Source organism: Bacteroides sp. Marseille-P3684 (assembly GCF_900291465.1).
Taxonomy (GTDB): domain Bacteria; phylum Bacteroidota; class Bacteroidia; order Bacteroidales; family Bacteroidaceae; genus Phocaeicola_A.
Map to the genome: position 1 here is coordinate 1,543,157 of NZ_LT985808.1, position 57,671 is coordinate 1,600,827.

45 protein-coding genes and 1 pseudogene (2 of these 46 running past the window's edge) are annotated in these 57,671 nt (G+C 54.2%); 25 read left to right on the plus strand and 21 right to left on the minus strand.

Translation table 11 applies throughout. From position 1 onward, the window contains the following. The 4 genes from C8275_RS05915 to C8275_RS05930 form a co-directional block, all read left to right on the plus strand. Positions 1-512 carry the 3' portion of a GSCFA domain-containing protein gene (locus C8275_RS05915; protein ID WP_106484466.1) on the plus strand. It extends 508 nt beyond the left edge of the window, so the window shows 512 of its 1,020 coding nt (coding positions 509-1,020); its start codon lies beyond the left edge, outside the window; its stop codon occupies positions 510-512. Continuing rightward, the gene (locus C8275_RS05920; RefSeq protein ID WP_106484467.1) at positions 488-2,953 is read left to right on the plus strand and encodes a bifunctional UDP-N-acetylmuramoyl-tripeptide:D-alanyl-D-alanine ligase/alanine racemase; all 2,466 of its coding nucleotides are present in this window, start codon (positions 488-490) and stop codon (positions 2,951-2,953) included. Before C8275_RS05915 ends, C8275_RS05920 begins: the two co-directional genes overlap by 25 nt. Positions 2,954-3,242: 289 nt before the next feature. After that, positions 3,243-4,652 (plus strand): undecaprenyl-phosphate glucose phosphotransferase, encoded by a 1,410-nt coding sequence (locus C8275_RS05925; protein ID WP_022383761.1) that lies wholly within the window; start codon positions 3,243-3,245, stop codon positions 4,650-4,652. 159 nt (positions 4,653-4,811) lie between these two features. Further along, the gene (locus C8275_RS05930; protein WP_106484468.1) at positions 4,812-5,330 is read left to right on the plus strand and encodes a DUF4251 domain-containing protein; all 519 of its coding nucleotides are present in this window, start codon (positions 4,812-4,814) and stop codon (positions 5,328-5,330) included. Between the two features lie 168 nt (positions 5,331-5,498). On the opposite strand, the gene folE is transcribed toward C8275_RS05930, so the two are convergent. The 9 genes from folE to C8275_RS05980 form a co-directional block, all read right to left on the minus strand. Then, complete coding sequence (folE, locus tag C8275_RS05935) at positions 5,499-6,089, minus strand: GTP cyclohydrolase I FolE (protein WP_022383763.1); 591 nt, start codon at positions 6,087-6,089, stop codon at positions 5,499-5,501. After that, positions 6,089-6,544 carry an SPOR domain-containing protein gene (locus C8275_RS05940; RefSeq protein ID WP_106484469.1) on the minus strand — a complete coding sequence of 152 codons (456 nt, stop codon included), beginning with the start codon at positions 6,542-6,544 and terminating at the stop codon, positions 6,089-6,091. Before C8275_RS05940 ends, folE begins: the two co-directional genes overlap by 1 nt. 90 nt (positions 6,545-6,634) lie before the next feature. Next, the gene (gene tpiA, locus C8275_RS05945) at positions 6,635-7,390 is read right to left on the minus strand and encodes a triose-phosphate isomerase (protein WP_106484470.1); all 756 of its coding nucleotides are present in this window, start codon (positions 7,388-7,390) and stop codon (positions 6,635-6,637) included. A 44-nt stretch (positions 7,391-7,434) separates the two neighbouring features. Next, positions 7,435-8,733, minus strand: coding sequence for a BT_3928 family protein (locus C8275_RS05950; RefSeq protein ID WP_106484471.1), 1,299 nt, complete (start codon positions 8,731-8,733; stop codon positions 7,435-7,437). Then, positions 8,723-9,265, minus strand: coding sequence for a DUF1599 domain-containing protein (locus C8275_RS05955; protein WP_022383767.1), 543 nt, complete (start codon positions 9,263-9,265; stop codon positions 8,723-8,725). The genes C8275_RS05950 and C8275_RS05955 overlap by 11 nt, the downstream gene beginning before the upstream one ends. A gap of 106 nt (positions 9,266-9,371) precedes the next feature. Next, positions 9,372-10,391, minus strand: a complete 1,020-nt coding sequence (locus C8275_RS05960) for an endonuclease/exonuclease/phosphatase family protein (protein ID WP_234395712.1) — start codon at positions 10,389-10,391, stop codon at positions 9,372-9,374. 190 nt (positions 10,392-10,581) lie between these two features. Then, a complete protein-coding gene (locus C8275_RS05965) occupies positions 10,582-11,448 on the minus strand; it encodes a peptidoglycan DD-metalloendopeptidase family protein (RefSeq protein ID WP_106484472.1) in 867 nt (288 codons plus the stop codon). Positions 11,449-11,463: 15 nt separating this feature from the next. Then, complete coding sequence (gene ndk / locus C8275_RS05970; RefSeq protein WP_106484473.1) at positions 11,464-11,928, minus strand: nucleoside-diphosphate kinase; 465 nt, start codon at positions 11,926-11,928, stop codon at positions 11,464-11,466. Positions 11,929-12,353: 425 nt separating this feature from the next. Further along, a complete protein-coding gene (locus C8275_RS05980; RefSeq protein WP_106484475.1) occupies positions 12,354-12,839 on the minus strand; it encodes an HU family DNA-binding protein in 486 nt (161 codons plus the stop codon). Between the two features lie 559 nt (positions 12,840-13,398). Between C8275_RS05980 and C8275_RS05985 the strand changes: the two genes are divergently transcribed. After that, positions 13,399-13,638, plus strand: coding sequence for a hypothetical protein (locus C8275_RS05985; protein WP_106484476.1), 240 nt, complete (start codon positions 13,399-13,401; stop codon positions 13,636-13,638). 160 nt (positions 13,639-13,798) lie between these two features. Here the strand turns inward: C8275_RS05985 and C8275_RS05990 are convergent. The 3 genes and pseudogenes from C8275_RS05990 to C8275_RS06000 all read right to left on the minus strand — a co-directional run bounded on the left by C8275_RS05990 (position 13,799) and on the right by C8275_RS06000 (position 17,019). Continuing rightward, a pseudogene (locus C8275_RS05990) lies at positions 13,799-14,384 on the minus strand (RloB family protein). 12 nt (positions 14,385-14,396) lie between these two features. Next, positions 14,397-15,605 (minus strand): ATP/GTP-binding protein, encoded by a 1,209-nt coding sequence (locus tag C8275_RS05995; protein WP_106484477.1) that lies wholly within the window; start codon positions 15,603-15,605, stop codon positions 14,397-14,399. A gap of 445 nt (positions 15,606-16,050) precedes the next feature. Beyond that, positions 16,051-17,019 (minus strand): type I phosphomannose isomerase catalytic subunit, encoded by a 969-nt coding sequence (locus C8275_RS06000; protein WP_106625745.1) that lies wholly within the window; start codon positions 17,017-17,019, stop codon positions 16,051-16,053. A gap of 416 nt (positions 17,020-17,435) precedes the next feature. On the opposite strand from C8275_RS06000, the gene gmd reads away from it, so the two are divergent. Then, positions 17,436-18,512, plus strand: a complete 1,077-nt coding sequence (gene gmd, locus C8275_RS06005; RefSeq protein ID WP_106484478.1) for a GDP-mannose 4,6-dehydratase — start codon at positions 17,436-17,438, stop codon at positions 18,510-18,512. A 24-nt stretch (positions 18,513-18,536) separates the two neighbouring features. Further along, entirely contained in the window at positions 18,537-19,610 is a 1,074-nt protein-coding gene (locus tag C8275_RS06010; protein ID WP_106484479.1) for a GDP-L-fucose synthase, read from the plus strand. A gap of 81 nt (positions 19,611-19,691) precedes the next feature. On the opposite strand, the gene C8275_RS06015 is transcribed toward C8275_RS06010, so the two are convergent. Then, positions 19,692-21,017 (minus strand): NAD(P)/FAD-dependent oxidoreductase, encoded by a 1,326-nt coding sequence (locus tag C8275_RS06015; RefSeq protein ID WP_106484480.1) that lies wholly within the window; start codon positions 21,015-21,017, stop codon positions 19,692-19,694. Between the two features lie 329 nt (positions 21,018-21,346). Between C8275_RS06015 and C8275_RS06020 the strand changes: the two genes are divergently transcribed. After that, the gene (locus C8275_RS06020; protein WP_157948193.1) at positions 21,347-21,820 is read left to right on the plus strand and encodes an RNA polymerase sigma-70 factor; all 474 of its coding nucleotides are present in this window, start codon (positions 21,347-21,349) and stop codon (positions 21,818-21,820) included. Between the two features lie 51 nt (positions 21,821-21,871). Beyond that, entirely contained in the window at positions 21,872-23,017 is a 1,146-nt protein-coding gene (locus C8275_RS06025) for a FecR family protein (RefSeq protein WP_106484482.1), read from the plus strand. Between the two features lie 107 nt (positions 23,018-23,124). Here C8275_RS06025 and C8275_RS06030 read toward each other — a convergent pair whose 3' ends face one another. From C8275_RS06030 to C8275_RS06055, 6 genes are read right to left on the minus strand one after another with little or no spacing between them, the layout of a single operon-like run. Further along, positions 23,125-24,231, minus strand: coding sequence for a TlpA disulfide reductase family protein (locus C8275_RS06030; protein WP_106484483.1), 1,107 nt, complete (start codon positions 24,229-24,231; stop codon positions 23,125-23,127). Between the two features lie 30 nt (positions 24,232-24,261). Continuing rightward, positions 24,262-25,347, minus strand: a complete 1,086-nt coding sequence (locus C8275_RS06035) for a TlpA disulfide reductase family protein (protein ID WP_106484484.1) — start codon at positions 25,345-25,347, stop codon at positions 24,262-24,264. A gap of 8 nt (positions 25,348-25,355) precedes the next feature. After that, a complete protein-coding gene (locus C8275_RS06040; RefSeq protein WP_106484485.1) occupies positions 25,356-26,045 on the minus strand; it encodes a fibrobacter succinogenes major paralogous domain-containing protein in 690 nt (229 codons plus the stop codon). Between the two features lie 14 nt (positions 26,046-26,059). Continuing rightward, on the minus strand, positions 26,060-26,968 hold the full coding sequence (locus tag C8275_RS06045) for a hypothetical protein (protein WP_106484486.1): 909 nt from the start codon (positions 26,966-26,968) through the stop codon (positions 26,060-26,062). Between the two features lie 18 nt (positions 26,969-26,986). Continuing rightward, positions 26,987-28,567 (minus strand): RagB/SusD family nutrient uptake outer membrane protein, encoded by a 1,581-nt coding sequence (locus C8275_RS06050; RefSeq protein WP_106484487.1) that lies wholly within the window; start codon positions 28,565-28,567, stop codon positions 26,987-26,989. Between the two features lie 18 nt (positions 28,568-28,585). Beyond that, positions 28,586-32,161, minus strand: a complete 3,576-nt coding sequence (locus C8275_RS06055; RefSeq protein WP_234395714.1) for a SusC/RagA family TonB-linked outer membrane protein — start codon at positions 32,159-32,161, stop codon at positions 28,586-28,588. Between the two features lie 1,009 nt (positions 32,162-33,170). On the opposite strand from C8275_RS06055, the gene C8275_RS06060 reads away from it, so the two are divergent. The 8 genes from C8275_RS06060 (at position 33,171) to C8275_RS06095 (ending at position 45,518) form a co-directional block, all read left to right on the plus strand. Then, entirely contained in the window at positions 33,171-34,667 is a 1,497-nt protein-coding gene (locus C8275_RS06060; protein ID WP_022385118.1) for a 2-isopropylmalate synthase, read from the plus strand. Positions 34,668-34,720: 53 nt separating this feature from the next. Beyond that, positions 34,721-36,115 carry a 3-isopropylmalate dehydratase large subunit gene (gene leuC, locus C8275_RS06065; protein ID WP_106484488.1) on the plus strand — a complete coding sequence of 465 codons (1,395 nt, stop codon included), beginning with the start codon at positions 34,721-34,723 and terminating at the stop codon, positions 36,113-36,115. A gap of 37 nt (positions 36,116-36,152) precedes the next feature. Further along, a complete protein-coding gene (gene leuD, locus C8275_RS06070) occupies positions 36,153-36,740 on the plus strand; it encodes a 3-isopropylmalate dehydratase small subunit (RefSeq protein ID WP_106484489.1) in 588 nt (195 codons plus the stop codon). Positions 36,741-36,750: 10 nt separating this feature from the next. After that, complete coding sequence (locus C8275_RS06075) at positions 36,751-38,292, plus strand: alpha-isopropylmalate synthase regulatory domain-containing protein (protein WP_199881873.1); 1,542 nt, start codon at positions 36,751-36,753, stop codon at positions 38,290-38,292. A 53-nt stretch (positions 38,293-38,345) separates the two neighbouring features. Next, positions 38,346-39,410 (plus strand): 3-isopropylmalate dehydrogenase, encoded by a 1,065-nt coding sequence (gene leuB, locus C8275_RS06080; RefSeq protein WP_022385122.1) that lies wholly within the window; start codon positions 38,346-38,348, stop codon positions 39,408-39,410. Between the two features lie 304 nt (positions 39,411-39,714). After that, a complete protein-coding gene (locus C8275_RS06085; protein ID WP_234395715.1) occupies positions 39,715-40,872 on the plus strand; it encodes a peroxiredoxin in 1,158 nt (385 codons plus the stop codon). Between the two features lie 288 nt (positions 40,873-41,160). Further along, positions 41,161-42,756, plus strand: coding sequence for a glycoside hydrolase family 28 protein (locus C8275_RS06090; protein ID WP_199881875.1), 1,596 nt, complete (start codon positions 41,161-41,163; stop codon positions 42,754-42,756). Between the two features lie 116 nt (positions 42,757-42,872). Continuing rightward, complete coding sequence (locus C8275_RS06095) at positions 42,873-45,518, plus strand: pectinesterase family protein (RefSeq protein WP_106484491.1); 2,646 nt, start codon at positions 42,873-42,875, stop codon at positions 45,516-45,518. On the opposite strand, the gene C8275_RS06100 is transcribed toward C8275_RS06095, so the two are convergent. Then, positions 45,515-46,018: a GNAT family N-acetyltransferase gene (locus tag C8275_RS06100; protein WP_106484492.1), complete on the minus strand. Its 504-nt coding sequence runs from the start codon at positions 46,016-46,018 to the stop codon at positions 45,515-45,517. The two genes, C8275_RS06095 and C8275_RS06100, sit on opposite strands and share 4 nt — an antisense overlap. A gap of 80 nt (positions 46,019-46,098) precedes the next feature. Between C8275_RS06100 and C8275_RS06105 the strand changes: the two genes are divergently transcribed. From C8275_RS06105 to C8275_RS06115, 3 genes are all read left to right on the plus strand, one after another. Continuing rightward, a complete protein-coding gene (locus tag C8275_RS06105; protein WP_106484493.1) occupies positions 46,099-46,920 on the plus strand; it encodes a lipopolysaccharide assembly protein LapB in 822 nt (273 codons plus the stop codon). Between the two features lie 786 nt (positions 46,921-47,706). Beyond that, positions 47,707-48,009 (plus strand): DUF4377 domain-containing protein, encoded by a 303-nt coding sequence (locus tag C8275_RS06110; protein ID WP_106484494.1) that lies wholly within the window; start codon positions 47,707-47,709, stop codon positions 48,007-48,009. A gap of 160 nt (positions 48,010-48,169) precedes the next feature. Beyond that, positions 48,170-51,268, plus strand: coding sequence for a glycoside hydrolase family 2 TIM barrel-domain containing protein (locus tag C8275_RS06115; RefSeq protein WP_369861040.1), 3,099 nt, complete (start codon positions 48,170-48,172; stop codon positions 51,266-51,268). 139 nt (positions 51,269-51,407) lie between these two features. Here C8275_RS06115 and recQ read toward each other — a convergent pair whose 3' ends face one another. After that, positions 51,408-53,228 carry a DNA helicase RecQ gene (gene recQ, locus C8275_RS06120; protein WP_106625749.1) on the minus strand — a complete coding sequence of 607 codons (1,821 nt, stop codon included), beginning with the start codon at positions 53,226-53,228 and terminating at the stop codon, positions 51,408-51,410. A 470-nt stretch (positions 53,229-53,698) separates the two neighbouring features. Between recQ and C8275_RS14630 the strand changes: the two genes are divergently transcribed. From C8275_RS14630 to C8275_RS06140, 5 genes are all read left to right on the plus strand, one after another. Then, positions 53,699-53,914: a hypothetical protein gene (locus C8275_RS14630; protein WP_157948194.1), complete on the plus strand. Its 216-nt coding sequence runs from the start codon at positions 53,699-53,701 to the stop codon at positions 53,912-53,914. Then, positions 53,898-54,353: a helix-turn-helix domain-containing protein gene (locus C8275_RS06125; protein ID WP_369861041.1), complete on the plus strand. Its 456-nt coding sequence runs from the start codon at positions 53,898-53,900 to the stop codon at positions 54,351-54,353. The genes C8275_RS14630 and C8275_RS06125 overlap by 17 nt, the downstream gene beginning before the upstream one ends. Positions 54,354-54,564: 211 nt before the next feature. Further along, positions 54,565-56,577 carry a dihydrofolate reductase gene (locus C8275_RS06130; protein ID WP_369861208.1) on the plus strand — a complete coding sequence of 671 codons (2,013 nt, stop codon included), beginning with the start codon at positions 54,565-54,567 and terminating at the stop codon, positions 56,575-56,577. 15 nt (positions 56,578-56,592) lie between these two features. After that, on the plus strand, positions 56,593-57,255 hold the full coding sequence (locus C8275_RS06135; RefSeq protein ID WP_106625750.1) for a DNA alkylation repair protein: 663 nt from the start codon (positions 56,593-56,595) through the stop codon (positions 57,253-57,255). 206 nt (positions 57,256-57,461) lie between these two features. Beyond that, positions 57,462-57,671, plus strand: the start of a protein-coding gene (locus C8275_RS06140) for a Fur family transcriptional regulator (protein ID WP_022385134.1). 267 nt of this gene lie beyond the right edge of the window; 210 of the gene's 477 nt are visible here — the first part of the coding sequence; the start codon lies at positions 57,462-57,464; the stop codon falls past the right edge of the window.

The window sequence follows — 57,671 nt, forward strand, 5'->3', positions numbered from 1 at the left end:
ATGCTGTCGTCCGGAGACTGGGTGCGGTCATCGGACGGCTCTTGGAACGTCGTCCCACGTTGCAGGTCCTGTTCACCGTCAGTCCCATCCGTCATGCCCGCGACGGATTCCATGCCAACCAGCTCAGCAAGTCGGCTCTGCTCCTGGCGGTGGACGAACTCTGTGCGACCTGTCCCTGCTGCCACTATTTCCCTGCCTATGAGATTGTGCTCGACGAGTTGCGCGATTACCGTTTCTATGCCGACGACATGTTGCATCCCTCTCCGTTGGCTATAGATTATGTATGGGAATGCTTCACTGACGCCTGCCTGACAGCGGAAGCTCGGTCGGTGATGGCTGAATGTCAGGAGATAAGACGGGCTTTGGAACATCGTCCGTTTCATCCGGAAGCCCCTCAATACAAGAACTTTTTAACACAAATAGTGTTAAGGATAAACCGTCTTACAGAAAAATGTCCGACCTTAGACTTCAAAAAGGAATTGGAATTATGCCATACACGATTGAATCAATAAGTCACCAGATAGGAGCCGAACGTTTCGGTAACAAGAAGGCCCGGATCGATTGGATTCTCACCGACAGCCGTTCGCTGTGTTTTCCTGAAGAAACCCTGTTTTTCGCCCTGCGTTCGAAGCGTAACGACGGACATAAATACATCATTGACCTCTATAACCGCGGTGTGCGCAACTTTGTGGTGTCGGAGCTTCCCGGTGCGTGTGAGGACTTCCCCGGAGCCAACTTCCTGCGCGTCGTAAGTCCGCTGAAGGCGTTGCAGCACCTCGCCGAACTGCACCGCAAGGAGTTCGATGTCCCCGTGGTGGGCATCACCGGAAGCAACGGGAAAACCGTGGTGAAGGAATGGCTCTACCAGCTCATCTCGCCCGACAAGAACGTGACACGCTCCCCACGGAGCTACAATTCGCAAATCGGTGTTCCGCTTTCCGTGTGGCTCATGAACGAGCAGACTGAAGTGGGCATCTTCGAAGCCGGCATCTCCGAAATGGGAGAGATGGATGCCCTGCGCACCATCATCAATCCGACCATCGGCGTACTGACCAACATCGGCGGCGCCCATCAGGAGAACTTCTTTTCGTTGCAGGACAAGTGCAGCGAGAAGCTGTCGCTCTTCAAGGATTGCGACGTCATCATCTATAACGGTGACGACGAATTAATCTGTGACTGTGTGGCAAAGACCATCCCTTCCGCCCGTGAAATAGCGTGGTCGCAAAAGGACGACGAGAAACCCCTCTACATCCGTTCCATCAAGAAGGACGATACCGGGACGACGGTCAACTACCGCTACCTCGGTATGGAGAACAGTTACCGGATTCCTTTCATTGACGACGCGTCGGTGGAAAATTCGCTCAACTGTCTGGCTGTGTGCCTTTACCTGATGATATCGCCCGAGGACATTGCCGTCCGCATGGCACGGTTGGAACCGGTAGCCATGCGCCTCGAAGTGAAGGAAGGCAAGAACGGATGTACGCTTATCAATGACAGTTATAATTCAGACCTGGCTTCGCTCGACATAGCACTCGACTTCATGGCACGGCGTACCGACACGAAGGGGCGCAAGCGTACGCTGATCCTTTCCGATATCCTGGAGACGGGACAGAGTGCGACCTTCCTCTATCGCAAGGTGGCGCAGCTGGTGCAGAACCGCGGTATCGAGAAAATCATCGGGGTAGGTCCCGACATCTCGGCTGCTGAGGCACGTTTCCCGATGGAGAAGTATTTCTTCCCCGACACTGCCTCCCTGCTGGCATCCGACGTGTTTGCGTCCCTGCGTAACGAAGCCATCCTGGTAAAAGGTTCGCGCAAGTTCCACTTCGATGAAGTGTCGGAACAGCTGGAACTGAAGGTGCATGAGACCATCCTCGAAATCAACCTGAACGCCATGGTGGACAACTTGAACTACTACCGCAGCTTCCTGATGCCCGACACGAAGATGGTGTGCATGGTGAAGGCGTCCGCCTACGGTGCCGGGTCCTATGAGATAGCCAAGACCTTGCAGGACCACCGGGTGGACTATCTGGCCGTTGCCGTGGCAGATGAGGGGTCCGACCTGCGTAAGGCGGGCATTACGGCGTCCATCATCATCATGAATCCCGAGATGACGGCGTTCAAGACCCTGTTTGACTACAAGCTGGAGCCGGAAGTCTACAGCTTCCATCTGCTCGATGCGCTGATCAAGGCTGCCGAGAAACAGGGCATCACCAACTTCCCCATCCACATCAAGCTCGACACCGGGATGCACCGTCTGGGATTCATGCCCGAGGAGATTCCTGCCCTTATCCGTCGGTTGAAGAGCCAGACGGCTTTGTTGCCCCGTTCGGTGTTCTCCCATTTCGTGGGGAGCGATTCACCACAGTTTGATGACTTCACCCGTCAGCAGAATGAAATCTTTGCCAAGGCTTCTGCCGAGTTGCAGGCGGCATTCCCCCATAAAATCCTGCGCCACATCTGCAATTCGGCAGGGATTGAACGTTTCCCGCGTGCCCATTACGACATGGTACGTCTCGGCTTGGGACTCTATGGCATCAATCCGGTGAACAATGCATTTATCCATAATGTCAGCACCCTGAAGACCACCATCCTGCAAATCCACAATGTTCCTGCCGAGGACACCGTGGGCTACAGTCGGCGTGGTGTGTTGACCCGTCCATCGCGCATTGCAGCTCTCCCTATCGGATACGCGGACGGGCTGGACCGTCACTTGGGTTGTGGGCATGGCTATTGCCTGGTCAACGGGCAGAAAGCTCCCTATGTGGGCAACATCTGCATGGATGTCTGCATGATTGACGTGACCGACATAGACTGCCAGGAAGGCGACCGTGTGGAAATCTTCGGCGACAATCTGCCGGTGAGTGTTTTGTCTGATATTTTGGAAACTATTCCTTATGAAATCCTGACAAGTGTGTCGGGACGAGTGAAGCGTGTCTACTTCCAGGACTAAATAATCATGCCGGCTCTCTTTCCCGTTTCTTGGGAAAGAAAAGCCGGCATGCCTCTCTTTTTTCTAATGAAAAGCTGTCCAAGAAATTGTGAACCTGTTTGAACTTGTGTAACCTGACTCGAAACCGTGAATCTAAAATTGCTTTAAAGACAATTGCTTAGCGGAAAATTCCGAAAAGATAAACATCTTTTAACCTCATGGGGGAGGGTAAAAATACTTTTTAATCTTTTTCCCTTACAACATTTCCTATACCTTTGTAATTACTTTACATAAAAATGGCAGAACTATTATGCAACGGGAATCTCAAAAAGTAACCTTATTGCGTTGGGCAGTCATCCTGAATGATCTGGTCATCCTCAATCTGTTGTTGACTGTTTTCTATTGGTTGAGTCCGGGGCTGTATCCCGCACTGGCATCCACTGAATATCATTTGGTCTATTTCGTCTTCAACGTCATCTACCTCTTGTGTGTGTCGTGGAAGAAGCCTGTGGTGTATATGCGTAAGGTACGTCCCGAGGAGATTGTCGCCCGTTCGTTTGTCACCGTGTTCTGGTTTGGCGTCCTTTCGTTTCTGACCATTGATTACCTGGAGGGGCATCTCTTTTCGTGGGCATGGGTTTTCACGTTCTATCCGGCATTGTGGGTGGGCATCCTGGTGGGCCGTCTGGTTGCCCGCTATTTTATCCGGCGTTACCGCCGGTTGGGACGCAATCTCCGCAGTGTGATTTTTGTCGGCAGCGGATTGAACATGCTCGACCTTTACGGTGAGATGATGAACGACCCTTCGACCGGTTACCGCATCCTGGGATACTTTGACGACCAGCCGGTCGAGCACTTCCCCTTGCCCTATCTGGGGAAGGTGAACGAGGTGATTCCCTATCTGCGCAACATGCCCATTTCGCCGACAGCTCCGCCACGGCTCTACTGTTGCCTGCCTTCGGTTCGTGCGTCGGAGATTATGGAGCTGATCAACTATTGTGAAAACCACCTGATCCGTTTTTGCAGTGTTCCCAACGTACGCAACTACCTGCGCCGTACGATGCGTATGACGCTGATGGGAGATGTCCCCGTGCTGTATATGCGTGAAGAGCCCTTGCGTCAGCCCATCAACCGCTTTGTGAAGCGTCTGTTTGACATTGTGTTTTCGCTGACGTTCCTCTGCACGCTCTTCCCGTTCATCTATCTCTTTGTTGCCATTGTGACCAAAATCACCTCTCCCGGTCCTGTCTTCTTCAAGCAGAAGCGGAACGGGCTGAACGGAAAGGAGTTCTACTGCTACAAGTTCCGCAGCATGAAGGTCAACAAGGATGCCGACAGACTCCAGGCGACCAAGGATGACCCCCGCAAGACGAAGTTTGGCAATTTCCTTCGCAAGAGCAGCATCGATGAGTTGCCGCAGTTCATCAATGTACTCCTGGGAGACATGTCGGTAGTCGGTCCTCGTCCGCACATGCTCAAACATACCGAGGAATATTCTGCACTGATAAACAAATACATGGTGCGCCATTTGCTGAAGCCGGGCATTACCGGTTGGGCACAGGTGAACGGTTGCCGTGGCGAGACCAAGGAACTCTATCAGATGGAAGACCGCATCCGTAAGGACATCTGGTATGTGGAGAACTGGTCGTTCTGGCTCGACCTGCGCATCATCTACATGACCGTACGCAACGCCATCCGTGGCGAAGCCAATGCCTATTGACGGAACCATTCGCTGCCGTCCGCTTCTGAAAAAACGCTAAGGAGACCGGACACGCAGGAACGGCGAACTAAAATAAGCTAAATGAGTGCCTTCCTTTGTGCGGATGTATGTACTTTCTCCCTATTTTTGAGGCGATAAACCATCTAACACAATGAGCCTATGAAAAAGAAACTGTTGTTATGGGCGGGATGGTGCCTGGCGTTGTCGGCCATCCCCGTATCTCTGTCGGCACAAAGCAAGACTGAGAAGAAGCAGGAACGCGCACAGATGGTGAAAGAGCGTATGGAGGCGAAGGATTTTGAAATCGAAGTCCGTTCAGCCTTGACACAAGGTGGACACAGCATACAGTTGTCGCCTTACTATTCCCTCACGGTCAAAAATGACTCCGTCTTTTCCTATTTGCCTTATTATGGACGTGCCTACTCCATCCCTTACGGGGGAGGCGAGGGGCTGAACTTTGAAGCCGAGGTACTGGATTATGAACAGAAGCTGGGCAAGAAGGGCAATTACGAGATTGAGTTCTCTGCCCGTACCCGTGAAGACTATTACACCTTCCATGTCGATGTGTACGATAATGGTGCATCCAACATCCGTGTCAACATGCAACGGAAGCAGTCCATCGACTTCATCGGCGATCTGGTGACGGAAGAGAAGGAGCCGGTTTCGAAGAAGGAATGAATCGGTTCCCAGAATTATAAAAGGCACGGAAGCACAGAAGGACTATCCTGACTGTTTCAGGTAAGAATCCTCTTTGTGTTTCCGTGCCTTTTTCCATCCTCATCGGGTTGAATGCCCTCAGAAAGCGAATTGTGGCGACACAACTTCAGATGACGCGTCTCCGACTGTTCAGTCGTGTTTGATCAGGTTCATGAACTCCTCGCGGGTCTTGGCCTGGTTGAAAGCTCCGGTGAAGTCGGAAGTGGTCGTGATGGAGTTCTGTTTCTCCACTCCACGCATCTGCATGCACATGTGCTTTGCTTCAACTACCACCATGACTCCCAACGGATTGAGAGCTTCCTGGATACACTCTTTGATTTGCAGGGTCATGCGTTCCTGCACTTGCAGACGGTGGGAGAAGATGTCGACCACACGGGCTATCTTGCTCAGTCCCGTGATGTATCCGTTCGGGATATAAGCCACGTGTGCCTTGCCAAAGAAGGGCAGCATGTGGTGTTCGCAGAGCGAAAAGAAGTCGATGTCTTTCACGATGACCATCTGTCTGTAGTCTTCTTTAAACTTCGCCGACAGGAGCACTTCTCGTGCGTCCATGTGGTAGCCCCGGGTCAGTGTGAGCATGGCTTTTGCCACACGTTCGGGCGTTTTGAGCAGTCCTTCGCGTTCAGTGTCTTCACCCAGTAAGGTAAGCACCTCCCGGTAACAACCTTTCAGTGCTTCGATACGCTCGGGACTGGCAAATGCTTGTAGTTCTTCGTTCATCAATACGGAATGTTTATTTGTGCACGCACGATGGATACCTCCTTGAAGTCGCCGGTCGCCTTGAGCTTGCGCATCACTACGTCGGCCTCTTCAATGCTGCGGAAGTCGCCCACCTGACAGAGCCAGCGCGGATTGACGAAGTGGGTATAGACCTGCAGTTCGGGGAATGAAGTGCGTACTCTGGTTGCCATCAGGTTAGCCTCGCTACGTGCCTGGCGCGAGTTGTTGCCGGCATATACCTGTACTCGGAATCCGGCAGTTTTTGCCACCCGTTCGCCGTCGCTGTTCAACGTCGTGTTGATTCCTTCCTGCAACAAGGCATTCAGCCGGAGGTCCTGGTGGATGACTACGGTACCTTCGCCGGCTTTCTTTTCAGTCAAAGCCGACACGATGTCCTTCTGTGCCCATGTTGCCAGGCTGACAAAGGCGAACATCAGTAAAGTGATCAGTCTCATAGGAGGAGAGGTTAGGTGTTGGTTGAGTCGGCAAGTGAACAGGCTGACTCCTTGTCAATTCCCGTTCACTCGCCAACTGGTCAACTGATGTTATTTGAATGCGTCGATGATGCCTTTGAAGTCGGCAACCTTCAATGATGCGCCGCCGATGAGGCCGCCATCCACGTCGGGATTGGCAAAAAGTTCCTTGGCATTCGAAGGCTTGCAGCTGCCGCCATAGAGGATAGACGTGTTGTCTGCCACTTCCTTGCCGTATTTCTCAGCTACGAGTGAGCGGATGTAAGCATGGATTTCCTGTGCCTGTTCGGGAGTAGCCGTCTTACCGGTGCCGATGGCCCATACCGGTTCGTAAGCAAGGATGATTTTCGAGAAGTCTTCAGCTGAAAGGGAGAAGACAGAAGCCAGCTGGGCAGCCACCACTTCGTTCTGCTTGTTGGCTTCACGCTCTTCGAGCACCTCACCGATGCAGAAGATAGGCTTCAGGTTGTTGGCAAGAGCCAGCTTCACTTTCTCGGTCAGGATTTCTACGGTCTCGTGGTAGTATGCACGACGCTCAGAGTGACCCAGGATGACATATTGAGCACCGGTGGATGCGACCATTTCAGCCGAAACTTCACCTGTGTAAGCACCCGAAGCCTTGTCTGCGCAGTTCTCGGCACCTACACCGATAACCTTGGAGTCAACCAACGGAGTGACGGAAGCCAGGTGGATGAACGGCGTGCAGATGATCACGTCGCAGTTGGGTTTATCGGCTGCCAGAGCCTCGTTCAGTTCTTTTGCCAAAGCAATACCTTCTTGCAGGTTCTTGTTCATTTTCCAGTTGCCTGCTACGATGTTCTTTCTCATGATGATTTGTATGTAATTAAACTAAAGTTGATAATTCGGGTTTATCAGGCACCCTGTGCCCGTCGGTTCTTGCGTACCTGGTAGAGGTGATACCAGTTGTCGAGCAGGGTGAATACCGCCAGCGGCACAATGAACCAGAGGAACACGATGCCCACACGGTGGGTGAGGGGCATCTGTTGGATTTGTCCCAGCGGAATCTCCTCCAGCCGTCCGTTGAGCGCATACTCGTCGGGCAGGTTCTGGAAGCTCCATTTGTTGATGATGGTACCTTCCTTGAGCAGCACCAGTCCCGGGTTGGAACGCACGACGGTCTTCAGTACGGTTTCATCACCGATCAGGTACGGATATTCAGCCCCGGTGCGGTCCTTCCACTGTTCCACTTCCTCTTCCGGCGAAGGGGTCACACAGTAGAAGGGGTAACCGTTCTCCATGCTGTAGTCATAAATCTCGTTGATGAGGTCTATCGAACCGTCGTCGGCATCTCCCAGTGATGGGGAAATCAGGAGGAATGTGTATCCCGGTTCGCTCAGGATGAAGTCCGTCACGTCGTCCCCCGTATCATAAAGGCGCAGGGAGAAGTCGGCAATCGGCGGCACGTAGCCCTCCTTCACCAGGTGGAGGCGGCTGTCGACGAACGTCCAGGTGCTGTCGGGGTAATTGTCCAGTGTGAATTCCTTCTGCACGCCGTCCTTTTCCAGGATGAACGTGGTGTCATAGACCGGAGGCTCCTCGCCTTCAGGGATGCTCATCTGTTCCTTGATGTTCGCACCGATGTAGTACGGACGGAAGTCGAAGATGGGCAGGTAGAAGATGCAGTAGGACACGATGGCAACGCTGTAGAGGATGCCGTACATGGAGATTATCCATTGGTTCTTCTTGCTGATGAACTTCACCACCAGCCGGTAGTGCTTGAACAGCCACAGGGCGAACACCAGCAGCACGATGTTCTTCCAGAAGGTTTCCCAGTTGGTCAGCTTCAGTGCGTCGCCGAAGCAGCCGCAGTCTGACACCGGATTGGCGATGGCGAGGTAGAGTGTGAAAGGCGTCATGACCAGCATCACCAACGCTACAGCGATGGAGGTCAGCCTCTTGCGGATTCCGAAGAAGAGATAGACACCCAGCGTGAACTCGAAGACAGCGAGCAGGCACGACAGGAAGAGGGGCATGAAGGAAGGCATGAAGTCGGTCCATCCGAATGCCACGAAATAGTCCTGAAGCTTGTAGACCATGCCATAGGGGTCGTCCGCCTTGACAAAGCCGGAGAAGATGAACACGATGCCCAAGGCAAACCGGCAAAAGTTGGTCCACACTACGTTGGCACGATGCATTGTCTTACTCTCCATAGTCAAGCTTGATGAGTGCGAATACCGAATAGTTTATCATGTCCATGTAGTTGGCATCGATGCCTTCCGACACCAAGGTCTGTCCCGACAAGGATTCAATCTGCTTCGTGCGGTAAATCTTCATCAGGATGAGATCGGTATAGGACGTGATGCGCATGCTGCGCCATGCTTCGTCGTAGTCGTGGTTCTTGGCGATCATCAGGTCAAGTGCCGCCTTGGCATACTTGTCGTACAGTTCCAGTGCCCGGTCGGTGCTCAGGTCGTCACGGTCGCAGTAACCCAGCTCAAGCTGAATCAGACCGATGATGCCATAGTTGACAATGCCGATAAACTCCGGGCGGATGCCTTCGCCCACCAGGGATACCCCTTTGATTTCCAGACTGCGTATGCGGTTCGCCTTGATAAGTATCTGGTCGGTCACGGAGGAGGGACGCATGATGCGCCATGCCGCGCCGTAGTCATGCAGCTTCTTGGCAAAAAGGTCGCGACACACCGTCATGACCTGTTGGAATTGCTGATTCGTATCGTTCATAAGTTCATTTATGTCTAGCGTGCACAAAGATACACAATCTCGCTGAAAAGCCCATCTATTCTGTAGAAGAGCTTCCGGACAGGAACGAAAAACGGCTGTTCCCGTCTCATTGCGGCAGGAAGAAGTCTGCCCGGATGGGCAAATGGTCGCTGTAGCCGCCGTTGTAACGCATGCCGTTGTAGGTCCGTGCCGGACGGAGTCCGCCGTATCGCTTTTCTCTTTCCAGCAGATAGGGGAAGGTCACGATGGCTGCTGCATCGCTGCGGGTATGGAAGCCTGCGCTTTCGTCCAGCAATAACCCGGAGACCAGCAGGTGGTCGATGGTGCTCCACTCACCCCGGTAGCGGTAGGTCCCCGGACGTTTCCCTGCCATCAGGTTGTAGAGGCGGTGAGGTGAGGGGGTGTTGTCCGGTGCTCCTGCCTGCATCACTCCCTGCACGACGTCTCCCTCCGGTGTGTCGTTGAAGTCGCCGGTTACCAGCAGACGCGGTTCCCGACGGACGTGCATCAGTGAGTCGCAACACCTCTTCAGGACCTCTGCTGCCCGTTGCCGTCGCAGTCTGCCCCGTCGTGCCCCTGTGATGCGTGAAGGCAGGTGGCAGACAATCACGTCGAGTGTGTCCCCGGTGGCAATGCGTCCGCTCACGTGGAGCAGGTCACGCGTCGGTCTTTCATCGGAAGGCAAAGGGATGGGGATGCTGTGGTGTGACAGGACCCTGAAGCGTGCCCGCTGGTAGAGCAGGGCGACGTCGATGCCCCGTTCGTCGGGCGAATGGGTGATGATGAAGCGGTAGTCCAATGTTCTCAGGGGAGTATGTTGGGTCAGTTTGATGAGCACGGAGTCGTTTTCCACCTCGCATAGGGCGATGAGGTCCGGTGCCTGTTCTTTGCCGACGGCGGCTATCAGACGTCCCAGCTTCAGCAGTTTGTTGTGGAGACGATAGGGAGTCCAGTGTCGTGTGGCTTCCGGCAGGTAGGCGAGGTCGTCCTTCAGGGTGTCGTGTCGGCAGTCAAAGAGGTTCTCTGTGTTGTACTCCATCACCCGGAAGCGGTTGGTTTGTGCCGGACTGGTGGTCATGCCCAGGCTCCAGATGACGCCCCAGGCAAGCAGACGGAAGATGTTCATGGTCCAATGCGTCAGTTAAGGGAAGGAATGGTTGGCGGACGGAAGGTCGTGTTGTCCCCATCCAGATACACACAACGCGGATGACACGGGGATACTCATTCATCCCGGGTGTGGCGATGAAGAGAAGTCCGCGTCATCCGCGTTGTCTATGTCTATCAGTTTAAATACGAGGTTCTATCCCCGGGTCTTGTCAGGAGAAGCGCAGCACTTGTCCGATGCGCAGTGTCGTACGGGTCGTGATGCCGTTCAGCTGACACAAGCGGCGTACGGAGACACCTTGACGTGCAGCAATCTTCGACAGCGTGTCGCCTTTCCGTACACGATAATAGCGGATTTCCGAACTGCTGTTGCTGTCTTCTGTCTTGCTTCCTTTCCGGCTGCCCGGTTTGTAGTAGGTATAAGTGTCTGCAACAATATCCTGATTGGGGAAGTCAAACATTCTCGTCGGGTCGATGTCCTGTCCGAGGAAGCGGGTCTCGAAGTGGAGGTGTGACCCCGTGGAACGTCCGGTGTTTCCACCCAGTCCGATGGGTTCTCCCGCTTTGACTATCTGGTTTTCACCTACCAGCTGCTTCGACAAGTGTCCGTAGATGGTCTCCAACCCGTTGTCGTGACGAATGACCACGTATTTGCCATAACCGCGACGTTCATATTGCACCACGCGTACCTTTCCGTCAAAAGCCGAGCGGATGGTGTCGCCGATGTAGACTTTCACGTCCACCCCTTTGTGCATGCGTCGGCGTCGGGGACCATACTTGGAGGTTATCTTACGGTTGTCAGTGGGCATGCAGAAACCCTTCAGGTCGATGGTGAACGAGTCAGGCATGGCAACGTTGCCATACACATGAACGCGCTCGTTTGTCCAGTTCGGATACAGGGCAAAGCCCGGGTATTCCATTTTCTCCTTTTGGATCTGGCGTTGGAGAGCCACTGAGTCGATTGCCCGCATTTTCTTGTCGATGGGCGCTTGGCTTGCGAGCAGGTCTTGTGCGGAGGCTGTCACACCGACCATTGCCAAGAGCGCCACAGTTGCAGTTCTGATAGTCCTTAATATCATTCCTCTAAAAAACTTTTAGTACTCGTCGTTTGCATACAGGTACCCGAAGGTAGCCTGTTTGTATTCGAAGATTTCTTCTGGTTTAAAAAAACGGTTTAACTCAATCTCCGCGTTTTCAGGGGAATCTGAGGTGTGGACAATGTTTTCCTGGAAGCTCATCGAGTAGTCACCTCGAATGGTTCCGGGGGCAGCCAAACGACCATTCGTCACACCTGCCATTGCGCGTACGGTCTGCACGGCATCGACGCCTTCATAGCAGCACACAATCACAGGAGTCACCATCATCGAGTCTTTCACCCGCTGAAAAAACGGTTTTGCACTCAGGTGCGCGTAGTGTTGATTTAGTATCTCGTCTGTTAGTTGTATCATTTTCATGCCTGCCAGACGCAAGCCCTTGCGTTCAAACCGGTTGGTGATTTCACCCACCAATCCGCGTTGCAGCGTACATGGTTTCAATATGACCAGTGTTTTTTCCATAATTTCATGTTATTAGACGTTCATACTAAATTCAAAAACGCCCAAAGATACAGCTTATTCCTTAATAAGCGAAAGTCTGCACTCCCTTTTTTGAGAAAAAACTAAGATTATTAACGCTTTTAACTCAAATGCCTTTCGGAAACTTTGCTCTGATTTTTGACAATCGGAGGCGGAGCGTTGCCGGGTCACCAGGGAACAGAGGTTCATCAGGGAGGACTGACAGCAGGTTGGCAGGCAGGAGTTTCCTTTTTTGAAGGAAACATTCTCTGATTTTTTCCTTCAAAAAAGGAAAGATATTCATTGTGCCTGTCGGTTTACTACAAAAGAAGGGGGGATGATATGCAAAGACACCGCGTATGCAGAGGGCCTGCATGCTCCGGTGTCTTTTGCTGTCAGATTATTGTGCGATTCGGGTCTGAGACCGTTGCTCAGAAGTCTTGGTTCGTCTCTTCCTTCTTCTCCCTATCCGATTCCGGGAAGGCTTGAGGGGGCGTACTGCCCTGTAGTTGGTCGATGTGTCGGTATCCCAAGTTCTCGAGCAGTGCCCACAGTGCGGTACTACGGGTGGTGCTGCGTTTGGCAGCCGTACGGAAATAGAGTCTGGGGACAGACTGTTGGGGAAAGACCTCATCCGGGGTCTCCGCCCCATTGCCTTGCGACCTCAGCCGAATCCGGAAAGTCCCGATACCGTCGAGTTCCACCACTTCGGAGGCAACCAGATGCTTCCGCATGACGGTGATGAGGTTGTCGATGGTGCTTTTGACGTCACCTGCCGTGAGCGAAGAATACTCCGCGATTTCTTTTGCCAGTTGGGCAGTGGTTACGATTCCCATGCTGATGATGGACGGATGGTAGAGCTTCTTGCCTTCCTTCGTTGCCCTGCTCGCTTGTTTTACCTTGTAGATTAGAGCCATGTGATTTGTTGTTGATTTTAGTTAGACGTTTGTGATTTCTTCCGTGGTTCTTCTCCGTCCGTTACCGGGATGTGCGTCCGTCGTTGAATCACTTTGTAAAGGTAGTCCTTGTTGCAGACTCCGGAAAGCGAAATGCACCGTTTGCGTTCATTCTTGCGTTCACACCGGATGCGGGGAGTGTTTCGCAACTATCCGATTCAGGGGCAAATGTAGGGGCGAGCGGTCTGCTCGCCCGGTCCTCATAATCCGGTCCTCATAATATAATAAGGTATAGTGTGGCTCCTGGTTAGGTTCTCTTTTTACACCCCTCTCTATCAAATTGTCATTCTCCCGTCCACTTTGTCTTTTTGTCAAACGAATCGCTCCAGACGGGCTTCTTTCGGAGCAAAATACTTGGCGGTGGATTTGGAGGGCATTCTCAGGCGATTCGCAAAATACACAATGATGAAGATTGGGTGATTGTCTTGTCAATGGAGTAGGCGTTGTGCACTTGTTGTGTTCTTTTCGTCAGATGAAAGGTAGTTCCTATGAGCACATTCATAGTTGGAAAAATGGGCGTATGATAAGCAAACTGGAAGTAAATGAGTGTGAAATTCAGTTTATTATTGTTGCTTGTCAGCAAAAACAAATGTTCGAATCACGAAACAATATTGTTTCACTTGCCAAACAATATTGTTTGACGGATGAAACACTTGTGTTTGACGAGCCAAACAATATTGTTTGCGTGAATAAACATGCAACTTTGAGCCTTGAATGGAATGTTTATGCGTTAGGAAACGTATGTTTATTCTTAAAATAACCTACTTTGCTCCGTTTCTCAAAAATATGCGTTAGCTGGAAATGGCAATAGGACTAGATCTGTCAAGCAAATCTTCTGTTTTGCTTTCTTTCTGTTCGGTGAAATGTTTACAGGAGAGGTAGGTTGGGCTGCCGGAGGTCAGGCACTCGTGTATTTGTTTTTAGTCAGCTGCCGGTTCACTTACTTTCCTGATTGCTTTATAAATCTCGCTATAGGAATCACGACCTCTATATTTCTCAGCCAATTCACATGCCTTGTTCATCTTTTTCGTCTGCAAGCATGTCTCTGACCCATTTGTCTTTTTCAAGATATTTGCGTGTCTTGTCGTATGCAGGCAGATAGTGTTTCAAAGCCTTTTCTGTTGCTGCTGAATCCTTGAAATGGCGACACGTATCTTCAAAGTGCAGTAAGAACCAGTATTCTATGGACTGCAAGCTGTCGCATAGAATCACATTTTTATTCTTTTCATATTTGTTTTTGAGTGCTACCATCTTTTTGTTTTCTGCCTCAGAGCGTCTGCTGACATCGGCATCAAAAACACAGATGACAAAAACATCTTCATCAAGCAGCTCCTTGATTTTCTTCTCAATCTTCTCGATACTGTTGTTCTCGAACAGGCGTGGGGAGATGGAGTATCTATAATCAAGTAGTTTCTTCAGGTGGCTGAAATAGAACAACTCCGTCAGTCCTTCACCTACAATATGAATGACTTGTCGGGTGGCAGTGTGTTTGCTGGCTTTTCTCATGAGACTGGTTGATTATAAGTTAGGGACTGCACCGAATTTACCGAATTTATAGGCTTTCCGGAGAGAACTGATCCGGTTCAGTCCCTTGAAATCTGTCAAAGGATAAAGGACACTGGAGCCGTCTGTATTTTTTTCCGTAAACCAGATGGTGTCTTTCCGAAGTAAATCGTCCTCCTCCAACAGACCGTCATAATGTGTGGTGAGCAACAGTTGTGCTTGTTCGGATTCTTTCAGGAAGCGTTCGATGATGTATTCGATGAGCTTGGGATGTAGGGAGGATTCAATCTCATCGACAGCAAGGAAAGCATTGTTTTCAAGGGCCTTTTGCACTTGGGCTGCCAGTCCGAAAGTTCGGATGGTGCCATCTGACTCAAACATCTCCGGAAATTCATAAAAATCGGATGCCCCATCGTCTGAAAAGACCTGATGCTGATAGATGGTGGCATTGACCGTACCTCTTTTTGTCTTCTGCTCTTTGGAGCTAATGTTGGAGATGTTGAAATCGGCTTCCTGCAAGTATCTCAGTATATACTCTTTCGCCGATTCATCCTTAATCGATTCTTCCGCATACCGGTTCAGTGGTGAGGTCGGAACGACGGCAGGCATGATCCGTCCTGTCAGATACTGAAGTACGGTTTCCAATTCCGCAAGGTGGCTATTTACCTGCATGTAGGCAGCAAACACAGACATGTTTTGCAGGCATTTCAGGGTTATCTCTTCTTTGACGGCTTGTGTAGCTTTGATTCGTTGTCCGAATCTGATGACAGACACGCCGTTCTCCGTACTTCTTTCAAAGATGGTAGCAGGCTGTTGGCTGGGGTAATAGGCCAGTGTCTCTTTTGCCACATGTGTGTGGTCCAAAGCAACGGAATAGACATAACGGGTGGTTTTTCTGTCTGTTGTCAGGTAGAATGAAATGGAATATTCGGACAGGAGCTTCCGGTTGTCTGAATTCAGGAGGAAGGGGAGCACCGGTATCTGTTCAGCCTTGTTTAGAGGGGTATAGGTGATGAATGATTTCAGGAAGTCACAGATTTTGATGATGTTGCTTTTGCCGGAAGCATTTGCTCCATAGACTACGGCGATTTTTAAGAGTCTGACATTTTTGTCCAGCTCTATTACATGATAGGCTTCCATGTCTTTGCTCTTGTCAGCCTCGAAGCTCAATACGGTCTCATCCCTGAACGAAAAGAGGTTTTTGAACTTAATCTCTGCTATCATAGTTCTTTTGTTTTTGACAAAAGTAATTGGAACTTTCGTATTAAACTAATATTAGTATTGAAAATTTGCAGCTTTTGTGCGATTTCATGAAACTAATAGTGCTCGTTGCTTTCCCTTGTACTGCATCTCTTAAGTAATTTAACATACAAACAGTCTTATTTCTTATATTTACTCCGTATCTTTGCCGCGCAATCCCGTCCATCGTTGCGGCTGTGGCACCCCGGTAGGTGCTAGACGGAAGTATTTTTTCGGCAAAGACTTCTGGACCGGATTCAGGAGGCAGCTGAATGGAGAGCCAATGACGGAGGAGTAATTTTCCCTGGGGGAAAACGGTCTTTTCCCAAACAAATGACGCCGGTGAAACGGATGCCCGATGCGCCTCGGAAGGAGGACGGGGCTTCGTTTCACCGGTGTCATTTGTGTCCGGACTTGTGACCGGTTGGGGTTAAGTCCAGCTTTCCAGCAAGGTGACGTGACCTTCGGGCCGTATGTCCACCCAGCGTGTACAGGCAGGGACGAGTACGGTCTCGCCTTGGCTGATGGGCAGCGAATGGCCTCCGTAGCTGTGCAGGGTGGCTGCTCCGGCCGTGCAGACATAGATGATGAAGGTGTCCAGGTCGGAATAGTCGCAACACATCGGCTCGGTCAGGTCGTAGAGCGAGGTGGTAAACTGGGGCGATGTCACCAGTTCCACCGGTTCGTTGGCGTGCGGCGTGTAGTGGGAACGGTAGTCGGCGAGTACGCGGTAGTCGATGGCATCCTTTGCCAGCTCGGTGTGCAGTTCGCGCAGGTTCCCGTTGTCATCGCGGCGGTTGAAGTCATAGATACGGTAGGTGATGTCGCTCGTCTGTTGAATCTCGGCGAGGAACGTCCCGGCACCGATGCTGTGTACCCGTCCGGCAGGGATGTGGAAGACATCTCCGGCATGCAGGTCGTGGAAACAGAGCACCTCTTCGATGGTGCCTTCCCGGACGCGGCGTTCGTATTCGTCGGCATCAATGGTCTGTGACAGTCCGGCACAGAGGCGTGCACCGGGTTCGGCGGCAATGACATACCACATTTCGTTCTTTCCGGGACAGCCGTGGCGTTCGTGTGCCAGGCGGTCATCGGGATGTACTTGGATGGAAAGGTCTAGGCGGGCATCGATGAATTTCACCAGAAGTGGGAAGAGATTGCCGTGTCGGGCAAGGTTGTCGGCGCCGACAAGGTCGGCTCCCAGGTGACCGATGAGGTCGGGCAGCAGGGTGCCTTTCCATTCGCCATTGGCCACGACAGACTCATGCCCGGGGACTCCGGACAGTTCCCAGCTTTCGCCCACATGGGGCAGGGTGTTGTGCAGGTGTTTGTACGTCCTGATTTTGTCACCGCCCCAAAGGGTCTGCTTCAGCAGAGGTTCGAATTTAAATAAATACATTACGAAAACAATCTTGATGGACATCGGCTGGTGTGCTTCCGTGACTGGCTCTTCAGCCGGGCGGGACACGGCGGATGTGCATCCTTCTTACTTACGGTTAGTTTGTGAGTTGCAAAGGTAGCCATAGATTTGATAGGGCTCTATAAAAAATGGGAATTATTTGTAGGAAGGCGGGAGGATTTAGCTTTTCTTTCCACAAGACGGGAATACGCGGAAGGGTTTGGAGGAGGAATGGCATGTCAGTTCGACTCCGGATGAGCGGGCGAGATTTAAAAAATGGGAAGGATTTCTTGCGATTTTGGCAGAATATGTATTCCTTTGACTCGTTTTAGCGGACGGATGATGCCGGCAGGCGTGCGGCCACTGTTCATTCCGGCATTCCGCCCATTCATTAGGACTGAATACATAGTAAATAGATGAAAAAAGTAGCATTAATTTCAGGAATCACCGGTCAGGACGGTTCGTTCTTGGCCGAGTATCTGTTGGAGAAAGGGTATGAGGTGCATGGCATTCTGCGCCGTTCCTCATCGTTTAACACCGGACGCATCGAGCATCTGTACTTGGACGAGTGGGTGCGCGACATGAAGAAAAGCCGGCTCGTGAACTTGCATTGGGGCGACATGACGGATTCCAGTTCGCTCATCCGCATCATTGCGCAGGTGAAACCCGATGAAATTTATAACCTGGCTGCACAGAGTCATGTGAAAGTCAGCTTTGACGTACCTGAATATACGGCAGAGGCGGATGCACTCGGGACGTTGCGTCTGCTGGAGGCAGTGCGCATCTGCGGACTGGAGAAGACCTGCCGCATCTACCAGGCATCCACTTCCGAGCTTTTCGGTAAGGTGCAGGAAATTCCCCAGCGCGAGACGACTCCTTTCTATCCGCGTTCTCCCTATGGAGTGGCCAAGCAGTATGGTTTCTGGATAACGAAGAACTACCGCGAGAGCTATGGCATGTATTGCGTGAACGGCATCCTGTTCAACCACGAGAGTGAACGTCGCGGCGAGAACTTCGTCACACGTAAGATTACCTTGGCGGCAGCCCGCATCGCCCAGGGACATCAGGACAAACTCTATCTGGGTAACCTCGACGCACGCCGCGACTGGGGCTATGCCAAGGACTATGTGGAGTGCATGTGGTTGATTCTCCAGCACGAGACTCCCGAGGACTTTGTCATTGCAACCGGTGAGATGCACACCGTGCGTGAGTTCTGTACCCTGGCATTCCACGAGGTCGGCATCGACTTGCGTTGGGAAGGCGAAGGGGTGGACGAGAAGGGCATCGACACGGCTACCGGACGGGTGCTGGTGGAGGTCGACCCGAAGTATTTCCGTCCCTGCGAAGTCGAGCAGCTGTTGGGTGACCCGACCAAGGCAAAGACACTCCTGGGCTGGAATCCGCAAAAGACGTCCTTTGCCGAACTGGTGCGTATCATGGTTGCCCATGACATGCGTTTCGTAAAGAAGCTGCACCTGAAGGCGAACCTGTGATTTGGATAATTGGAAATCGTAAAAATGGATAAGAACACAAAGATATACGTGGCAGGACATCGCGGACTGGTGGGTTCTGCCATCTGGAACAACCTGAAGCAAAAAGGGTATACCCGGCTGGTGGGGCGCACTCATGCCGAGCTAGATTTGCTTGACGTGGCTGCTGTGCGCCGTTTCTTTGATGAAGAACAGCCGGAAGCCGTCATCCTGGCTGCCGCTCATGTGGGAGGTATCTGGGCAAACCTGCATCAGCGTGCCGACTTTATCTGGCAGAACCTGCAGATTCAGCAGAATGTCATCGGTGAGAGCTATCGTCACGGGGTGAAGAAGCTGGTCTTCCTGGGCAGCACTTGCATCTATCCGCGGGAGGCTCCGCAACCGATCAAGGAGGAAGCCCTGCTCACCTCACCGCTGGAGTACACCAACGAGCCGTATGCCATCGCCAAGATTGCCGGACTGAAGATGTGCGAGAGCTTTAACTTGCAATACGGGACCAACTACATCGCCGTGATGCCTACCAACCTCTACGGTCCGAACGACAACTTCCATCTGGAAAACAGCCATGTGCTGCCTGCCATGGTACGGAAGATTCACCTGGCGCATTGCCTGTCGGAAGGCAACTGGGAGGCTGTACGGCACGACCTGAATCTCCGTCCGGTGGAGGGTGTCGACGGTTCTGCTGCCGACGCAGAGATACTCGAAGTGCTGGCACACTATGGCATAGCTCCCGGCGTGGTGACGCTGTGGGGAACGGGGACGCCGCTGCGTGAGTTCCTGTGGAGCGAAGAGATGGCAGATGCCACGGTCTTCGTGATGGAGCATGTCGATTTTGCAGATACGTATGCACCCGGTTCACAAGAGGTGCGCAACTGCCACATCAACATTGGTACAGGCAAGGAGATTACCATCCGCCGGTTGGCTGAGCTGATTGCCGGTACGGTGGGCTTCAAGGGTGAAATCCGTTGGGATGCGTCGAAGCCGGACGGTACCCTGCGCAAGCTGACCGACGTGAGCAAGCTGCATGCCCTCGGCTGGCACCACACCATCGAGATTGAGGAAGGTGTCCGCCGTATGTACGACTGGTATCTGGGACGATAAGTACGAGCTGACTAATAAAGAAAGGGGACAAGCTGATGAGGTCTGGAGTGATTCGCCTCGTCTGCTTGTCCCCTTTGTTTCCTATTTCAGGTGTACGGTGGCTTCCCGTTGTTCACGGTCGATGACCACTTTCGCCTTCTTGGCATAGATGATGGAGCGTAACGAGTGCTCGTAGGTGAAGTAGTTCCACATCCAGTTGAGCAGCACGTTCATCTTGTTGCGCACGCCCAGGATGGAACGCAGATGCACGACCAGCCAGAGCACCCAGGCGAACCATCCCTGGAACTTCATCGCTCCCAGCTCCACCACGGCTTTGTTTCGTCCGACGGTCGCCATGGTGCCCAGATTCCGGTAGGCGAACGGTTGCATTGGTTCACCTTTAGCCAGCCGTTTCAGGTTGCGTGCCAACAGACGTCCTTGCTGGATGGCGACTTGTGCCAGCTGCGGATGTCCGTTGGGATAGCGGGTGTCGGCTGTCATGAGTGCCTGGTCGCCGATGCAGAACACGTCGTCCATGCCTTCCACCCGGTTGAACGCGTCAACCTTGATTCGTCTTCCTCTGCCGAGACAGTCGGCAGGCATGTTCTCCACGATGTTTGCCTGGATTCCGCTGACCCAGATGAACGTACGGCTCGGGATGGACTCTCCGCCTTCGAGGCACACGCGGTAGTCCTTGTAGTCCAGCACGCGGGTGTTCACCCTCACCTCCACACCCATCTGTTCCAAGAACTTCCGGGCTTTCTCCGATGACACCGACGACATGGCTGCCAGCAGACGGCTGCCTGCTTCAATCAGGATGACGCGCACCTCGCTCATGTCCATCTCCGGATAATCCTTCGGGAAGATGTAACGCTTCATTTCCGCCAGTGCACCGGCAATCTCCACACCGGTGGCACCGCCTCCCACAATCACGATGGTGCGCAGTTCCCGACGTTCTTCAGCCGTTGCGCAGGTGATGCTCCGTTCGAAGTTGCCCAACAAGGCATTGCGCAGGCCCATGGCCTCGGAGAGTGTCTTCATTGGGATGGCTTCCCGTTCCACGGCCTGGTTGCCGAAGAAGTTGGATGTAGCGCCGGCTGCCAGCACTAGGTAGTCATATTCCACCTTGCCGATGGAAGTCTGCAACAGCTTCTTTTCGGGCCAGATGACCCTTGCTTCCGCCAGGCGGAAGTAGATATCCTTGTTTCGTTTGAAAAGCTTACGGAAGGGGAACGCGATGGAGCTGGGTTCCAGTCCCGATGCCGCCACCTGGTAAATCAGGGGAGGGAACTGGTGGTAGTTGTTGCGGTCAATCAGGATTACCTGGAACCCGGAGTTATGCAACTCATTGGCAAGCTTCAGACCGCCGAAGCCGCCACCTACAATGACCACACGTTTGCGGTCGGTTCGTTCAATGTTTAAACTCATAGTCGGTTGGTTATGATTGCGCAGCGAAGTTACGGCAAAAACGACGGAATATCCGCTGAATTTCGACAGATTTAACAGTCCCTTCAGACAGACTGGTGTATCCCTTGTTGCGCTCTGGTCCGTCCATGGGATAGTATACCGTCGAGGAGGGAGTTCAAGGGGCAAATGGAAGAAAATGAAGGGACGGGTTGTTTTTCAGGGCATCGGATGCAGGTCGGTTGCAGTAAATACGTATATTTGTTGCTCCCTTAACTTATAACCTTCTTTAATCTTGATCGATGCGGGACAAATCAAACGATAGACATACTTTCGAACAAGAGTTTGAGGCCTTGTTCAGGAAGAATTACGACAGACTCTACTACACGGCGTGCGATTGGGTCGAAGATGCCGAAGTGGCGCGTGATGTGGTGAGTGATGTATTCGGCGAATTGTGGGTGCACTATGAACGGTTGCGCAATGAGAACTTGGACGCTTACCTGTTTCGGAGTGTACGGAATCGTTGTATGAACCACCTGCGCCATAAGGTCATAGAAGGTAAGTATCAGGATTATTTTCTGGCTATGAAAGTGGAAGCCATGGATGAGGATGAGGCTGAGAGGGAAGCACGGCTGCGGGAGATTGACCGGGTTATGGACAGCTTTACCAGTCAGACCCGTTTCATCTTTGAACAGTGCTACTTCGAAGGTCGGAAATACAAGGAGGTGGGCGATGAACTGAACATCAGTGTCAGCGCGGTTCACAAGCACATGAACAAAGCTTTTGCAATGTTAAGAGCTGTTTTTAATAAGAAAAAGACAGACTGACCGGGTGTCTCTTCCGGTGAATGGGGTGTTTTATAGATAAATCTGATTAGTATGGATACAGACGATAAAAAGGAACAGGCAGGCAGACTGACAATACAGCCTGTCGGAAACGGCTCAGATGAGGCGGAGCGTCAGTTGACAGAGGAGGATGCCCGTAGCGTGGTGTGGGCTCGCATGGCTCACGACAGGCATACGCGTCCCCGTCCGGATGCTGAGGCTGCCTGGCAACAGTTCCGGAGCGAGAGACAGCCGGTTCGTCCGAAAGTCGGGAAACGCACGTGGCAGATATGGGTGGCTGCGCTGGCTGGAGCGGCGGCAATGTGGATGGGTATGATGGTCTATGATGCCTGGGTAGAACCTCGCTTGCAGGCTGTGCATGAGGTGATTGCCATGCAGCATGAGCAGACGCCCCAACAAGTGGTCTTGCACGATGCAGACGGAGTGGTGGACCTGACGGGACACGACTCGCTGTCGTACCGACTGGCGTCGTCAGTCGATGTAGAGCAGCCGAAGGAAGAAGCCGGAGCAGCAGGATGGCTTCGGGTGCAACCTGTGACCTTGCAGAAGTTGTCCACTCCCCGGGGAATGGACTTTAAGGTGATTCTTCCCGATGGTTCGGAGGTATGGCTGAATGCCGAGAGTACCATCGAATTCCCGTCAGCATTCACGGAGAAGGAGCGTCGGGTAGTCTTGCACGGAGAGGCCTTCTTCAAGGTGGCACACGATAAACGTGCGCCGTTCTATGTGGAGACGGACCGCCTGAAGGTGCGTGTGCTGGGTACGGAATTCAACTTCCGGAATTACCGGGACGAGGAGGCACATGTGTCGCTGGTCAAAGGTAGTGTGGAAGTGATGCAGCCCGGAACGGATGAGGCTGTGGCGCGTCTGCAACCCGGACAGGAGGCTTGCTGGAACGAAGCCGGTCAGGTGGTCGATGTGCATGCGGTTGACACGTTTGCAGTGACTCAGTGGGTGCAAGGCTTCTTCTATTTTGATGATGCGCCTCTCAAGACCATCTTGCGTGAGGTCGGACGCTGGTACAACCTGGGTGTCGTGTTCCGCAATGCGTCATACCTGGATTACCGGGTACACTTCAGCGCTTCGCGCAACGAGGAGGTGGAGCAGCTGGTCGACTATCTGAACCGCTTGCGCAAATTCAAGGTCCGGAAGGAGGGAGTGAACCTGGTGGTCGAGTGACGGCTCTCTTATCAGTCAGATACAACAAGACACCCGCACAGGAGGTTTGCCGGAAGGTTTGCCCGATGTGTGGGTGTCTTGTTTATATAGAGCTTCAGAACTGTTGCTTATTTCAGAAGTGTGGGAAGGAGGGTCATCAGACTGTCGCCCCGCAGGTCACGGGCTACAATCTTGCCGTCCTTGATAAGTACGGTGGCAGGGATGGCACTGACTCCGTAGAGCCGGGCGCCTTCACAGTCCCAACCTTTCAGGTCAGACATTTGCGGCCAGGACAGTTTGAGTTGGTCAATGGCTTTCTTCCAAGCCTCGGCATTGTCGTCCAATGAGACTCCTACGATTTCAAAGCCTTGGTTGTGGAACTTCTCATAGGCTGTTTTTACGTGAGGCATCTCTGCCCGGCACGGTCCGCACCAGCTTGCCCAGAAGTCAATCATGGTTACTTTGTGTGCCTTTACGACATCGGCAAGAGAGAGCTTCTCTCCATTGGAAGTCTGTAGGGTGAAGTCGGTGAATGGCTGTCCGATGGCGGTGCGTTGCATCCGTTCATATTGTTCCTTGATACCTTGCAGCTCCGCCGTCATGTACATGGGTGGAACTTGACCGATGAGGTTCACGAATGTGGTATCCGGGAAGCGGTCGCCGAACATTTGCAGCGTATAGGCACCGGCTACTGTCTGAATCTCCTTCCGTGCGAAGTCGATGCGTAGCTTTTCAATCCTGGCGGACAGGTCCCGGTCCTGCTGTTCCAGTTCGGCACGTTTGTCAGGTGTCAGTGTCGAGTCTTGCAAGGCATGGTAGATGTCCATGGATTGTCCGCAGAGCTGTTCGTCTTCGTTGTGGAAGGCTGCCCACCGTTCATTGGCAGGAGACCCCTTGATGTCATATTGGTAGGTGCCCGGAGTAAGATGGACGCTGAGTCGGGCATTTTCCAACACGAGTTCCACGGACGTGCCTTCTCCCTTTATCGGACGATAGGACAGGTAGCGCATGGCAGCCGTATCCTGTTTTCCTTCCAGTACGAACTTCCCTTCCTCGACGAATGTGGTTTGCTGAACTTGTGGTTGCATGCCATCAAAGTAAATCAGTTCTACGGTGTCGCCGTCGGCGGCATTGTCTACGGTGCCTTCAAGGATGTATCCTTTGGACGATTGGCACCCTGTCCAGGTCAGCAGTCCGATGCAGGCTGCTGCGCCTAATAACTTTTTATTTCTCATAAGTTTATGTGATAAGAGTCTGTTCTGAGTTTAGTGGATGTACTCGCTGAGCAGGCGTTCGATGTCCTGCGGGTTGGAGGCTGCCTGTACCACCTTTCCGTCGGGGGCGATGAAGAGCAGGTAGGGCACGCCGTTCCCGACCTGATACTTGTGGAAGAAGTCATCGAATCCCTGTTTGGTGAGGCGGTACTGTTGCCAGGGCATGTGCTTTTTGGCAACTGCATTGCGCCATGCTGCCTCTTTTTCGTCACAGGAGACGGCGAGGACGGTCAATCCCCGGTCGGCATACTGTCGCTCCACAGCCTGTAGCTCGGGCATGGCAGCCAGACACATGCCGCACCATGATGCCCAGAAATCCACGATGACCCATTTCCCCTTGGGGAGAATGTCTTTCAGAGTCGTCGTCTTGCCTTGCAGGTCGGTCAGGTCCAGATTGACCAATGTTGCACCCCGGGTGGTATGCCGGGCATATTGCAGCTTTTCGTTGAACTCTCTCATCCGTTCTGGTGCTTCCGGAACACGGATGTGTGCAGCCAGGTAATCCACCTGTTCCGTAGTGAGCTTATATCCCCGTTCCAGCAGTTGGTTGGCCAGGTAGACGGCGATTAGCGAGGTCGGGTTCGTACGGATGAACTCCCATTGTGCCTGTTCTTCTTCCTCCGGACGGTAGTTAGCCAGCAAGCGCTGGTACGCTGTGAAGTCGGCTTGTGGCTTTCCGCCCACGATGTCAAACGTGAAGTCGTAGTTCTTCTCACCGGCATACGGATAGCGTTCCGCTCGGACCTGCTGTTCCGGGGCAGTCAGGAAGAAGGAGGTGTAGCTCCACTGGATGGAGTCGTTGCTCCATCCTCGTCGCTCTATCTGTTTCAGGTTGTTGGTGATGAGCGTGCACAGCTGGGGACGGTTGATGGTACCCGTCAGGCGGAAATGTCCGTCCTTTGCCGTGGTTGTGGCAAGAGTCTTGCTGGGCATTGTCTCTCCAGTAAGAATGGATACTTCCACCCCGTCGGGCAGATTTGTGATGTTGCCCTCTACCACGAATGTCTTTTCTTGAGCCTGAAGGACGGAGAGACTCAGCAGTCCGCCCAGCAAGCCTGCATGGATTCTTTTGTTCATGATTGTCTTTATTGTGCGTCGCGCACGAAACGGACGCTCAGGTAGTAATTCTGGATATTGATACTTTCTCGGTAAACTTGTGGACGGTTGTACATGATTTTGCGGTAGAAGTAGTATTCGCCCGCCTTGCTGGCATCCTTCGTCTGACTCCAGAAATAGCCGAAGCTGCCCATATGGCGGTAGTTCGCGCCATCTCCGTTGGCATCGAAATAGGTGTTGTAGTAGCCGCCCATGAGGAGGTTGAGTCCACTGCCGGCCTCATCCTGTTGCATGACGAGTCCGGCTGCGCCTCTCCAACCGTATTGCTGGAGTTCATCGGAGGAGGAGTTCAGGGCTGCCTCCAGGCGGTTCCAGTCTTCATCCGTCGGGAGGCGCCATCCTTTCGGAACAGCTTCTTTAGCTCCTTCGAAGGTGTACAGGTAACCGTACTTGGGGAGGTTGGCTTCCGAGTAGGTTACCGAGCTTCCGTGAGTCTCCGGATAGATGAAGCAGGAGCCTTCCCCGGTATCATAGTGTGCATTCTCTACGGTCCAATCGAGTCCGTTGAAGCGTACCCAGTGATATTCATACTGGTCCCGAGGGTCCACGAAAGTACCGGAAGTCTCAGGCTTTACATTCGGCAGGTATTCTTCCTTGTCGTCCTGACAGGCTGCAAGCAGAACGGTCAGGCAGAGACAACTGATTTGTAGTAGTTTCATAATCGGTCGATAAATTATTCAGGGATGTATCCCAATTGATAAATGAGTGCGTTGATAATCTCGAACTTTTGCAGGACCAAAGGATAGTCGGCATACTGCCGGTGCACATCTTCGGGGGTAGAACTCAGGCAGAGCTGGACGTAAGAAGTCACGTCTTGTACCTGCTTGGGATAAATCCCGTTGGCTTCGGCATTGCTCCAGATGCTGATTCCACGTACGAGGAAACCGTGTTGCAAAAGGGTCTCCATATTGTCCTCGTCGGTTTCGTAGTCGAAGTAATTTCCGTAGAGCCCGTTGCCCGGTTCATAGAACGGAGCCATGGGCTTGTCGACGCCCGAGAGGATGTTGCCCACGACGGTTGTCATGATTTCCCGGGACAGGGACAGCTTGTCTTCGTCCGTGGCGGTTGAGATGTCTCCCACGGCAATGGCGGTCGCTCTTTCTCCGGCAAAGGTCTTCAGGTCGGTCAGGGTGTCCCAGAAATCCTCGGTCAGTGTCTTCAGGACAAACCAGGAGTAGGGACGTAGCCGGGTGCTGAGGTGGGGAAGTACATAGGCTTGCAGGAACTTGACTGCATCCTGCTTTTCACGGTCGGTGCTCAGGAACACGAAGTGATACTTCTTGGAGGAACGCACACCGCCGATGACATAGTCCAGGTCAAGCTTTTCGAGGAGGTATTGCGTCTCTCCGTAGCGGTCGACGCCCAACGGTTCGTAGCGCAGGGTGTCGTTGAAGAGCAGGTAGCTCCCCTCCTTGGCAAAGAACTGCCTGCGGAGTTCGGCTTCGGCGCTGGTGTCTTGCTCATCGGGCATAAAGTAGGAGCTGCGGGGGTCGGTCTCTCCGGAGAGAACGTCGTCATCGCTGCAGGAGGCCAGTGCTCCCAAGGTCAGCAGACCGGCCAGGTAGAAGGTATATGGTTTCATACGGATGGTCTTCTAGGGTTAATGGATAGGGATGAGTGTGTAGTCACGACGGGGATGTTCGTTGTTCTGCATGCCGGTGTTGAACTCCAGCACCTCGTTGGGGATAGGCAGGGTGTAGGCGGGATCATTCGCCTTCAGCACATAGCGTCGCCGTTCTGTCATGGTGGTGGAGTTGCGGCTCTCGAACAGTGTGTATTCATGCACGATTTCTTTCGATTGGGGATGCACGGCGCACACGGCATAGCGGCGTAAGTCGAACCAGCGATGCCCCTCCAGTGCCAGTTCCCGGCGGCGTTCGTCGCGGATGGCTTCAATCAGCTTGTTGCCACTCTCTGTCAGCTGGTAGTCGCAGCCTGTCTTGTAACGGTTCATGCGCAACCGGTTGATGATGTCCCGGGCGATGCCGTCGTGTCCCAGGTAAGCTTCTGCTTCCGCCTTGTTCAGATAAGCTTCGGCGGTGCGGAACAGGAAGCGGTCGGACACTTCTGCCAAGGCTCCCTTTGAAGCCCAGTTGTAGCCGTAATAGTAGTATTCCTGACTTGTCGTTTCAACGGTTGCCTTGTAGGGCATTTTCGGTTTGATGTCACCCACGAAGTCTTCATACGTCCACCACCACTGCGTCTTGCGCAGGTCTTCGTCGGCATACGTTTGGTAGAGGTCTTGCGACACGCGGAAGCTCTTCCAGCTGTTGCACATGGTGCAGGTCACGTCCGAGCCGCCCATGGAGAAGAGGACTTCCGGATTGTCTTTACGCAGGAAGGCTTCTTCGGTTGTATTCAGGTTCTCCAGCTGGGTGTGGGGCGCCCGGAGGACTTTGTCGGCGTAGCGGCTGGCATCTTCCCACCGTTGCATGTAGAGGTAGACACGGCTCAGCAACAGGTTGACCGCCGTGCTGTCTGCCCGGTAGATGGTCTTGCGGGGTTCCGACTGGCTCAGGCTGCTTTCAGCCACCTGCAGGTCGGCAAGTATCTGGTCGTAGACTTCCTGCACGGTATTGCGGCGGAAGCGTTGGTCCTTCACTTCAGGGAATATCTTGATGGGGACTCCCAAGTCCGTTCGGGCGGAAGAGGGTTGGTATGGCTTGGCGTAGAGGTTGACGAGCCAGAAGTAGTACAAGGCACGCAGGAAGTGTGCTTCGCCGTTGACGCGGAGAGCGCCGGCTTTCTCCTGTGCGGTTGCCTGGGGAATCTTGGGTACTTCGTTGATGATGTTATTGGCTACGTTGATAAGGCGGTAGGTCTCTTTCCACGTACCATTCTCCTGCTTGAAGCCGGAATCGTCTTCCGTCGCACCCACACGGTCCTGCCAGGTGAAGTAGCCGAAGATGGATTCATGGTCGTCGAACGTCTGTGTGAAGGTGCCGTTCTGCTCTTCGATTTCGTCACAGATATATGGCAGGAAGTAGCCGATGTCGGGCGACGAGGCGAGGGGTTGGGACGCTTTGGTCCGGAGGTAGCAGTCGCCGATGAGCAGCTCGTCCAGGTCTGCATGGGAAGAAATGTAATATTTGTCTTGCGACTGTTCCTCCAGGAAGTCGGAGCAGTCGGAGAACGTGCCACAGCTCAGGAGAGCCAGGAGGCAACAGATATAGTGTTTCATAAGGTCAGTCATTAGAAGTTAGAAGTTGATGTTGAGTCCCAGCGTGTAGGTCGGGGTGTCGGTGAGCTGCACTTCGCTGAAACCGCCCTGGGTCGGTGTCTGTCCTTTCAGTCGGCTGTCGCAGAAGGTGTAGAGGTTGGTAGCCTCCAGTGTCAGGGCGACGCGCTGCATCTTCCAGGCATCAAGGATACGTTTGGGCAGTTCGTAGGTCAGCGAGAGGCTTTGCACTTTCAGGTAGTTGCCGCTTGCCACACGGGCATTGGAGTAGTCATACATGTCCCAGAGCACTTCATGGAACCGGGCGCCGGAATACAGCGAGCTCCAGTGACGCCAGTAGTCGTAGTAGCCGTTGGATGCCTTGCCCATGACGGCGGGAATCTGCGTGTACGCTTCGTCGCCGGGTTTCTGCCAGGCGGACAGCAGGACGCGGTTCATGTTCTTTTCCGACGAGTAGCCGTTGACATAGTTGTCGAACACACGGAACAGGCGAGTCTTGGCACCCATGCTGTAATACAGCCCGATGTTCAGCCTCCAGGCTTTGTAGGTGAAGGTGTTGTTGATGCTGCCGGTGACCGTCGGCTCGCGTGGACCGGAGGGTTCCAGGATGGTCGTATAGGTCTCATAGGGCGACATGGTTTCCAGCTCGCTGATGCGCTCTTCTCCGTCATCGAACAACGGACCTCCGTTCAGGGGATTCAGTCCCAGAAAGCGGTAAGACCAGAAGGTTCCGATGGCATACCCCTTGACGACAGCTTCTCCGGAGAGGAACGAATCCAGCGTATAGGCTTGGGAGCCCGGAGCCGTCAGCATCTCATTGGTCACGTGGGAGAGGGAGCCCGACAGCACCCAGTTGAATGACGGGGTACGGACGGGGACGAAGGTCGCGTTGAAGTTGTAGCCGCGGTTCACCATCGTGCCGGAGTTGATGACGTAGGAGTCAAAGCCGTTGACATCGGAAATCACCTTGTTCATGAAAGCGTCGTCCGTACGCTTGTGGTAATACTCGAATTGCAGCTGTACGCGGTTCCGGAAGAAGGAGCCTTCGAGCGAGAGGTTGACTGTGCGCGTCTTTTCCCACCGCAGGTCGGGGTTGGCAAAGGTGGAGATGGTCGAGGTCAGTTCGTTGTAATAGGAGTTCATGGAACCTTTCTTCAGGATGGGTTCGGGGCTTTGCCCGTTGAGCATGTTTCCCTGTTCACCGTAGGAAGCTTTGAAAGTGAGTCCGTCTATCTGGTCCCACACTTTCTTCAGGGGGAAGACTTCGCTCAGGTCGACCATGCCGGACACGGACCATACCGGGAGCAGCTTCTCGTTGCTCCGGCTGCCGAACTGGTTGGAGCCGTCGTACCGTGCATTGGCGTTCAGGGTAAAATAGTTGCGGAAACTGTAGGATGCAGTCGCATAGGCAGCCACCAGGTTCGTCCGGGTATCGGTGAGGGTCGGATGGTTCGCGAGCAGCCAGGCGTTGTACTCGGTATAGTCCGTCGTGAGGTCCTCCACGAAGCTGCGTCCACGGTCGGGATAGTAACCCCGTTCCGTACGGGAGTAGGAGTTGTAGTGGGAGGACTGTGCCTCAGCTCCCAGGGCGATGTTCAGGTAGTGTTGTCCCTCGTCGCCGAGTGCCTTGCTGATGTTGCCTTGCAGACGGGCGGTGTAACTCTTGTTGGAGGTGGATTGTGTGCTCAGCTCGCCGCCGTAGGGCAGTTCGCTCCGGTCTTTGGGCGGCACTTCTCCATACTCACACTTGCGTAAGGCTGCCACGTGGAACGAGCGTTCGCCCCAGTAGCCTTCCAGACCGGCGCGTGTGGTCGTTCCGGACAGGATGGCGTTGATGAATGCCCAGTCGGTCATGTCGTAGCGCAGGTTCAGTGTGGTGGTCAGTCCGTTGGTGCTCTGGCTCTGTCCGCTGTTGGCCAGCTCGTTCAGGATGTTGAAGTTCAGGTAGCTGGTGTCGCTTGCAGGCTTCTTGTAGAAGGCGTACGAGCCATCCTCGTTGTATGCCGGGATGGCGCGGCTGGTGTTGTAGGCATAATCGATGGGGTTGAGGCTCGTCTGGGGATACTTCTTGTCGTTCTGGTATCCGCTCAGGCTGAACTCTGCCTGAAACTTGGGGCTGAGCACCATGTTCAGCTTGATGTTGCCCGTATAGCGTCGGTTGGTCGTTCCCTTCACGACATCATCCTCGTCGGTATATCCCACCGAGCCGTAGTAGCGGATGTTGTTGGAGCCGCCGGAGATGCTCACGTTGTGGTTCTGTGAGAAGGAGTTGTGTGTCAGGATGTCAAACCAGTCGGTGTTCATCGTCTGCAGGCGTGCCACCTCAGCTTGGAACTCCTCTTCCGTGTAGTTCCTGTTGTAGAGTTTCTTCAGGGCTGCCTCATAGCCGACGAGAGGCATGTTCGACGGATAGTCGTAGTGGATGTCGACGAGGTGTTGCGAGAACCCGATGCGCTCCCTGGAGTCCATCAGGTCGATGTGTGGGTCGCTGTAGTAGGGGCGACGGCGGAAGGTCGCCTGTCCGCTGTAGGACACTGTCGGCTTTCCTACCCGTCCTTTCTTGGTTGTGATGACGATGACGCCGTTGGCGGCTTTCGTTCCATAGAGTGCCGTGGCAGCGGCATCCTTCAGCACGTCGAGGCGTTCGATGTCCTGCGGGTTGATGCCCGAGATGGCATTACCGATACGGTTCACATAGTCCGGGTCGTTGAGTACGTCGGGCGAGAGTTCCACCGGGTCTGTCACGATGATGCCGTCGACCACCCACAGCGGTTCCCGATTTCCGATGATGGTCGACGTGCCCCGGATGCGCAGCCGGGGAGTGGCATTGATGTCGCTGCTGTTGGTGCTGACAATCATGTCCGGAATCTTCCCTTCCAGCATTTGCGACAGGTTGCTGGTACCGAGCACCCGTATGTCGTCCATCTTGACGGAAGTCACCGCGCTGGTCAGGTGGCGGCGGTCCAGCTGTTGGTATCCGGTGACGACCACTTCGTCCATCAGTTGGGAGTCATCCTCCAGGACCAGTTTCACCTCTTCGCCCCGGCGCACCTTGCGCGTCACGGTCTTTTTGCCGATGAACGTCGCTTCCAGGATGGCTTGTCCTGTGGAAAGCGGCAGGGTGAAGTGCCCGTCGAGGTCGGTGACAACCCCGTCCTTGCTACCCTGTCTGCGGATGGCAACTCCCACCATGGGCGTACCCGTCTCATCGACGACCGTACCGCTCACGGCGTTCTCCTGTCCCGCCTTGGGCGGTTGCTTCCGGTATACCTGGATAAACCGTCCCTCCACACCGAATTTCAGCTCTGTCCCTTGCAGGGCTGCCTGCAGCGCTTCGCTCATGGTGACTTTGTTCAGCGTAAGGCTGGTCCGGTAGTCTGCCACATCCTCATACGTGAATTGCAGACGGTAGAAGTCCGACAGGCGTTCCAGCTGACGGAGGGCATCAGCCAGGTTTTCGTCTTTACAAGAATAGGTGATGGGATTCCCCTGGTCGAGAGACTGTCCGTAGGCTGCTGCCTGGAACAGGATGAGGCAGACCCACGTCAGCAGACGGACGTGTAGCCGTTTCCTCCTCTTTCTAAAAATTAATTGCATATCGGTAGCGTTTAAAGATTAAAAATTCTCGGATATTTACTCATAAAACACTCCGTACGGGCAAATGGATACCCTCTCCCCGAATCTTTTTTTGCGGAAGGACAGCCTGTCGCTTGCCTTTGTCAAAAAGCAACCATTTTCCTCCTTCCGCTTGACAGATTTTGTTCAATCGTCCTTTTCTGCTAACGCGTACTTTTCAAAAATCCGATAAGCTGGAGACGAAACGTGAATGATTGCAAACGAAACGCACGGAAAAAGCCTTTGATTTTAGAAAACTATACATTTCATTTCCGGAATATGGACAAAACGTGCCCGGAACAATATTGTTTCGCGCGCCAAACAATATAGTTTGAGGCGTCAAACAATATAGTTTCACCTGCCAAACTCTATTGTTTCGTGCCCGGAAGTCAAATCTTTGGAAAATGAAACGCAAAAACACCGGGTTTCACTCTCCAGAAGGAGTGCCGTGTCAACAAATTGGAAGGTAATAAAATGTGTTGGATTGGGAGCAGGGGATGTTCGCGTGGAAGCCGGATGCCCTCTGAATGCCCTATCAGGATAGCTTTTCCGGTGAATCGGTAGCAAGGTGTATTTTGCGAATCACCCGAGAAGGGCCTCGGAATCCACCCAATCGTATTTTGGTGCGAGCAGGCTCTCTGTGGAGCGATTCGTTTGACATTTTGTCAGAAGGGAAGGGAATGTTGGTGAAAAAACAATACGTTCTGACAGAATTAAAGAAAATGCGATAAAAAAGTAACATATTATTTTTGATATATCAAATAAACCGTTACTTTTGCATCCGTAAAACAAAAAAAAGTATGATACAGAACAGTCTGCATATTCTAGGTCTGAACATTTCCATTATTCTACTGGCGAAGGTCGGCGGAAGTGGGTGTTGCGCTTAGAATCGTGTATGACGATGAAGATACATGAAAGCCTTTCTCACTTCCGGGTGCGAAAGGCTTTTTGATTTTGTGAGCTGTGCGAAACTTAAAAAAACAAATACACTATGAGTGACAGACTTTTTATTTTCGATACCACCCTTCGCGATGGTGAACAGGTGCCCGGCTGTCAGTTGAACACCGTGGAAAAGATTCAGGTGGCTCGCCAGTTGGAAGCACTGGGAGTGGATATCATCGAGGCAGGATTCCCCATCTCCAGTCCCGGTGACTTCAATTCAGTGGTGGAAATATCCAAGGCAGTGACCTGGCCCACCATCTGTGCACTGACGCGTGCGGTGGAGAAGGACATCGACGTGGCTGCCGAGGCGCTGAAGTACGCCAAGCGCAAACGTATCCACACCGGCATCGGCACGTCCGACTCACACATCCGTTACAAGTTCAACTCCAACCGGGAAGAAATCATCGAGCGTGCGGTGGCTGCCGTGAAGTATGCACGTCGTTTTGTCGACGATGTGGAGTTCTATGCCGAGGATGCCGGACGGACGGAGAACGAATACCTCGCCCGGGTGGTGGAGGCGGTCATCAAGGCAGGTGCTACGGTGGTCAACATCCCCGACACGACGGGTTACTGTCTGCCGGGCGAGTATGGTGAAAAGATCAAGTACCTCATGGAGCATGTCGACGGCATCGACCGCGCCATCCTCTCCACCCACTGTCACAACGACCTCGGCATGGCGACTGCCAACACCATCAGCGGTGTGCTTAACGGGGCACGTCAGGTGGAGGTGACCATCAACGGTATCGGCGAGCGTGCCGGAAACACTTCGCTCGAGGAGATTGCCATGATTGTGAAGTGCCACAAGGACATCGACATCGAGACCAACATCAACACCCAGAAGATATACCCCACGAGCCGCATGGTCTCCAGCCTGATGAACATGCCCGTGCAGCCCAACAAGGCGATTGTCGGACGCAACGCCTTCGCACACTCGTCGGGCATCCACCAGGACGGTGTGCTGAAGAACGTGCAGACCTACGAGATTATCGACCCCAAGGATGTGGGCATCGACGACAATGCCATCGTGCTCACCGCCCGCAGCGGACGTGCTGCCTTGAAACACCGTCTGCAGGTGATGGGCGTGGAGCTGGCACCAGAGAAGCTCGACAAAGTGTATGACGCCTTCCTGAAGCTGGCGGACAAGAAGAAGGAAATCAACGACGACGATGTGCTCATGCTGGCAGGGGCTGACCGTTCGGAGAACCACCGCATCAAGTTGGAATACCTTCAGGTGACCAGTGGTGTGGGGGTACGCTCCGTGGCAAGCCTCGGGGTAAACATCTCCGGAGAGAAGTTTGAAGCTGCCGCTACGGGCAACGGTCCGGTAGATGCCGCTATCCGTGCACTGAAGAAAATCATCGATCGCCAGATGGTGCTGAAGGAGTTCACCATCCAGGCTATCAGCAAGGGCAGCGACGATGTGGGCAAGGTGCACATGCAGGTGGAGTATGACGGACACGTCTACTACGGCTTCGGTGCGAACACCGACATCGTGGCGGCTTCGGTAGAGGCTTACATCGACTGTATCAACAAGTTCAAACACTAGGATTTTCAAGAACCGGACGCACTGCCTGTGCGTCCCCCTACAAACATACCTCAATGAATACATTATTCGACAAAATCTGGGACGCACACGTGGTGCAGCAAGTTGCCGACGGTCCCACACAGTTATACATCGACCGCTTGTACTGTCACGAGGTGACCAGTCCGCAGGCCTTTGCCGGGTTGCGGGCACGCGGTCTGAAACCTTTCCGTCCCGAACGTATCTATTGCATGCCCGACCATAACACGCCGACGCACGACCAGGACAAGCCCATCGAGGACCCCGTGTCGCGCACCCAGGTGGACACGCTGGCAAAGAATGCCGCAGAATTCGGGCTGACACACTTCGGCATGATGAATCCCAGGAACGGCATCATCCACGTCGTCGGTCCGGAACGCGGACTGACCCTGCCCGGCATGACCATCGTCTGTGGAGACTCCCACACCTCGACGCACGGAGCCATGGGAGCCGTGGCATTCGGCATCGGGACGAGTGAGGTCGAGATGGTGCTCGCCTCGCAGTGCATCCTTCAGACGCGTCCCAAGACCATGCGCATCACCGTCGACGGACGTCTGGGACGGGGTGTCACGGCAAAGGACCTGGCACTCTACATGATGTCCCGGATGACCACCAGTGGAGCCACCGGCTACTTTGTGGAGTATGCCGGCGAGGCGGTGCGCAGCCTGACGATGGAGGGACGCCTCACGTTGTGCAACCTCTCCATCGAGATGGGAGCACGGGGCGGCATGGTCGCTCCCGACGAGACGACGTTCGCCTACATCCGCGGACGTGAATATGCACCGAAGGGTGCCGACTGGGACAAGGCGCTGGCCTACTGGCGGACGCTGAAGAGCGATGAGGATGCCGTGTTTGACAAGGAGGTGCGCTTTGATGCGGCGGACATCGAGCCGATGATTACCTACGGGACCAACCCCGGCATGGGTATGGGCATCACCGGCCACATCCCCACGACCGACACGATGAGCGAGGTGGAGAAGGCTTCGTTCGAGAAGTCGATGCACTACATGGGCTTCCAACCCGGCGAACAGCTGTTGGGCAAGCCGGTCGACTACGTCTTCCTGGGAGCCTGCACCAACGGACGCATCGAGGACTTCCGTGCGTTCGCCTCATTGGTGAAGGGACGGCACAAGGCGGCACACATCACGGCGTGGCTGGTGCCCGGTTCGTGGATGGTGGCTGAGCAGATACGCGAGGAAGGACTTGACCGGGTGCTCGAGGAGGCAGGTTTTGCCATCCGTCAGCCGGGCTGTTCCGCCTGTCTCGCCATGAACGACGACAAGATTCCGGCAGGGAAATATGCCGTGTCGACCAGCAACCGTAACTTCGAGGGACGGCAGGGTCCCGGTTCGCGGACGTTGCTTGCCAGTCCGCTGGTAGCAGCCGCAGCCGCAGTGACCGGCGTCATCACCGACCCGCGCGAACTGCTTTAGCCCAAGTCCCCAATCGGTCATTTAAAAGTATACAACAATGAAACAGAAATTCAATATCATCACCAGCACGTGCGTGCCCCTTCCGTTGGAGAATGTCGATACCGACCAGATTATCCCCGCACGTTTCCTCAAAGCCACGACGCGCGAAGGGTTCGGCGACAATCTCTTCCGCGACTGGCGTTACCGTGCCGACGGCACTCCCAACCCCGACTTTGTGTTGAACGACCCGACCTACGGCGGACAAATCCTCGTGGCAGGCAAGAACTTCGGTTCCGGTTCCAGCCGCGAGCATGCAGCCTGGGCCATTGCCGACTATGGCTTCCGCGTGGTCGTTTCGAGTTTCTTTGCCGACATCCACAAGAACAACGAGCTGAACAATTTCGTCCTCCCCGTGGTCGTGAGCGAACCCTTCCTGAAGGAGCTGTTCGACAGCATCTATGCCGACCCGAAGACGGAAGTCGTGGTCGATCTTCCCGCGCAGACCATCACCAACCGGGCAACGGGCAAGAGCGAACCGTTTGAAATCAATGCCTACAAGAAGCATTGTCTGATGAACGGCTTGGACGACATCGACTTCCTGGTGGAGAGCCGGGACAAGATTGAAGCGTGGGAGAAGAAACAGTAAACCGACATACATGGAAAATCATCCTCAAATAGAAATCATGGACACGACGCTGCGCGACGGCGAACAGACCAGCGGCGTATCGTTCATGCCCCATGAGAAACTGATGATTGCGCGGCTGTTGCTTGAGGAGGTAAAGGTGGACCGCATCGAGGTGGCTTCCGCCCGGGTGTCTGACGGCGAGATGAAAGCCGTGCATGGCATTTGCGAGTGGGCGGCACGCCACGGCATGCTCGACCGGGTGGAGGTGCTGGGCTTTGTCGACGGTGGGACGTCGTTGCGTTGGATTCGTCAGGCAGGCGGAAAGGTCATCAACCTGCTCACCAAGGGGTCGCTCAAGCATTGCCGCGGGCAGTTGGGCAAGACGCCTGAAGAGCACATTGCCGACATCCGTGCCGTGGTCCGTATGGCGGACGAGATGGGCATCGCCGTCAACATCTACCTGGAGGACTGGAGCAACGGCATGAAGGATTCGCCCGACTATGTGTTCCAACTGATGGACGGACTGACCGGGACCAGCATCCGCCGCTACATGCTGCCCGACACGTTGGGCATTCTCAACCCCTTGCAGGTCATCGAGTATTTCCGCAAGATGAAGAAGCGTTACCCCGACCTGCACTTCGACTTCCACGCGCACAATGACTACGACCTGGCGGTGAGCAATGTGCTGGCTGCCGTCCTGAGCGGTGCCAAGGGACTCCACACGACCATCAACGGACTGGGCGAGCGGGCAGGCAATGCGCCACTTGCCAGCGTGCAGGCGATTCTGAAGGACCATTTCAGTGCCGTCACGAACATCCATGAAGAGAAGCTCAACGATGTGAGCCGGGTGGTGGAGTCGTACTCCGGCATCTCCATCCCGCCCAACCAGCCCATCGTCGGCGAGAACGTCTTCACGCAGGTGGCAGGAGTGCATGCCGACGGCGACAACAAGAACAACCTCTACTGCAACGACCTTCTGCCCGAGCGTTTCGGACGCAAGCGCGAATATGCCCTGGGCAAGACCAGCGGCAAGGCGAACATCCGCAAGAACCTCGAAGACCTGGGACTGGAGCTGGACGAAGAGTCGATGCGCAAGGTGACGGAACGCATCATCGAGCTGGGCGACAAGAAGGAGCTGGTCACACAGGAGGACCTGCCCTACATCGTGAGCGATGTGCTGAAGCACGGCGTGAAGGGCGACCGCGTGAAGCTGAAGAGCTACATCGTCAACCTCGCCTACGGGCTGAAGCCGATGGCGACCATCAAGATGGAAATCGACGGACGCGAATACGAAGAGAGCTCCAGCGGAGACGGACAGTATGACGCCTTTGTGCGTGCCTTGCGCAAGATATATAAGGTAACGCTGGGACGCACCTTCCCCATGTTGACCAACTATGCCGTCAGCATCCCGCCCGGTGGACGGACCGATGCCTTTGTGCAGACAGTCATCACCTGGAGCTACAACGGCAAGGTGTTCCGTACCCGTGGCTTTGATGCCGACCAGACGGAGGCTGCCATCAAGGCGACGGTCAAGATGCTGAACCTGATTGAAGGGGACCAGGGAATGAGTTGAACTGAAATAATACGTATTTTTGCAATCCAAAACACTCACAAACTTACAACAGTATGGAATTTAAAATAGCAGTATTGGCCGGCGACGGCATTGGCCCTGAGATATCCGTGCAGGGTGTGAACGTGATGACAGCCGTGTGCGAGAAGTTCGGGCACAGCGTGAACTATGAATATGCACTCTGCGGAGCCGATGCCATCGACAAGGTGGGCGACCCCTTCCCCGAGGCGACCTACGAGGCGTGCCGGCGTGCCGATGCCGTGCTCTTCTCTGCTGTCGGACACCCGAAGTTCGACAATGACCCCACGGCAAAGGTTCGTCCGGAACAGGGGCTGCTGGCAATGCGTAAGAAGCTGGGGCTTTTCGCCAACATCCGTCCCGTGCAGACGTTCAAGTGCCTGCTCCATAAATCGCCCTTGCGCAAGGAGCTGGTCGAGGGGGCCGACTTCATCTGCATCCGCGAGCTCACCGGAGGCATGTACTTCGGTGAGAAGTATCAGGACAATGACAAAGCCTACGATACGAACTACTACACCCGTCCCGAGATTGAACGCATCCTGAAAGTCGGCTTTGAGTATGCCATGAAGCGCCGCCGCCACCTCACTGTGGTCGACAAGGCGAACGTGCTGGCATCCTCCCGTCTGTGGCGTCAGATAGCCCAGGAGATGGCACCCGCCTATCCTGAAGTGACCACGGACTACATGTATGTCGACAACGCCGCCATGCGCATGATTCAGGAACCGACCTTCTTTGACGTGATGGTGACGGAGAACACCTTCGGCGACATCCTGACCGATGAAGGCTCCGTCATCAGCGGTTCGATGGGATTGCTGCCGTCGGCATCGACCGGAGAGAGCACACCGGTCTTTGAACCCATCCACGGTTCGTGGCCGCAGGCAGCCGGACTGAACATTGCCAATCCGGTGGCACAAATCCTTTCGGTGGCGATGCTCTTTGAGTATTTTGACCGGAAGGAAGAAGGCGCGCTCATCCGCCGTGCCGTCGATGCTTCCCTGGATGCCAACGTGCGCACACCCGAAATCCAGGTGGAAGGTGGAGCCCGATACGGCACGAAGGAAGTGGGCGAGTGGATTATCGACTACATCCGCCGCGAGGCATAGAACCCGCAGGAGATTGGACGGACGGAGGGACTTGTCCCTCTTCCAACACAGGGACAGACCTGGAACAAGCCGGCCTTAGACAGACCAAAGTATTATACTTAGCCTGCCTAAGTATTATACTTAGGGTGCCAAAGTATTATACTTAGGTCTGTCTAAGTGGCGGTTTAACCGGGTCTGTCCCTTACTTTGATGCGATGGATGTACGCCAAGGACGCGATGGAAAGAAAAAACGTGCCTCAAAATGCTTTGAGATGTCATATTTTTTTGTTCCTTTACAGCCGCAAAAATAAAACATGAAGCAACCATGAAACGATTATTCAGCTATTTGATGGGAGGATGCCTGCTCGCAGCCTGTGCAGCTCCCCAACACGATGAAATCAGTGGTGAACTGACCGACTTGGATGCCGACAGCATCATCGTCTATTCCTACCCGTTCGGTTCACGCAGCCAGGACGATGTAAAGATGGATACGATTGCCGCTCCGCAAGGCAAGTTCGTCGTCAATGTGGGCGACAGCGTGGTGAAGGGTGTCACCATCCGTCCGTGGAAGACCCCGGTGCCCGATGCCGATGGCAAGATTCGTCCGGTAATGATGAAGGGTGTCAACTTTATTCTTGTTCCGGGTGCTCCCCTGACGCTGACCGGAACGCTGGATAACTATACATTGGGCGGTTCCCCCGTCTATGAAGCTTACAATACCCTGCTGACTCAGCTGAAGCCTTATGAAGCCAAGATTGACTCCGTGAGCAAGCTGTGCAGGGATATGGGCAAGCAGGGTGTAGGACGCGACTCCATTATGCAGGCTTATGCTCCGGTGGAAGGATGGCAGGACGAGATGGAGCAAATCCATGTGGACTTCGTGAAGCAACATGCCGACCAGGATGCAGCGCTGTTGGCGTTGCTCAACGTACGTTCGGCAAAGAGCATCCATGAACTGCTGGGCGCAATCGCCGAACCGGTACGTACGGGTGTCTTGTCGTCCCTCTATGACGTCATGAAGACGAACAATGACAAGGCGATGGCACGCGAGGCTGCCAAAGAGAAAATCAAGGAGGGCGCCGAAGCTCCCGACTTCACCCTGAAGGATATCAACGGCAAGGACTTTACGCTCTCTTCGTTGCGCGGCAACAAGTATGTCGTGCTCGACTTCTGGGGAAGCTGGTGCGGATGGTGCATCAAGGGCATGCCCGACATGAAGAAGTACTATGAGAAGTATAAGAACAAGCTGGAGATTGTCGGCATCGACTGCAATGACACCGAAGACTCCTGGAAGGCTGCCGTCGAGACCCATGCACTCCCGTGGATTCACGTACGCAATGCCGGCGACCCGGACATCAGCGTGATGTATGCCATCGAAGGCTATCCCACCAAGATTGTGCTCGACAAGGAAGGCAAGATTGCCAAAGTCGTTGTCGGCGAAGATCCCGAGTTCTATAAGTACCTGGACAGCCTGTTGAAGTAAGCTGTCCGTAGCCCGGAACGGGAAAAGAAGGCGACGCAGGGTGAACATGACCGCTCATCCTGCGTCGTCTGTGTATATACGGGTCACGAAAGTTGCATCTTCTCCCGCAGTTGCCTACTTTTGTCCCGTCAAACCCGAATCGGTCATTAGACTTTGAGTAGATTGTTCGCATCTGGAGAGAACTTTGAGCGGTCTGATGACCGATTCGGGGTTAACCTTATGATTATTCTCTACTGAATTGTTAACCACAACTGGAGCTTGCGACAGTTGCATAAAACTATCGAAAACATGAAACCGACAATCCCTTTCCGTACGCCGATGCGTGCGCTGCGGGCGATGGTAGTCGCCGCCTGTCTGTGGGCAGGAGCCTGCCTCCCGTTGCCTGCACAGACCCGGGCTGTCATCCCGACTGCCGACCAGGTGGGCGCAGACTGTATGCCCGACACCCTGGCACCCATCCGTGCCCCGTTTGAGATGCCCCAACTCACACGCCCCGTCTTTCCGGACCATACGCGGACGCTGACCGCACAGGAACTGCAACAGCACCGGCTGGCATCCGTTGCCATCCAACAGGCCATCGACGAGACCAGCCGACGGGGAGGAGGGACGGTCATCGTGCCGTCCGGTGTGTGGAACGTGGGACGCATCGAACTGAAAAGCCGCGTCAACCTGCATCTGTCTGAAGGAGCCGAGCTGCACTTCAGCGGACGGGTGGAAGATTATCTGCCCGTGGTCTTCACCCGTAGTGCGGGCGTCGAGGGAATGTCGCTCGGCAGCTTCGTTTATGCCTGCGGACAGGAGAACATCGCCTTGACCGGAAAGGGACGGCTCATCGGTCCCGAGCGCGACTGCCCCATCCTGAAACAGAACATCGGCTATGGCGACTTTGACCGCTACATTGCCTATGACAAGCCTGCCACCGAACGCATCTATGACGGGCATGACGGCACGGCGGTCTTCCTGCCGACCTTCATCGGACCAGTCAACTGCCGCAATGTCCTCATCGAAGGCGTGAGCCTCGAACGTTCGGTGTTCTGGAACATCGTGCCTACCTACTGCGACGGGGTCATCATCCGTGGCGTGACGGTGAACTCCGCCGGCATCCCTACGGGCGACGGCATGGACATCGAGTCGTGCCGCAACGTGCTGATCGAGTACAACACGATTTCAGCCGGCGACGACTGTTTCACGCTGAAGGCAGGACGGGGAATAGACGGTCTGCGGGTGAACCGTCCGAGTGAGAACATCGTCTTGCGCTACAACCTCGCGCTGACCGGTCACGGCGGCATCACCTGTGGCAGCGAGACTGCCGGAGTGATACGCAACGTGTATGCCCACGACTGTGTGTTCCAGGGCACGGACGTCGGTCTGCGCTTCAAGACACGACGTCCGCGGGGCGGAGGAGGCGAACAGCTCTACTATGAGCGCATCCGCATGAACCTGCATGCCACTGCCATCCACTTTGACATGCTGGGCTCCAGTCAGTACGTCGGTTCACTGGCAGGACGTGCGTGGGTCGAGCCGGACCGTTTCACGCCGTTCTACCGTCAGGTCCGCATCAGCGATGTCGTGGTGGAGGACGCGACCCACTTCCTCAAGGTCAGCGGCATCCCCGAATCGCCGGCAACGGACGTACGCATCTCGCGTGCCACCTCGAACTCCGGACAGCTCATCCGCATTCACGACATGGACGGGCTGGTGCTGGAAGATGCCGAACTGACTTCGCCTGACAATACCGTGGAGATATCCGACGGACGCAACCTCCGCTTCGAACGTGTGTCGTTCAAGGTGGACGGCGGACGGGTGTACCGGCAGATTGACGGCAAGCTCTCGTCACACATCGACTTCGTGGACTGTACACCCGAGGTGGAGGTCAAGCCGTGAGGCAGGGCAGCGTCGGCGCAGCGTGAAAAAGAGGTTAAATCTCAGGCGTGAGACTAAGCTTCGGACACCACGCCGCGTCTTAGATACAATCAAAAGAACAGTAACAGAACATCCTTATGAAAATGAATATCCTATGCGTGGGACTGCTCGTCTGCTGGTGGGCAGCCCCGTTGGAGGCCCGCTCGTTCGTCACGGTTGTGGCAGCGGACGGGAGTGGAGACTACCGTACCCTGCAGGAAGCCGTGAATGCCTGTCCGGCGGACGGAGACCGGCACCTCATCTTTGTGAAGAACGGGGTCTATGCTGAGCGGGTAAACCTGCCCAAGGGCAAGCTCATCAGTCTGCTGGGAGAAAGCCGCGACGGAGTGGTCCTCACCAACGACCGTAACCGGGGCAAGAACAGCCCTTACCGGAACTTCCGCGACATCACGACCTTGCAATGCTACGGCGACGACTTCTACATGGAGAACCTCACCGTGCGCAATACGGCAGGCAATGTCGGGCAGGCGGAGGCGCACTTCATCGCCGGGGCACGTCAGGTCTACCGCGACTGCCGCTTCACCGGATACCAGGACACGCAGCGCACGAAGAACGGTGCGTACGCCTACTTGCAGAACTGCCGCATCGAGGGGGCTGTCGACTTTATTTATGGCGACGGGCTGATGTATTACGACCATTGCACGATTCATTCCGTGAAGGGAGGAGGATACCTGACGGCTCCTGCCGAGTGTGCCCATACGACGGAACCGGCTGCTGACGGCAAACCTCTTCATTATGGCTACATCTTCCGCAACTGCAACCTTACGGCGGACCGAGACGTGCCTGCCGGAAGTTACTACCTGGGACGTCCGTGGAAGGAGCAGGCGGCTTCCTATTTCATCGGTTGCCGGCTGGGTGCGCACATCCATGCCAAGGGCTGGCGCGAGTGGAACGGTAACGAGGCGACTGCTGACTTTGCCGAGTCCGGCAGCCTGGATGCAAAAGGTGCTCCGGCAGATGTCAGCGGACGGGTGGCATGGAGCCGTCAGCTGTCCGAGGAGGACGCACGTCGGCTGACTCCCGAGACCGTGTTTGCCGTGATGCCCGGCGGAACAGACTTCCGTGTGAACGACTACTACCGTCCGGTGGAAGGTCCGGCGTGGGCAGAGCAGACGGGAAACGACCTGACTTGGGCTGCCGTACCCGATGCAGCGGGTTACCTGGTGTTCTGCGACGGCAACTACCTGACCGCCGTCGAGGGGACTTCATGCCGGGTGGACCAGGCAGAAGGACATATCTATACGGTGAAAGCCGTCTCGGCTGTGGGAGCGACGAGCCGTGCCGTGCGTGCACTGACTGCGGGAGAACGGACGCTGAAGGCATTCCCGACGGCGGAGGGCTTCGGCAAGTATGCGTCCGGTGGAAGAGGAGGCAAGGTCGTCACGGTGACCAACCTGCAAGACGATGCCGAAGGGAAGACCGTCGGTTCGCTGCGGTGGGCGTTGAACCGCTATCCGAGTGACTTCACGGTGGTCTTTGCCGTGTCGGGCACCATCGACCTGGTGGCGCCGTTGCGCTGCAACAAGCAGAACTTCACCATCGCCGGACAGACGGCACCGGGCGACGGCATCTGCATCTCGAAGAACAAGGTGAACCTGGGAGGCTCGCGGAACTTCATCATCCGCCACGTACGTTTCCGGGTGGGCAATCAGGATGCCGGCGGACATCAGCTGTCTGCCAATGCCCTCGGTGCGGAGAACTGCACGAACTTCATCATCGACCACTGCTCGTTCAGCTGGTCGGCGGAAGAGAACCTCAACACCTTCGACGACCACTTCCACACCGTGCAGTGGTGCATCGTCAGCGAAGGACTGTACCGTGCCGGACATGTGAAAGGCGTACGCGGCTACGGATGCCAGTGGGGCGGTTCGTCGGCGACCTACCATCACAACCTGCTGGCGAACAACTCGTCGCGTTCCTGTCGCTTCAACGGTGCACGGGGCAAGGACGTGGGGCAGGACCTCTCAGTCTACCTGGAATACATCAACAACGTAAACTACAACTGGGGTCGTGTCGCCTCCTGCTATGGTGCAGAGAACTCCTCGCAGCACCCCGACTACTACGGCTATGAGTCGAACTTTGTGAACAACTACTACAAGCCCGGTCCTGCCACGCCGGAGTCGCTGCTCTTCTTCTTCGAGCAGTCAATGGCACGGAAGGGGGCTGTCTCGCGCGGCCCTTCGGTCTGGTACCTGAATGGGAATGTGATGGAAGGCGATGCGTCGGTGACGGCAGACAACTGGAAGGGCGTACGTCCCGGGAAAGGCATGACCTACACGGTGGAGGAGATGAAGTCCGACACGACGGTCGTCCCCTCCGGTCGGCGTGATGCACCGCAGTACCAGTATGACTGGCACCGGTATGCCTATCAGGATTATCAGCCTGCCGACGCGGCTTACGAAGCAGTGCTCAACGGGGCAGGAGCTTTCCCGCGCGATGCTGTCGACAGCCGTCTCATCGGTGACGTGCGCAGCGGAAGGGCTACGTACGGCAATGCCGGCATCATTGACTTGCCGACGGATGCCGAGGGCTTCCGTCCTTACCTGACGTATGGTTCCTGTTCGGATCAGGATGGTGACGGCATGGACGATGCCTGGGAGCTGGCACACGGACTGGACCCTGCCAATCCCGATGACGGCAACCGGCTGACCCCCTCCGGTTACACGATGCTGGAGGTTTATCTGAACAGCCTTGTCGGCGAGAACATACGCCTCTCCGATTAACCCTCTTCCCCCGTCAGCTGCAGGGTGAGATCCTCCACGTCGAGCCAGCGTCCGAATTTGCGTCCTACCTCGCTGAAGTGGGATGCCCGGCTGAATCCCAGCGCCCGGTGCAGGGCGACGCTCGCCTCGTTGGGGACGGTGATGCAGGCCACCAGCACATGGTAGCCCCGCTCGCGGCATGCCCCGATGAGCCGCTCCATCAGGGCACGTCCGTATCCGTGGTGCGTGTGGTCGGGGTGCAGGTAGATGGTGGTCTCCACCGTCAGCCGGTAAGCCTCCTTGGTCTTCCACGGATGCACGTAGGCATAACCGACGAGCACTTCATCCTTCAGGCAGACGAAGGCAGGTTGGGATTCGATGACGGGGAGCAGCAGGCGGCGCATCTCTTCAGCGGAAGGGACCGCCGTGTCGAAGGTTACCACCGTGTGCTGCACATAGTGGGCGTAAATCGCTCGGACGGCTGCGAGGTCGTCCTCTCTCATGGGACGTATCTGTATCATGCTTTTTTCAAATCTTTTAGGCAAAGGTAAGGAAAATAGCTCCTATCTTTGTCCGCACATTCGTAAAACATCCGACCGACATGAAGAAACTCATTGCAGGGGCTTTCGCAGCTCTCTTCCCCTTGTGCGCCGGGGCGCAGACCTATCAGGAACTGGCGGAACATGCCTTCCGCTGTGTGGAGGCCGACAGCCTCGACCGGGCAGTCGTCCTGTTTCAGGAGGCGCTGAAGAAAGAGCCCGGCAACGCCTTCAACGCTTCGCTCTTTGCCGGAGTGGGAGAGATTTACCACCGTCAGGGACGTCAGCAGGAAGCCATCGAGCAGTACAGCCTCTCGCTTAACCTCCGTCCGAAGTCCGTCCCGACGTTGCTTGCCCGTGCGGGAGTCTATATGGAAGTGGGCGATGAACGCCGTGCATACACGGACTATTGCGATGTGCTCGACCTGGACAAGGACAACCGCGAAGCCCTCTTCTTCCGTGCCTACATCAATATGGAGCAACGCGACTACCGTGCCGCCCGTGTCGACTATGAACGCTTGCTGTTGCTCGATGCCAATCACTTCAATGCCCGCCTCGGTCTGGCTATCCTCAACCAGAAAGAAGGTCGCCTGAAGGAGGCCAATGACCAACTGTCCACACTCCTCACAGCCCATCCGCAAGAAGCTTCCCTCTATGCAGCCCGTGCCGATGTCGAGAAGGAACTGAAGGCTTATGACCTTGCCCTGCTCGACATGAGCGAGGCCATCCGCCTGCAACCTTCACAGGCGCAACATTACCTCATCCGTGCCGCCATCTATGTGAAGTTGGGCAGGAAGAAGGACGCGCGTGCCGACCTGGAGCGTGCCGTCGAACTGGGTGTTCCCCGTGTTTCGCTGAAGGATTTTATCCGGGATAATGAGTGAGTGGGGGAGATGATGGGTGGCGTGTGGTTGTCAAAAAGCAACCATTCCCACTGTTTCCTCTTGACAAATTTGCGGAAATGCACCTTTTGTGCTAACTCGTCTTTTCTCAAATCCGCTTAAACTAGCGTTCAATTGCAAATGAATACAAACGAAAATGCTCTAAAAAGCCTCTTGTTTTAGAAAACTATACAGTTGAATTTCGGAATCCTTACGTTTTAACGTCCAAACAATGTTGTTTCACGCGTCAAACAATATTGTTTGGCGAGTCAAACACATTAGTTTCACCTCTCAAACAATATTGTTTCGTCCGCGAAAGTCCAATCTTTGGAAAATGGAATGCAAAAACACCGGGTTTCACTCTCCAGAAGGTGAGTGGTGTAAACAAATCGGAAGGTTTCGTTATGCGTGGTGTATGTATCTTCCGATGTCTGTCGGGAAAGGTCCTGTGTCTGTAAGGTTTCAGAATAATGCCATTCCGTGTACATCTGCATCCATGTGTATTTTGCGAATCGCCCGAGAAGGGCCTTGGAATCCACCAAACTGTATTTTGGTGCGAGGAAAGGCACTGTGGAAGGCTTCGTTTGACAAAATGTCAAAAGTGATTTGGAAATGTAGGGGCGACCGGTCTGGTCGCCCGGTCCAACCAAGTTCCGTTTTTAATCGGATAAGTGGAATGTTGGCTTCAATGTGAACCGGGAATTATATGTGAAGCCGGACATGAAACAGGTCTTTCCCTCCACTCCCTTTCCAAAATAGTTTCTAACTTTGTGGCATGACCATTGAGAACTGGGTGACGGACATAGTCATCTCACGGAGGTCTATGCGGTCAAAGAGGAGCCGTCCGATGAATGGAGTGCCTTCGGCTACATCGACGGATTTGAGTTTGAACCGGGATACGAGTACAGGATAAGGATAAGCAGGACCAGTTACCTGGATTACAGCATGGGGCAACCGGCTTGGGACGAACAGAAATTGCTGGAGGTAATCTCCAAGGACAAGAAGGACTCGGAAGGCTTGCCGTTGCACTTGATTCCGGAAGCGGGAGTGAAATCGGTCGTGGTGGCCTATAAACTTTCGTCAATAGGATGAACTCTTTCGTCAACTTGGACCGGATGGTCCAGAATACATCGGGAAACAGTTGAGTGGTACTTCAATTTTTGCTATCTTGTCGCCGCTTTACAGCCCCGCTTTGCTCCGGATGAGGAACAAGGGGCTGGAATCCGAATACAACAATCAAACCCTATAAACCATGAACAAACTTATGAAACCATGGCTGCCGGTGTTGCTGTTGGGATGTGCTGTGCCGACAATGGCACAGACTTTCCAGGAATGGCAGGACCCGGGAGTGAATGAAGTCAATCGAGAACCGATGCACACGGCCTATTTTGCTTATCCTGATGAGGCTGCGGCGTTGGAAGGCGTCAAGGAGAATCAGAAGAATTACCTGTCTCTGAACGGAGTGTGGAAATTCCACTGGGTGAAGGATGCCGATGAGCGTCCCACTGATTTCTTCCGAAAGAATTTTGACGACACGGCGTGGACGACGATGTCTGTCCCTGGCCTGTGGGAGCTGAACGGCTTCGGTGACCCCATCTACGTGAATGTGGGTTATCCCTGGCGCGAGCATTTCCGGAACAATCCACCTCAGGTACCGACCGAGGAGAATCACGTCGGCAGTTACCGCCGCACGATTACCGTGCCTGCCGACTGGCAGGGCAAGCAGGTGTTCATCCACCTGGGGTCGGTGACCTCGAACGTGTATCTGTGGGTGAACGGACGCTTCGTAGGTTACAGCGAGGACAGCAAGCTGGAGGCGGAGTTCGACGTGACCCGTTACCTGAAGAAAGGCGAGAACCTGATTGCCTTCCAGGTGTTCCGTTGGTGTGACGGTACGTACCTGGAGGACCAGGACTTCTTCCGCTATTCCGGTGTCGGTCGTGACTGCTACCTCTATGCACGCGAACGGAAGCGCATCCGCGACATCCGTGTGACTCCCGACCTGGATGCCGACTACCGTAACGGCAGCCTGGCAGTGAAGCTCGATGTGGAAGGCAGCGGCAGTGTGTCGCTCCGTCTGCTGGATGCTGCCGGACGTCAGGTGACGGCGACAACCCTGAAAGGCAGTGGAGAGCGGACGGCAAGTCTGACGGTGGACAACCCGCAGAAGTGGACGGCTGAGACACCTTATTTATATACCTTGCTGGCTGAGTATGCCGACGGCAAGCGGGTGAGCGAGGTCATCCCCGTCAAGGTGGGCTTCCGCAAGGTGGAAATCAAGGGCGGACAGCTCTGCATTAACGGACGTCCGGTACTGATTAAGGGAGCCAACCGTCACGAGATGGACCCCGACAACGGTTATGTGGTGTCCCGTGAACGGATGTTGCAGGATATCCGCATCATGAAGGAGATGAACATCAATGCCGTGCGTACCTGTCACTACCCCGACGACCCCTACTGGTATGAACTCTGCGACGAATACGGCATCTACATGGTTGCCGAAGCGAACGTCGAGTCACACGGAATGGGCTATGACGAGCAGACGTTGGCAAAGCGGGAAGACTACAAGCTGGCACACCTGCAACGCGACCAGCGCAACGTGCAGCGCAACTTCAACCATCCGTCGGTCATCATCTGGTCGATGGGCAATGAAGCTGGCTTCGGTCCGAACTTCGAGGCATGCTACCGTTGGACAAAAGCCGAGGACCCGTCGCGCCCCGTCATGTACGAGCGTGCCGGTCTGAATGAATATACCGACATCTTCTGCCCGATGTATATGGGATACGAAGGGTGTGAACGCTATGCGCAGGGCAACGACTCCCGTCCGCTGATTCAGTGTGAGTATGCACACGCGATGGGCAACTCGCAGGGAGGATTCAAGGAATACTGGGACCTGATACGGAAATACCCCAAGTATCAGGGTGGTTTCATCTGGGACTTTGTCGACCAGTCCGTGCTGGTGCGTCGTGACGGAAAGACCTTCTATGGCTATACGGGCGACTGGAACAACTACGACAGCAAGTTCGACCAGAACTTCTGCAACAACGGACTCATCGCTCCCGACCGTACGTGGAATCCTCACGCCTACGAGGTGCAGCGTGTCTACCAGTCTGTCTGGGTGACTCCCGTGGAGGGAAGAGCCGGACAGGAAGTGGAGGTCTACAACGAATACGCCTTCCGCAACCTCGACAACTATTACCTGGAGGCTACCGTGTTGGTAGACGGACGTCCGGTGGCAAAGGGGCAGACCGACCTCACGGGTGTAGCACCCGGCGAACGGAAACGTTTCCAACTTCCGGTGGTTGCGCCTGCACAGGCAGGGAATGCAGAAGTGCTGGTCAATGTGGCAGTCCGTCTGAAGGAGAGCGAGCCGTTGCTGGATGCCGGCTTTGCCGTGGCGAAGAACCAATGGGCTTTGCAGGACTGGCAGTTTGACAAGGCTTATGCACCGGAGACGGCACCTGCCTATCCGTTGGAGGCGCTGTCGGTGAAAGATGACGGAGGGGTGTTGCAGATTACCGGCGAATCATGCAGCTGGAGCTTTGACCGCGAGGACGGTTTCCTGACCGGTTACCGGGTGAACGGACGTGAGCAGCTAGCAGAAGGCGGACGACTGACACCGAACTTCTGGCGTGCACCGACGGACAACGACATGGGTGCCAATCTCCAGAAGAAACTGGCCGTCTGGCGTAATCCCGGCTACCGCCTGCTGGACATGAATGTGTTGCCCCAACCCGATGGCACCGTACAGCTGACCACGACCTATCGCCTGGAACAGGTAGATGCACGGCTGACGCTGACCTATACCTTTTATAAGGACGGCGTGATGAAGGTCCATCAGGCATTGGAGGCGGCAGGTAAGGAAGGTCCCATGTTGCCCCGCTTCGGCATGCAGATGCAGGTACCCGCAACAATGGAATACATCACCTACTATGGCAGAGGACCCGTGGAGAACTATGCCGACCGCAAGGAGGCTGCCGACCTGGGTATCTATCACCAGACGGTGACGGAACAGTTCTATCCCTACATCCGTCCGCAGGAGACCGGCAACAAGTGTGACGTACGTTGGTGGAAACTGACGGAGAAGGGAGGTCGCGGACTGGAACTTCGCGGAGTTGCACCGCTGTCCGTCTCGGCATTGCACTATTCGGTTGCTCAGCTGGATGACGGAGACAACAAGGACAATCGCCACTCTGAGCTGATTACCCCGTCCCCCTACACCAACTGGTGCATTGACAAGGTACAGATGGGCTTGGGCTGTGTCAATACCTGGGGCGCCCTGCCGCTTCCCAAGTATCTCTTGCCGCTCGGTGACTATGAGTATACATTTTTCATTTACCCCATCCGTTGAGGGGCAATGAACCGATAGGACAGTCCTGTTGAGATAAAAATAAACATCCCCGTCGTGATTTCATGTCATCGGCGGGGATGTTTTTTCGTTTCTTCCTACCCGGAAGCTTACGGGGTTGACGGTCGGAATCTCAGGATGCTCACTGCTTCTTCAGGTACTTCCGGATGAGGCTGACGAAGCCATCGCCGTATTTCTCCCGTTTAAAGTCCCCGATGCCGCTGATGTTCCCGAACGCCTCTACCGTTGTCGGACGAATACTGCACAGCAGGTGCAGCACTTTGTCAGAAAGGACAATGTATGCGGGGTAGCCTTGCTCGTCGGCTAATTTCTTACGGTGAGCACGGAGTATTTCAAACAAATCGTCGTCCTCTTCCCGCAGCTCGGGCTTGAGCAGCGGACGTTCTTTCTCGACACTCTTCTTCCGTTGTCCTTTTTTCTTGGTTTCTTCCTTGTCGCGCCGGATGACTACCAGCATGGCTTTCTCCTGTCCGAAGAGAATCTTGCGCCCGCTTTCCGTCACCTTCAGGTGATTGTCCTCGTTGTAGGCAATCTCGAAATAGCCCAGCTGCAGCATTTGCAGCAGATAGTCCTGCCAGTCGCGTGCCGGTACGTCGCGTCCGGCTCCGAAGGTCTTCAACCGGTCGAAGCCGTTGGAGGTAATCTCATGGGTGTAGTTTCCTCGCAGGACATCGACCAGCAGGTGGGTACTGATGCGTTCATTGGCACGGACGATAGCACTCAATGCTTTCTGCACCAGGATGGTCCCGTCAAAGCGTTGGGGAGGATTCAGGCAGACGTCGCAATGTCCGCAGTCATATTCGCGATTCTCTCCGAAATAGTTGAGCAGGATGCGTCTCCGGCAGATGTCGGCTTCGGCATATTGCTGCATGCGGTGGAGCTTGTCGAGGTTGATTTCCTGTTGCGAGCTTTCGTTGGCAAATTTGGACAGCAGGATGATGTCCCCCAACGAGTAGAACAGCAGTGTGTCCGACTCCAGTCCGTCTCGTCCGGCGCGGCCTATCTCCTGGTAGAAGTTCTCCATGCTCTTGGGCAGGTTGTAGTGGATGACCCAACGTACGTTCGACTTGTCGATGCCCATGCCGAATGCGATGGTCGCACACACCACCTGTACCCGGTCGTTGATGAAGTCCTCCTGTGCACGGTCCCGTGCTGCGGGACTGAGTCCGGCATGGTACATGGTGGCGGAGATTCCATGCCGTTGCAGGGCGGCTGCGACTATTTCCGTCTTGTTCCGGCTCATGCAGTAGATGATGCCGCATTGCCCCCGGTGACGGTCGATGAAGTCAAGGATGGCGCGCATCTTCTCCTTCTGTTGGTATCCCCGTTTCACGGTCAGGCTCAGGTTCGGACGGTCGAACGAGGAAATGAAGATACGCGGGTCTTTCAGTTGCAGCTGGTCGAGGATGTCCTGCCGCGTGATTTTGTCGGCAGTGGCAGTGAGAGCAATCATCGGTATGCGTGGAAATTCCTTGCGCAGGACCTTGAGCTGGGTATATTCCGGACGGAAGTCATGTCCCCACTGGGAGATGCAATGCGCCTCGTCGATGGCAAAGAGGGATACGTTGATGTCTTTCAGCAGGAAATTCACTTCGCCCATCAGGCGTTCGGGAGAGATATAGAGCAGCTTGATGCGTCCTTGCAGGCAATTCTTGCGTAGCAGGGCATTCTCTGCCTCCGAGTTGCCGCTGTTGAGTGCTGCGGCAGCGATACCGTTGGCGCGCAGTGCCTCCACCTGGTCTTTCATGAGGGAGATGAGCGGCGATATCACCACCGTTGTTCCCTCCATCAGCAGGGCGGGCAGCTGGTAACAGATGGATTTTCCTCCACCGGTCGGCATGAGCACCAGGGTGTCTCTGCGGGCAAGGACATTGCGTATGATTTCTTCTTGGAGAGGTCGGAACGAGTCGTATCCGAAGTAAGTTTTCAGTGTCTGTAACATCATGGACGGATGTCTGTTTTTAGTATGGTCTGCAAAGATACATAAATAGGTTGAAGGGGCAAGACGGCCTCTTCTCGAATTGAGTCGTTGGGGATGAAGGAGTCTCCCGATGTTTTCAAGAAGCCTTTTCCGATGGGGCTTATTGTTTACAATACAAGTTACTTGATTTATTCTTAATTCTTTACAAATGGAAGTGCTTTTAAAATTCCTGATTCTTGTATACTCGAAAATGTTTTTGTTAATTATTGAATAAGATTTTCCCCTTTTAAGACGAATTCCTAGAAAGAATGATAACGTGGATTTCACCTATATATAATAGGTATAGTCAAGTTTCATTTGGGCGTCCGATGGGAAATAATCTCATTTCATTCCGTAACAGACGGTACCCGCCCCGAAACTCACAAATCGACTTTGGTTTCTTGCATTTAAGCGTGCGTTATACATCAAATGAACCCCCGACATGGTTTCAAATGAAATTTAAAGTAAAACAATCAGGTGTTTCAGTTTTTTTATTTCGTAAGTCTCCGAAAAGGATTAATCGGGTTAATATTCTTTTTGAAAAAAAAAAGATTAAAGATGTATTGTTTACAGAAAAAAATATATGTACTTTGTGTGAATCCAAGGAAAAGAGAATTAATGTAAAAATTTCTACAAGAACTTATGACAAAAATGGCGAAGGATGTTGAAGGAGGAGAGGTACGTCGCCCCTACAACATTAGAGAAAGAAAGGAAAAGGATGCTGCTTATCGGTCCTTGATCCGCGCTGAACTGGCGGACGAACTGTATGATAAGATTGTGAACATCATCGTTGCTCAGAAGAAGTACAAAGATCCTGACTATTCTGCCAAGGAGCTGGCGTCGGACTTGAAGACCAATACCCGCTACCTGTCAGCAGTCATCAACTCACGCTTCGGTATGAACTACTCGTGTCTGGTCAATGAATACCGCATCCGCGAAGCGGCACACCTGTTGATTGACCGGCGTTATCTGGACAAGAACGTGGAAGAAATCAGTACGATGGTAGGCTTTGCCAACCGTCAGTCGTTCTATGCCGCATTCTATAAGTTGAAAGGGGAGACTCCCCGCAACTATAGACGGAGACATCTGGAGAAGAACAGCAAGTAACTTCACACGATAGCTTGAAATTGGGAAGGTTGTCTGGAAAGTCTGCTTTGACGTTGGGCTAGGGAAGGGGAGGGGACTCCTGCTTTCTGAATTGAGAGAATGGGTGCCCGGACGCTGAAGCGCTTTGCAGACAACCTTCATTTGTTGATACCATGAATTCAAAATAATAGTGATTATGAAGAAAAGAATGATGCAAATGGCTATGACTACAATGTTATTGACAGCTTGTGGCACGGCAAATAAGGAGGCTGTGCCGGCTGACGATTTTAAGTACACCGTGGAGCAGTTTGCCGACTTGCAGATTCTGCGTTACAAGGTGAAGGACTTTGACAAGCTCACCTTGAAGCAGAAAGAGCTGGTCTACTACCTGTCGCAGGCTGCCCTCGAAGGTCGGGACATCCTGTACGACCAGAATGGCAAATACAACCTGACCATCCGCAAGATGCTGGAGACGGTCTACACCGACTATCAGGGAGACCGGGCGGACAGTAACTTCGTCAACATGGAGACTTACCTGAAACGGGTGTGGTTCTCCAACGGTATCCACCATCACTATGCAACCGACAAGTTTGTGCCGGGCTTCACGCAGGAGTTCTTCCGGGAAGCACTGAAGGGGGTCGATGCAGCCAAACTTCCGTTGGCGGAAGGACAGACCGTGGACCAGTTGTGCGACGAGGTGTTCCCCGTCATCTTCGATCCGGATGTGATGAAGAAACGGGTCAATCAGGCTGATGGCGAAGACCTGATACTCACATCCGCCTGCAACTATTACGAAGGCGTGACTCAGGCTGAAGCCGAGGCGTTCTATAATAAGATGAAGAACCCTGCCGATACCATGCCGGTGATGTTCGGCATGAACAGCCGACTGGTGAAGGAGAACGGCAAAATCCATGAAAAGGTCTGGAAGGTCGGAGGGCTGTATGGCAAGGCTATCGAACGCATCGTCTACTGGTTGCGCAAAGCCGAGACCGTAGCGGAGGATGACCAGCAGAAGGCTGTCATCGACAAGCTGATTGCGTTCTATACCACCGGAGACCTGAAGACGTTTGACGAGTACTCCATCCTGTGGGTGAACGAGCAGAATGCCAAGGTGGACTTTGTCAACGGCTTCATCGAAAGCTATGGAGACCCTCTCGGACTGAAGGCAAGCTGGGAGTCCATCGTCAACTTCAAGGATGAAGAGGCGACCAAGCGGACCGAAACACTGAGTGCCAACGCCAAGTGGTTTGAGGAACACTCGCCGGTAGACAACCGCTTCAAGAAGGATACCGTGAACGGCATTACCGCCAAGGTCATCACGGCAGCCATCCTGGGTGGCGACCTCTATCCGTCGACAGCCATCGGAATCAACCTGCCCAACTCCAACTGGATCCGCAGTGTACACGGTTCGAAGTCGGTGACCATCGGAAACCTGACCGATGCCTACAACAAGGCTGCCCACGGCAACGGGTTCAACGAGGAGTTCGTGTACAGCGATACCGAGCGCGCCTTGCTCGACAAGTATGCCGACCTGACCAACGACCTGCATACTGACTTGCACGAATGCCTGGGACACGGTTCGGGACAATTGTTGCCGGGTGTTGACCAGGATGCCCTGAAAGCATACGGGTCGACCATTGAGGAGGCACGTGCCGACCTCTTCGGTCTGTATTACCTGCCTGATGCCAAGATGGTGGAACTGGGACTGACTCCGGATGCGGAAGCTTACAAGGCGGAATATTACACCTACATGATGAACGGACTCATGACGCAGCTCGTGCGCATCGAACCGGGAAACAATGTGGAGGAAGCACACATGCGCAACCGTCAGCTGATCGCCCGCTGGGCCTTCGAAAACGGCAAGGCGGACAACGTGGTGGAACTGGTTAAGAAGGACGGAAAAACCTATGTGAAGGTGAACGACTATGAGAAGTTGCGTGCCCTCTTCGGCAAGCTCCTGGGAGAAATCCAACGCATCAAGTCGGAAGGTGACTTCGATGCAGCCCGCAACCTCGTGGAGACGTATGCCGTGAAGGTAGACCCTGAGTTGCACAAGGAGGTGCTTGCCCGCTATGAGAAACTTCACCTGGCTCCTTATAAGGGCTTTGTCAATCCGGTATACACACCGGTGACCGACAAGGACGGCAACATCACCGACGTGAAGATTTCCTATGAGGAAGGTTATGCCGAGCAGATGTTGCGCTACAGCAAGGAGTATGCCAACCTGCCTTACCGCAACGAATAAAGGAGTATACCCATGATGGATTTGCAAGAAACGCTGAAGGACATCAAGACCCAGTTCCGCATGGGAATGAACGGTGTCACTTCGAAAAGCATGCGCGACAAGGGGCTGGACTACAAACTCAACTTCGGTGTGGAAGTCCCCCGGTTGAAAGAGATCGCCGCCCGCTATGCGAAAGACCATCAGCTGGCGCAGGCTCTCTGGAAAGAGAACATCCGCGAATCGAAGATACTGGCAGCCATGCTCCAGCCCGTCGACACCTTTTATCCCGAGATTGCGGAGATATGGGTGGAGGATATGCACTATCCCGAGCTGGCGGAACTGACTTGTCAGCACCTGTTCCAGTATCTGCCCTACGCTTCTGAAAAGGCGTTCGAGTGGATTGCTGACGAACGTGAATACTTTGCAGCCTGCGGTTACCTGATTCTGGCGCGTCTGTTTACCCGCCACCAGGCACTCAGCGAACGTTCGGCAAACGAGTATCTCGACCAGGTGGTTGCCGCACTTCAGTCCGGAACACCTTTCGTCCGTCGGTGTGCCTACGCTTCGCTGCTGAAATACGTACAGCAAGGGCAGGATGCAGGCAAAAAGGCCCTGGCAGCCCTGGCACCCCTGCAAGAGTCAGCCGATGAGACGCTGCGCAACCTTTATGAGGAAGTAAAACTTGAGACGGAGGGTTGAACTGCCGTCTGCATGACCTGACATATTCCGGCGAGCCGATGAAGGAGGACAGTACCGCTCCGTCCCCCTTTCGGCTCGCCGGCTTGTCTTTCCGACGGACGATTCCGTCTTTTTTGCATCCGTCTCTTTCAAATATTCACAGGTTTCTTTTCTGTTTCAGCGAAAAGGCGTAATTTTGCGCGTAAACCCTATGAGTTTGTTAAGACGTGGACAATGTAAAAGATAGAGTCAAACAACTGTTTACCGAGTATCTTCGTGTCAATAAGCATCGCAAGACACCCGAGCGTTTTGCCATACTCGATGCTATCTATTCCATTGACGGACATTTTGACATCGAAACCCTCTACGGCATCATGCTGAGCAAGGAGAACTTCCGTGTCAGCCGTGCCACGCTTTATAACACCATCGTGCTGCTT

Bases quoted from the DNA above. Each gene is read 5' to 3' on its own strand.
- C8275_RS05920 (WP_106484467.1), top strand. From the start codon at position 488: ATGCCATACACGATTGAATCAATAAGTCACCAGATAGGAGCCGAACGT.
- C8275_RS05925 (WP_022383761.1), top strand. From the start codon at position 3,243: ATGCAACGGGAATCTCAAAAAGTAACCTTATTGCGTTGGGCAGTCATC.
- C8275_RS05930 (WP_106484468.1), top strand. From the start codon at position 4,812: ATGAAAAAGAAACTGTTGTTATGGGCGGGATGGTGCCTGGCGTTGTCG.
- folE (WP_022383763.1), bottom strand. From the start codon at position 6,089: ATGAACGAAGAACTACAAGCATTTGCCAGTCCCGAGCGTATCGAAGCA.
- C8275_RS05940 (WP_106484469.1), bottom strand. From the start codon at position 6,544: ATGAGACTGATCACTTTACTGATGTTCGCCTTTGTCAGCCTGGCAACA.
- tpiA (WP_106484470.1), bottom strand. From the start codon at position 7,390: ATGAGAAAGAACATCGTAGCAGGCAACTGGAAAATGAACAAGAACCTG.
- C8275_RS05950 (WP_106484471.1), bottom strand. From the start codon at position 8,733: ATGGAGAGTAAGACAATGCATCGTGCCAACGTAGTGTGGACCAACTTT.
- C8275_RS05955 (WP_022383767.1), bottom strand. From the start codon at position 9,265: ATGAACGATACGAATCAGCAATTCCAACAGGTCATGACGGTGTGTCGC.
- C8275_RS05960 (WP_234395712.1), bottom strand. From the start codon at position 10,391: ATGAACATCTTCCGTCTGCTTGCCTGGGGCGTCATCTGGAGCCTGGGC.
- C8275_RS05965 (WP_106484472.1), bottom strand. From the start codon at position 11,448: ATGATATTAAGGACTATCAGAACTGCAACTGTGGCGCTCTTGGCAATG.
- C8275_RS05980 (WP_106484475.1), bottom strand. From the start codon at position 12,839: ATGGCTCTAATCTACAAGGTAAAACAAGCGAGCAGGGCAACGAAGGAA.
- C8275_RS05985 (WP_106484476.1), top strand. From the start codon at position 13,399: ATGATAAGCAAACTGGAAGTAAATGAGTGTGAAATTCAGTTTATTATT.
- C8275_RS05995 (WP_106484477.1), bottom strand. From the start codon at position 15,605: ATGATAGCAGAGATTAAGTTCAAAAACCTCTTTTCGTTCAGGGATGAG.
- C8275_RS06000 (WP_106625745.1), bottom strand. From the start codon at position 17,019: ATGTATTTATTTAAATTCGAACCTCTGCTGAAGCAGACCCTTTGGGGC.
- gmd (WP_106484478.1), top strand. From the start codon at position 17,436: ATGAAAAAAGTAGCATTAATTTCAGGAATCACCGGTCAGGACGGTTCG.
- C8275_RS06010 (WP_106484479.1), top strand. From the start codon at position 18,537: ATGGATAAGAACACAAAGATATACGTGGCAGGACATCGCGGACTGGTG.
- C8275_RS06015 (WP_106484480.1), bottom strand. From the start codon at position 21,017: ATGAGTTTAAACATTGAACGAACCGACCGCAAACGTGTGGTCATTGTA.
- C8275_RS06025 (WP_106484482.1), top strand. From the start codon at position 21,872: ATGGATACAGACGATAAAAAGGAACAGGCAGGCAGACTGACAATACAG.
- C8275_RS06030 (WP_106484483.1), bottom strand. From the start codon at position 24,231: ATGAGAAATAAAAAGTTATTAGGCGCAGCAGCCTGCATCGGACTGCTG.
- C8275_RS06035 (WP_106484484.1), bottom strand. From the start codon at position 25,347: ATGAACAAAAGAATCCATGCAGGCTTGCTGGGCGGACTGCTGAGTCTC.
- C8275_RS06040 (WP_106484485.1), bottom strand. From the start codon at position 26,045: ATGAAACTACTACAAATCAGTTGTCTCTGCCTGACCGTTCTGCTTGCA.
- C8275_RS06045 (WP_106484486.1), bottom strand. From the start codon at position 26,968: ATGAAACCATATACCTTCTACCTGGCCGGTCTGCTGACCTTGGGAGCA.
- C8275_RS06050 (WP_106484487.1), bottom strand. From the start codon at position 28,567: ATGAAACACTATATCTGTTGCCTCCTGGCTCTCCTGAGCTGTGGCACG.
- C8275_RS06055 (WP_234395714.1), bottom strand. From the start codon at position 32,161: ATGCAATTAATTTTTAGAAAGAGGAGGAAACGGCTACACGTCCGTCTG.
- C8275_RS06060 (WP_022385118.1), top strand. From the start codon at position 33,171: ATGAGTGACAGACTTTTTATTTTCGATACCACCCTTCGCGATGGTGAA.
- leuC (WP_106484488.1), top strand. From the start codon at position 34,721: ATGAATACATTATTCGACAAAATCTGGGACGCACACGTGGTGCAGCAA.
- leuD (WP_106484489.1), top strand. From the start codon at position 36,153: ATGAAACAGAAATTCAATATCATCACCAGCACGTGCGTGCCCCTTCCG.
- C8275_RS06075 (WP_199881873.1), top strand. From the start codon at position 36,751: ATGGAAAATCATCCTCAAATAGAAATCATGGACACGACGCTGCGCGAC.
- leuB (WP_022385122.1), top strand. From the start codon at position 38,346: ATGGAATTTAAAATAGCAGTATTGGCCGGCGACGGCATTGGCCCTGAG.
- C8275_RS06085 (WP_234395715.1), top strand. From the start codon at position 39,715: ATGAAACGATTATTCAGCTATTTGATGGGAGGATGCCTGCTCGCAGCC.
- C8275_RS06090 (WP_199881875.1), top strand. From the start codon at position 41,161: ATGAAACCGACAATCCCTTTCCGTACGCCGATGCGTGCGCTGCGGGCG.
- C8275_RS06095 (WP_106484491.1), top strand. From the start codon at position 42,873: ATGAAAATGAATATCCTATGCGTGGGACTGCTCGTCTGCTGGTGGGCA.
- C8275_RS06100 (WP_106484492.1), bottom strand. From the start codon at position 46,018: ATGATACAGATACGTCCCATGAGAGAGGACGACCTCGCAGCCGTCCGA.
- C8275_RS06105 (WP_106484493.1), top strand. From the start codon at position 46,099: ATGAAGAAACTCATTGCAGGGGCTTTCGCAGCTCTCTTCCCCTTGTGC.
- C8275_RS06115 (WP_369861040.1), top strand. From the start codon at position 48,170: ATGAACAAACTTATGAAACCATGGCTGCCGGTGTTGCTGTTGGGATGT.
- recQ (WP_106625749.1), bottom strand. From the start codon at position 53,228: ATGTTACAGACACTGAAAACTTACTTCGGATACGACTCGTTCCGACCT.
- C8275_RS14630 (WP_157948194.1), top strand. From the start codon at position 53,699: ATGAAATTTAAAGTAAAACAATCAGGTGTTTCAGTTTTTTTATTTCGT.
- C8275_RS06125 (WP_369861041.1), top strand. From the start codon at position 53,898: ATGGCGAAGGATGTTGAAGGAGGAGAGGTACGTCGCCCCTACAACATT.
- C8275_RS06130 (WP_369861208.1), top strand. From the start codon at position 54,565: ATGTTATTGACAGCTTGTGGCACGGCAAATAAGGAGGCTGTGCCGGCT.
- C8275_RS06135 (WP_106625750.1), top strand. From the start codon at position 56,593: ATGGATTTGCAAGAAACGCTGAAGGACATCAAGACCCAGTTCCGCATG.